The organism is Leptolyngbya sp. BC1307, assembly GCF_002286735.1.
Taxonomy (GTDB): domain Bacteria; phylum Cyanobacteriota; class Cyanobacteriia; order Phormidesmidales; family Phormidesmidaceae; genus Phormidesmis.
Genome location: NZ_NRTA01000004.1, coordinates 115,343 through 173,013 on the forward strand (window position 1 = coordinate 115,343; position 57,671 = coordinate 173,013).

Annotated in this window: 49 protein-coding genes and 2 pseudogenes (2 of these 51 running past the window's edge); 33 read left to right on the forward strand and 18 right to left on the reverse strand. The window is 54.2% G+C overall.

The window, feature by feature from the left end:
- Positions 1–606 carry the 3' end of an NAD(P)/FAD-dependent oxidoreductase gene (locus tag CKL79_RS03950; protein WP_121968289.1) on the forward strand. It extends 927 nt beyond the left edge of the window, so 606 of the gene's 1,533 nt are visible here — the last part of the coding sequence; the start codon falls outside the window, past its left edge; the stop codon is at positions 604–606.
- A gap of 205 nt (positions 607–811) precedes the next feature.
- Here CKL79_RS03950 and CKL79_RS03955 read toward each other — a convergent pair whose 3' ends face one another.
- A complete protein-coding gene (locus CKL79_RS03955) occupies positions 812–1,762 on the reverse strand; it encodes a phosphoribulokinase (protein WP_121968290.1) in 951 nt (316 codons plus the stop codon).
- Positions 1,763–2,028: 266 nt separating this feature from the next.
- On the opposite strand from CKL79_RS03955, the gene CKL79_RS03960 reads away from it, so the two are divergent.
- The 5 genes and pseudogenes from CKL79_RS03960 to CKL79_RS03980 all read left to right on the forward strand — a co-directional run bounded on the left by CKL79_RS03960 (position 2,029) and on the right by CKL79_RS03980 (position 6,297).
- The gene (locus tag CKL79_RS03960; protein ID WP_121968291.1) at positions 2,029–2,823 is read left to right on the forward strand and encodes a hypothetical protein; all 795 of its coding nucleotides are present in this window, start codon (positions 2,029–2,031) and stop codon (positions 2,821–2,823) included.
- Between the two features lie 173 nt (positions 2,824–2,996).
- On the forward strand, positions 2,997–3,476 hold the full coding sequence (locus CKL79_RS03965) for a DUF4383 domain-containing protein (RefSeq protein ID WP_121968292.1): 480 nt from the start codon (positions 2,997–2,999) through the stop codon (positions 3,474–3,476).
- A gap of 233 nt (positions 3,477–3,709) precedes the next feature.
- On the forward strand, positions 3,710–4,840 hold the full coding sequence (locus CKL79_RS03970; RefSeq protein WP_240518647.1) for a LuxR C-terminal-related transcriptional regulator: 1,131 nt from the start codon (positions 3,710–3,712) through the stop codon (positions 4,838–4,840).
- A 76-nt stretch (positions 4,841–4,916) separates the two neighbouring features.
- Positions 4,917–5,021 (forward strand): annotated as a pseudogene (locus CKL79_RS23740) (cysteine hydrolase); the annotation flags it as partial.
- Between the two features lie 550 nt (positions 5,022–5,571).
- Positions 5,572–6,297 (forward strand): Crp/Fnr family transcriptional regulator, encoded by a 726-nt coding sequence (locus CKL79_RS03980; protein WP_121968293.1) that lies wholly within the window; start codon positions 5,572–5,574, stop codon positions 6,295–6,297.
- A 52-nt stretch (positions 6,298–6,349) separates the two neighbouring features.
- Here CKL79_RS03980 and CKL79_RS03985 read toward each other — a convergent pair whose 3' ends face one another.
- Positions 6,350–7,516 (reverse strand): ATP-binding protein, encoded by a 1,167-nt coding sequence (locus CKL79_RS03985; protein ID WP_121968294.1) that lies wholly within the window; start codon positions 7,514–7,516, stop codon positions 6,350–6,352.
- A gap of 392 nt (positions 7,517–7,908) precedes the next feature.
- Between CKL79_RS03985 and CKL79_RS03990 the strand changes: the two genes are divergently transcribed.
- The gene (locus tag CKL79_RS03990; RefSeq protein ID WP_121968295.1) at positions 7,909–11,538 is read left to right on the forward strand and encodes a hydantoinase B/oxoprolinase family protein; all 3,630 of its coding nucleotides are present in this window, start codon (positions 7,909–7,911) and stop codon (positions 11,536–11,538) included.
- Positions 11,539–11,572: 34 nt separating this feature from the next.
- On the opposite strand, the gene CKL79_RS03995 is transcribed toward CKL79_RS03990, so the two are convergent.
- Both CKL79_RS03995 and CKL79_RS04000 read right to left on the reverse strand, forming a co-directional pair.
- Complete coding sequence (locus tag CKL79_RS03995) at positions 11,573–11,956, reverse strand: glutamyl-tRNA amidotransferase (protein WP_121968296.1); 384 nt, start codon at positions 11,954–11,956, stop codon at positions 11,573–11,575.
- A gap of 326 nt (positions 11,957–12,282) precedes the next feature.
- Positions 12,283–13,239, reverse strand: coding sequence for an NAD(P)-dependent alcohol dehydrogenase (locus CKL79_RS04000; RefSeq protein ID WP_121968297.1), 957 nt, complete (start codon positions 13,237–13,239; stop codon positions 12,283–12,285).
- A 142-nt stretch (positions 13,240–13,381) separates the two neighbouring features.
- Here CKL79_RS04000 and CKL79_RS04005 point away from each other — a divergent pair, with 142 nt between their 5' ends.
- From CKL79_RS04005 to ilvN, 10 genes are all read left to right on the forward strand, one after another.
- Entirely contained in the window at positions 13,382–15,940 is a 2,559-nt protein-coding gene (locus tag CKL79_RS04005) for an adenylate/guanylate cyclase domain-containing protein (RefSeq protein WP_121968298.1), read from the forward strand.
- Between the two features lie 41 nt (positions 15,941–15,981).
- Complete coding sequence (gene purC / locus CKL79_RS04010; RefSeq protein WP_121968299.1) at positions 15,982–16,746, forward strand: phosphoribosylaminoimidazolesuccinocarboxamide synthase; 765 nt, start codon at positions 15,982–15,984, stop codon at positions 16,744–16,746.
- Between the two features lie 301 nt (positions 16,747–17,047).
- Positions 17,048–19,321, forward strand: coding sequence for a BamA/TamA family outer membrane protein (locus CKL79_RS04015; RefSeq protein ID WP_121968300.1), 2,274 nt, complete (start codon positions 17,048–17,050; stop codon positions 19,319–19,321).
- Positions 19,322–20,242 carry a UDP-3-O-acyl-N-acetylglucosamine deacetylase gene (gene lpxC, locus CKL79_RS04020; RefSeq protein ID WP_121968301.1) on the forward strand — a complete coding sequence of 307 codons (921 nt, stop codon included), beginning with the start codon at positions 19,322–19,324 and terminating at the stop codon, positions 20,240–20,242. It abuts the gene before it with no gap.
- Positions 20,243–20,517: 275 nt separating this feature from the next.
- Positions 20,518–21,018, forward strand: a complete 501-nt coding sequence (fabZ, locus tag CKL79_RS04025; RefSeq protein ID WP_121968302.1) for a 3-hydroxyacyl-ACP dehydratase FabZ — start codon at positions 20,518–20,520, stop codon at positions 21,016–21,018.
- A 361-nt stretch (positions 21,019–21,379) separates the two neighbouring features.
- Positions 21,380–22,198 carry an acyl-ACP--UDP-N-acetylglucosamine O-acyltransferase gene (lpxA, locus tag CKL79_RS04030; RefSeq protein WP_205878987.1) on the forward strand — a complete coding sequence of 273 codons (819 nt, stop codon included), beginning with the start codon at positions 21,380–21,382 and terminating at the stop codon, positions 22,196–22,198.
- Positions 22,199–22,257: 59 nt separating this feature from the next.
- Positions 22,258–23,436: a lipid-A-disaccharide synthase gene (lpxB, locus tag CKL79_RS04035; RefSeq protein ID WP_121968303.1), complete on the forward strand. Its 1,179-nt coding sequence runs from the start codon at positions 22,258–22,260 to the stop codon at positions 23,434–23,436.
- A gap of 244 nt (positions 23,437–23,680) precedes the next feature.
- Entirely contained in the window at positions 23,681–24,412 is a 732-nt protein-coding gene (locus tag CKL79_RS04040; protein ID WP_121968304.1) for a MotA/TolQ/ExbB proton channel family protein, read from the forward strand.
- Positions 24,413–24,451: 39 nt separating this feature from the next.
- On the forward strand, positions 24,452–25,102 hold the full coding sequence (locus tag CKL79_RS04045; protein WP_121968305.1) for a biopolymer transporter ExbD: 651 nt from the start codon (positions 24,452–24,454) through the stop codon (positions 25,100–25,102).
- Between the two features lie 106 nt (positions 25,103–25,208).
- The gene (gene ilvN / locus CKL79_RS04050; RefSeq protein WP_121968306.1) at positions 25,209–25,727 is read left to right on the forward strand and encodes an acetolactate synthase small subunit; all 519 of its coding nucleotides are present in this window, start codon (positions 25,209–25,211) and stop codon (positions 25,725–25,727) included.
- A gap of 21 nt (positions 25,728–25,748) precedes the next feature.
- On the opposite strand, the gene CKL79_RS04055 is transcribed toward ilvN, so the two are convergent.
- The 3 genes from CKL79_RS04055 to CKL79_RS04065 all read right to left on the reverse strand — a co-directional run bounded on the left by CKL79_RS04055 (position 25,749) and on the right by CKL79_RS04065 (position 27,874).
- Entirely contained in the window at positions 25,749–26,624 is an 876-nt protein-coding gene (locus CKL79_RS04055; protein ID WP_121968307.1) for a glycosyltransferase family 2 protein, read from the reverse strand.
- A 327-nt stretch (positions 26,625–26,951) separates the two neighbouring features.
- Positions 26,952–27,299, reverse strand: a complete 348-nt coding sequence (locus tag CKL79_RS04060) for a hypothetical protein (protein ID WP_205878988.1) — start codon at positions 27,297–27,299, stop codon at positions 26,952–26,954.
- A gap of 140 nt (positions 27,300–27,439) precedes the next feature.
- The gene (locus tag CKL79_RS04065; RefSeq protein ID WP_121968308.1) at positions 27,440–27,874 is read right to left on the reverse strand and encodes a hypothetical protein; all 435 of its coding nucleotides are present in this window, start codon (positions 27,872–27,874) and stop codon (positions 27,440–27,442) included.
- Between the two features lie 114 nt (positions 27,875–27,988).
- Between CKL79_RS04065 and CKL79_RS04070 the strand changes: the two genes are divergently transcribed.
- Both CKL79_RS04070 and CKL79_RS04075 read left to right on the forward strand, forming a co-directional pair.
- Positions 27,989–28,855, forward strand: coding sequence for an alpha/beta fold hydrolase (locus CKL79_RS04070; protein WP_121968309.1), 867 nt, complete (start codon positions 27,989–27,991; stop codon positions 28,853–28,855).
- A gap of 233 nt (positions 28,856–29,088) precedes the next feature.
- Positions 29,089–30,066 (forward strand): hypothetical protein, encoded by a 978-nt coding sequence (locus tag CKL79_RS04075; RefSeq protein WP_121968310.1) that lies wholly within the window; start codon positions 29,089–29,091, stop codon positions 30,064–30,066.
- Positions 30,067–30,090: 24 nt separating this feature from the next.
- On the opposite strand, the gene CKL79_RS04080 is transcribed toward CKL79_RS04075, so the two are convergent.
- A complete protein-coding gene (locus CKL79_RS04080) occupies positions 30,091–31,221 on the reverse strand; it encodes a cob(I)yrinic acid a,c-diamide adenosyltransferase (RefSeq protein WP_121968311.1) in 1,131 nt (376 codons plus the stop codon).
- Positions 31,222–31,714: 493 nt separating this feature from the next.
- On the opposite strand from CKL79_RS04080, the gene CKL79_RS04085 reads away from it, so the two are divergent.
- The 4 genes from CKL79_RS04085 (at position 31,715) to CKL79_RS04100 (ending at position 34,649) form a co-directional block, all read left to right on the forward strand.
- Positions 31,715–31,987, forward strand: a complete 273-nt coding sequence (locus CKL79_RS04085; RefSeq protein WP_121968312.1) for a hypothetical protein — start codon at positions 31,715–31,717, stop codon at positions 31,985–31,987.
- Between the two features lie 204 nt (positions 31,988–32,191).
- Entirely contained in the window at positions 32,192–32,779 is a 588-nt protein-coding gene (gene fraC / locus CKL79_RS04090) for a filament integrity protein FraC (protein WP_141242145.1), read from the forward strand.
- Complete coding sequence (locus CKL79_RS04095; protein ID WP_121968314.1) at positions 32,779–33,780, forward strand: DUF5357 family protein; 1,002 nt, start codon at positions 32,779–32,781, stop codon at positions 33,778–33,780. The genes fraC and CKL79_RS04095 overlap by 1 nt, the downstream gene beginning before the upstream one ends.
- Positions 33,781–33,869: 89 nt before the next feature.
- A complete protein-coding gene (locus CKL79_RS04100; protein WP_121968357.1) occupies positions 33,870–34,649 on the forward strand; it encodes an ABC transporter permease in 780 nt (259 codons plus the stop codon).
- A 15-nt stretch (positions 34,650–34,664) separates the two neighbouring features.
- On the opposite strand, the gene CKL79_RS04105 is transcribed toward CKL79_RS04100, so the two are convergent.
- A complete protein-coding gene (locus CKL79_RS04105; protein ID WP_121968315.1) occupies positions 34,665–36,188 on the reverse strand; it encodes a hypothetical protein in 1,524 nt (507 codons plus the stop codon).
- Positions 36,189–36,267: 79 nt separating this feature from the next.
- Here CKL79_RS04105 and larE point away from each other — a divergent pair, with 79 nt between their 5' ends.
- Together larE and CKL79_RS04115 are read left to right on the forward strand one after the other, a co-directional pair.
- Positions 36,268–37,092, forward strand: coding sequence for an ATP-dependent sacrificial sulfur transferase LarE (gene larE, locus CKL79_RS04110; RefSeq protein ID WP_121968316.1), 825 nt, complete (start codon positions 36,268–36,270; stop codon positions 37,090–37,092).
- Positions 37,092–39,137 (forward strand): amylo-alpha-1,6-glucosidase, encoded by a 2,046-nt coding sequence (locus CKL79_RS04115; RefSeq protein WP_121968317.1) that lies wholly within the window; start codon positions 37,092–37,094, stop codon positions 39,135–39,137. Before larE ends, CKL79_RS04115 begins: the two co-directional genes overlap by 1 nt.
- A 7-nt stretch (positions 39,138–39,144) precedes the next feature.
- On the opposite strand, the gene CKL79_RS04120 is transcribed toward CKL79_RS04115, so the two are convergent.
- The 3 genes from CKL79_RS04120 to CKL79_RS04130 all read right to left on the reverse strand — a co-directional run bounded on the left by CKL79_RS04120 (position 39,145) and on the right by CKL79_RS04130 (position 42,227).
- Positions 39,145–40,251 carry an ABC transporter ATP-binding protein gene (locus tag CKL79_RS04120; RefSeq protein WP_121968318.1) on the reverse strand — a complete coding sequence of 369 codons (1,107 nt, stop codon included), beginning with the start codon at positions 40,249–40,251 and terminating at the stop codon, positions 39,145–39,147.
- Positions 40,252–40,476: 225 nt separating this feature from the next.
- The gene (locus tag CKL79_RS04125; RefSeq protein WP_121968319.1) at positions 40,477–41,136 is read right to left on the reverse strand and encodes a Fe2+-dependent dioxygenase; all 660 of its coding nucleotides are present in this window, start codon (positions 41,134–41,136) and stop codon (positions 40,477–40,479) included.
- 20 nt (positions 41,137–41,156) lie between these two features.
- Positions 41,157–42,227, reverse strand: coding sequence for a Fe(3+) ABC transporter substrate-binding protein (locus tag CKL79_RS04130; protein ID WP_121968320.1), 1,071 nt, complete (start codon positions 42,225–42,227; stop codon positions 41,157–41,159).
- A 196-nt stretch (positions 42,228–42,423) separates the two neighbouring features.
- Between CKL79_RS04130 and carB the strand changes: the two genes are divergently transcribed.
- Entirely contained in the window at positions 42,424–45,681 is a 3,258-nt protein-coding gene (carB, locus tag CKL79_RS04135) for a carbamoyl-phosphate synthase large subunit (RefSeq protein ID WP_121968321.1), read from the forward strand.
- Positions 45,682–45,724: 43 nt separating this feature from the next.
- Here the strand turns inward: carB and CKL79_RS04140 are convergent, their stop codons facing one another.
- The 3 genes from CKL79_RS04140 to CKL79_RS04150 all read right to left on the reverse strand — a co-directional run bounded on the left by CKL79_RS04140 (position 45,725) and on the right by CKL79_RS04150 (position 47,520).
- Positions 45,725–45,976: a hypothetical protein gene (locus tag CKL79_RS04140; RefSeq protein ID WP_121968322.1), complete on the reverse strand. Its 252-nt coding sequence runs from the start codon at positions 45,974–45,976 to the stop codon at positions 45,725–45,727.
- 473 nt (positions 45,977–46,449) lie between these two features.
- Positions 46,450–46,815: a hypothetical protein gene (locus CKL79_RS04145; protein ID WP_121968358.1), complete on the reverse strand. Its 366-nt coding sequence runs from the start codon at positions 46,813–46,815 to the stop codon at positions 46,450–46,452.
- 420 nt (positions 46,816–47,235) lie between these two features.
- Positions 47,236–47,520, reverse strand: a complete 285-nt coding sequence (locus CKL79_RS04150) for a hypothetical protein (RefSeq protein WP_121968323.1) — start codon at positions 47,518–47,520, stop codon at positions 47,236–47,238.
- A 93-nt stretch (positions 47,521–47,613) separates the two neighbouring features.
- Between CKL79_RS04150 and CKL79_RS04155 the strand changes: the two genes are divergently transcribed.
- Both CKL79_RS04155 and CKL79_RS04160 read left to right on the forward strand, forming a co-directional pair.
- Complete coding sequence (locus CKL79_RS04155) at positions 47,614–47,991, forward strand: hypothetical protein (protein WP_121968324.1); 378 nt, start codon at positions 47,614–47,616, stop codon at positions 47,989–47,991.
- A gap of 54 nt (positions 47,992–48,045) precedes the next feature.
- Positions 48,046–49,884: a tetratricopeptide repeat protein gene (locus tag CKL79_RS04160; RefSeq protein WP_141242146.1), complete on the forward strand. Its 1,839-nt coding sequence runs from the start codon at positions 48,046–48,048 to the stop codon at positions 49,882–49,884.
- A 373-nt stretch (positions 49,885–50,257) separates the two neighbouring features.
- Here CKL79_RS04160 and CKL79_RS04165 read toward each other — a convergent pair whose 3' ends face one another.
- Entirely contained in the window at positions 50,258–51,109 is an 852-nt protein-coding gene (locus tag CKL79_RS04165; RefSeq protein ID WP_121968326.1) for a fatty acid desaturase, read from the reverse strand.
- Positions 51,110–51,429: 320 nt separating this feature from the next.
- On the opposite strand from CKL79_RS04165, the gene CKL79_RS04170 reads away from it, so the two are divergent.
- The 4 genes and pseudogenes from CKL79_RS04170 to CKL79_RS04185 all read left to right on the forward strand — a co-directional run.
- Complete coding sequence (locus tag CKL79_RS04170) at positions 51,430–52,587, forward strand: TetR family transcriptional regulator (RefSeq protein ID WP_205878989.1); 1,158 nt, start codon at positions 51,430–51,432, stop codon at positions 52,585–52,587.
- A 43-nt stretch (positions 52,588–52,630) separates the two neighbouring features.
- A complete protein-coding gene (locus CKL79_RS23745; RefSeq protein ID WP_240518648.1) occupies positions 52,631–53,074 on the forward strand; it encodes a nuclear transport factor 2 family protein in 444 nt (147 codons plus the stop codon).
- A gap of 32 nt (positions 53,075–53,106) precedes the next feature.
- On the forward strand, positions 53,107–53,871 hold the full coding sequence (locus tag CKL79_RS23750; RefSeq protein ID WP_240518649.1) for a hypothetical protein: 765 nt from the start codon (positions 53,107–53,109) through the stop codon (positions 53,869–53,871).
- A 195-nt stretch (positions 53,872–54,066) separates the two neighbouring features.
- A pseudogene (locus CKL79_RS04185) lies at positions 54,067–54,351 on the forward strand (transposase family protein); the annotation flags it as partial.
- A 99-nt stretch (positions 54,352–54,450) separates the two neighbouring features.
- On the opposite strand, the gene katG reads toward CKL79_RS04185, so the two are convergent.
- A complete protein-coding gene (katG, locus tag CKL79_RS04190; protein ID WP_121968328.1) occupies positions 54,451–56,754 on the reverse strand; it encodes a catalase/peroxidase HPI in 2,304 nt (767 codons plus the stop codon).
- 587 nt (positions 56,755–57,341) lie between these two features.
- Entirely contained in the window at positions 57,342–57,494 is a 153-nt protein-coding gene (locus tag CKL79_RS23080; RefSeq protein ID WP_170943965.1) for a hypothetical protein, read from the reverse strand.
- Between the two features lie 146 nt (positions 57,495–57,640).
- Here CKL79_RS23080 and codB point away from each other — a divergent pair, with 146 nt between their 5' ends.
- Positions 57,641–57,671, forward strand: the 5' portion of a protein-coding gene (gene codB / locus CKL79_RS04195; protein ID WP_121968329.1) for a cytosine permease. Its footprint extends 1,250 nt past the window's final position; the window shows 31 of its 1,281 coding nt (coding positions 1–31); the start codon lies at positions 57,641–57,643; its stop codon lies off the right edge, out of view.

Here is a 57,671-nt window from a genome sequence, read left to right on the forward strand (position 1 = left end):
TACCGCGCTCAGGCGCTGGAGACACCCGCCATCGACAGCTTTATGCATCTGCACTTAGGCATTCGGGCTGACGGGCTTGAAGATCTGGCGATTCATCATGTGGTCGTTCACGAGAGTGACACCGATATCACCACGCCCGGCAACACCTGCATGGTGTCCATTCCTACGGTGCTAGATCCGCAGCAAGCGCCGCCGAGCCATCACACCATTCATGCCTACACGCTAGAGCCATTTGCAGGCTGGCAAAAAGACGAGCATTACGAAGCTAAGAAAAAAGAGAAGGCAGAAACTCTCTTTAAAGCCGTAGAGAAAATCATTCCAGACGTAAGAGAGCGAATTGTCTTGGAGATGATTGGCACACCGCTGACTCACAGCCGTTTTTTGCGGCGATATCAGGGCACCTATGGGCCAGCCATAGCCGCCGACAAAGGCCGATTTCCTAGCTGCAAAACACCGATTAAAGGACTGTACCGGGTCGGTGATAGCACCCTACCCGGCATTGGCGTACCCGCCGTCGCCGCCTCAGGCATTCTCTGTGCCAACAGTCTGGTCACGCTCAAAGAGTCAGCCGGACTGCTGAACTTGCTGGAGCAAAAGACAAGTTAGGGCCTGAGCGGATTTTAAAGAGTGCTAATAGTCACTGCGTGGCCCCCCGACCCCCCAATGCTGGGGGGTCTGAGTTCGCGGGCTAAATGTCTCAGTTTCAGACAGCTTAGCTGCGCTCTAGCTTCCCCCAGGATTGGGGGACTGAGGGGGCCAATGCAGTAAGTTTGATGCCTCTCATACAGCCTCTGAGGTCAAGCGCTAAGGATTATCGGCGCTGCGATCGCTCCACCGCTTTCAGCATCTGATAGGTAATCAATAGCTGAGTTAGCGCCAGCGGATAGCTTTGCAGCGTTTCACCCGTTGTCCCGACTAGCTTACCCACGTCTTGATTGCCCTCCAAGCTGCAAAACTTACCCAGGTAAGGCACCTCATTGCACAGCACCCGCTCTAGCTGCTGCACTTGCGCTTCATTAGCACGGCCATCTACACAGAGTACGTCAACCGGCTTGCCCATATCGCGGTCTAGCGTCAGGCGAATGGCATTGCCCAGATCGTTGCCCTTGTCGTGCAGAATATGGGTAAAGTCTGGGTGAGGCAGCGTTGGCCGCAGCACCAGCTGCACGTTCAGCAGCAGGTCATTGCCCTGCTCATTTTCGTCGCTAGGGGGAGTGAAGGAAACGACTACATCAGCCCACTGTCGCTGCGGTCGAATAAACGCTTCCGAATCGGGCTCGCGCTTGCGCAGTGCCTCTAGCACCTGCTCATCGGTGTAACCGCGCTTGCGGGTGTCGCGCTTAATTTTCCACTTAGCGCGTAACTCTTCGGGCGGGGCCAGATATACTTTCACATCGTAGGCGTTGCGAGCGAGCTTAGTTGAGTAGCCCAGCAGCCCTTCAACGATGACGAATCGCTTAGGTTCAATGTATTCAGGCGCGTCAAATTTGCCCGTAGTATGGTTGTAAATCGGCTTGAGAATCGCCTTACCGTTTCTCAGCGTTTGCAAATGCTGCTCAATAATATCTAAATAGTTACATTTGGGATCGAGCGCGGAGATGCCCATTTCGGCGCGTTGCTGGCGGTCGTAGCGGTGATAGTCATCGGTACAGATAGAAACCACCTCGTCCTCCCCCAGCACCTGAGCGATTCCACGGGTCAATGTGGTTTTTCCAGCGGCGCTATCGCCTACAATGCCAAGGATAATCGGACGCTCAGCCATAGTGTCTCCTAAGTACTTCTCTCGAAAGCTTTTGCAGCTTTTACACCTTCCAATTCTAGAGATCAACGGTCATTGACTCAAGTTTCTACCCGCTCTATGCAATTTCTCTGCTGGTCAAAGCGGTGTCTGGCAGAAGGTACTCAAGAAAGATGACCGGCGCACAAGCATTCGCGCCTTCAGAAGAGACACCTGTAAAGATACAATGCAGAATGACTGCGGTTTTGGTTACTGGTTTTGGTCGCTAATTTGTTATTAAGATTGCGGTAATGGTAATTCCAAAAGACTGGCAAACCCAAGACTCTCAAGGCAACCCGCTACCTGTTCTATCCGCAGAAGATTTTTCCTTAGACGAAGAAAACAGCACTGCCGTTGTCTCAATCGCCTATAAGTTTGTCATTCCGGTGCCGCCGCTAGGTCAGCAGGCCGATCAGCTCGTCTATCCGAGCGGACATTCGCAGGCAGGCAAGCCCATTGTTGATGACCAGGGTAACCCGGCAGGCCAGCGCGGTCTGATATTTTTTAACGATCAAGATCAAGCGTGGCAGGCCGTTCCCGATGATGGCACCGGGGTAATTATCATTAATGAAGTTACCCCAGCGCAGGCTGCTCAGCTCGATGAAAAGGTGCGATCGCTAGCTGATTCTCTCTCGCAGCTCACACTCAACCAGCTCAAAGAGATTTTGACTTACAGCCGTACGATTCTTAACTTGGGCGACATCTACAACTCTACTCACGACTATGTGACGCATAAATTGGTAATTCCGTCCGACCAGCCAGCCGCCAGCACAGAAACCCGCGACGATCTAAATTACGGCCTTAGACAGCGGATGAGTAGCGATACCTATCAGGCAGCTTACGTGCCAACGGCCTTTGCTTTTGCAGGCGTTACGACCAGCGCCCAAATCTTTGCCCAGGGTGGCGTCATTTTAGAGCAGCAAGGCCAGCGGCGAAGCATTCAGCCAGACGTATTTATGCGCACCTATCGCTTGGCCAGTGGCGCGCCAGTTAGCGATTTGGCGGCAGATATAGCCCATCTAGAGATTGAGACCCGTCTGGGTTGAGACCCGTCTGGGTAATGAAGACGAGTAGAGGAGGCGAGTAGAGGCGATCGCTCCAGTGCCCGACCCCGATACATAACTTTATTTCTTTTGACAGAGAAAACTCCCTCATTTGACCAAGGGCTAAAAGCAACAAAACGACTTAACTAGAAATGTTGCATATTGGAGGTACCCTCATGGCCGTCCGTTATTTTTCACTCATTATTGGCTTTGTCTATACCCTGTTTGGGCTCTTAGGCTTTTTTCCTGGCTTTGTCGAGCCCGCCCCAGCCCCCGACTTCATGACTCAAGTGGGGACCGGTACTGCTGCAGGGTTTGGCTACCTGTTTGGTCTGTTTCCAGTGACTACGGTCAACAATATTTTCCACCTGATCATCGGAACCATTGGATTTGCTGGCTTCTTGAGCACTGAGCCTGCTGCTCGTATCTTCTCAGACTCGTTGGCTGTTTGGTTTGGCCTACTCACTTTTTTAGGCTTGTTTCCCGTCGCCAATACCACCTTTGGGCTGATGCCGATCTTTGGCAACGATGTCTGGCTGCACCTGGTGACAGCTGTTTTGGCTGCATACTTTGGCTTCGCTCGTGATCGGGGTCGTCTGCGCAACAATCCTAGCCAATCAGGGGGTCGTCAGCTCAAGGAGTCGTTCTATCAGTAGAACACCAGCCTTTTTAAAGAGGCCATCATAGGGTAGTGGCATCTCTGCCAAATATTCTCTTTGACGAAAGCTCAGAGTTTCGCCATGCCTGACTTGATCCTTGCTTATCATCAGCTCCGCTCGCAGCCGTCGAAGTCGTAAATCCGCCGCGCTAGCATGGGGTAACTACAGCTACATTCCCAGCAACGGGGCTGAGGTTAAATAGTGACTATCCCCTTAACGCCCCTGCATCAGTGCCCAAACTCACCGCTACTGACTTAGACGTTTCGCGGCTTTTGTTTGACCTGAAGCTGTGCGCTGATCTGGTGCGGCAGTTTACCGGTTGGTTAGAGACCGATGCGATCGCTACCTGCGTTACCGATGGCCTGGTAGATCGCTTTAGCTGTGCCTTTGCGCGTATCTGGCTGGTGAACCGCGATCGCACTGCCCTATGTCTCGTCGCTTCCTCCGGTCTCTATACCCGGCTAGATGGCTCCTTTGCACTCGTGCCGATGGGGGCCTTTAAAGTAGGTAAAATTGCTCAGCACTGCATTCCATTTTTGAGTAATCGCCTGGCAGACGAAGAGTGGGTAAAAGATAGGGAGTGGGCAATTGACAACAAAATTCAGGGATTCGCTGGCCTGCCCCTGATGGTCAAAGATCAGGCTATCGGTGTACTGGCCGTATTTAGCCACGCCCAGATGGCTCCCGAGTTTTTAGAAGTCTTACAGATACTTAGCATGTCAGTGACAGGCGCACTGGCCAGCGCCCTGAACCATCAAGGCTTGATGGACAAATCTTTAGCAGCCGATAGTCTCTCTGAGCAGCTTGCCAACATTCTGGGCAGACAAAAGCTCAGCCTGCTAGGAACAGAGCAAATGCTTTCTGCCAGCGTCACACATCTATTAGTGCAGACCGCTCAGCAGCTGGTAGGGCTATCGTGTCACTACTGCCGCCTAGTCTATGAAGCAGACGCTGTGACGCTAGAAGCCATGCTAGCGTCACCTAATCAGACCCTGGCTGGCGATTCGCAAAACCCGATGCTTCACGGCATCGCCGCGACAGCCGACTGTTTAGGCGGAACCTACAAAGCTCAGCTCGGTTCTAATCAAAAGGTAATCCAGCTCCGTCTACGGCTACCGTATCAAACTGACCTGCTAGCCTCTGCTAATGGACCACCTACTCGTAATTCTCCTCTATCCGAAAGAGAACAAGAGGTGATCAAGTTACTCGCCCAAGGGCAAAGAGACCGAGACATTGCAGAGCGGCTCTACATTAGTGAAAGAACAGTTAAGTTTCACGTTAAAAATATGCTGAAGAAGCTAGGCGTGAGAACCCGTATTCAGGCTGTTTTTGAAGCCACTCAAAAAGGCTGGCTGAGATAGCAGCGACAGCTTTACGGTGCCGTCGGCGCTGCTGCTTGAGAAGCAACTCAAAGCATATCGTGATTTATATGGAGGAAAGCTGTTGGAGGTGATGCGCGAATAGGGCTATCACATCATACATACTCGGGAGGGGCATCGGCGCGATCGCCCTGATCTACCGAAAACTAAGCGATCGCGATCGCCACCGCCACCGACCTGATCGAGGCCCTTCAGTCCTGCCCCTATGAAATGCTACGTCTTCAATCTTTTCTTCGCCCTTGACGCCATTTTTTAGCATCGGGAGGCTTCCATCAGCCTCAGCCCATTCTGGGAAAAGAGATGGGTTTGGAGACTGCTCTAACCCAAACGTCCGCTCAAGGCAGTCAATGTCACTTCAGTTGCCAGAATTACCTCTGCGCCCTTATCTAAGCCTCTCACCACTAGCGCTAAGCATCCTGGCCTAAGTCTTATCTCCTCGGCTTAATAATCATAGCCCCGATGCATTGACTGCTTTTGGCACCTGTCTGCGCTTGTGTGCGTCAGCGTACTGACTAAGGTCACCCCTCTTTATATGATGCTTAACGCCTTATATAATCGAAAAGCACGCTGATCTAGCAACTGATGAACGGTATCCTCAACTGCCAGATCAGCATTGAGAACCATCCATAAAAACGACGACCCTGAGAATTTATAAAATAGTCTCAGTGCCTTTCTCAGGCAGATCGGCTTTAAAGAAGGAAATAACATAACCAATGTCAGAACAGCCTAGTGGACTATTTCAAAACCAGCTTCTAGCAGATCTATCAGAAGAGGCTTATCAGCGCCTCAGGCCTGATCTGAAGTTGCAGCATATGCGGCTAGGCAAGGTGCTCTACGAGCCTCTAGAACCCATTGCCAAAGCCTATTTTCCAGTGACTGCGCTGCTCTCCTGGATTTCTCTATTAGAAGATGGCACCCTGACCGAAATTGCGCTAGTTGGCAATGAAGGCATGACCGGCCTGCCAATTATCTGGGGCGGCAGTTCTACGCCGAATAGTGCCATTGTGCAGTTTCCGGGCGATGTCATGATTCTTGAAGCCGAGCCGCTGCTCGAAGAATTTAACCGGGGCGATGAGCTAAATAAGCTGGTCTTTCGCTACATGCAGGCGATATTTACCCAGGTGGCACAAAACGCCATGTGTAACCGCCAGCATACGACTGAAGAACGCCTCGCCCGCTGGCTGCTTTCAGTGCAAGATAGCGTCCAGCAAGATGAGCTGACGCTAACTCATGAATTTGTGGCAAAGATGCTGGGCATTCGTCGCTCTAGCGTAACGGTCAGCGCTGGCATATTGCAGCAAGCTGGGATGATTCGCTATACCCGAGGGCGATTGTCTATTTTAGATAGACCTCGATTAGAAGACACTGCCTGCGAATGCTATCGGGTGGTGCAAAGTGAGTATCATCGGCTGCTCGGTTCGCGATCGCACCACAGCTAGCCCTCAACGTTTTACCGCCACCTTCAAAGAGTCGAGCTTTTCAAGCGCATAATCACATAACAGCCGGTAAAAACACCAAAAACTGTGTTCCCATCTTCTCTGTGCTGATGACATCAATAAACCCGCCGTGGCTTTTAACAATGTCCATCGCGGTCGGCAACCCTAATCCGGTACCCCGACCGGCAGCTTTAGTCGTAAAAAAGGGCTCAAAGATCCGATCAAGAACTTTAGGCGGGATGCCAGAGCCAGTATCGGACACGCGGATCATGACATAGTCTGTGGGTGAGTCCTCTAGTTCGAGGGATCGATCAATACCGTCAATCTCGACGTTTTCCACCGATAGCTCCAGATTTCCGCCAGTTGGCATCGCGTCGCGAGCATTCAGGCAAAGGTTCATCAATACCTGGTGCAGCTGGTTTTCGTTGCCCACTATCTGCCCAATACCTGCCGGTACATAAGTCTGCACGGACACTGAGGAGGGTAGCGCCAGCTGAACTAGCTGTTTGACTGACAGTAAGAGCGGGTCGATGTCTAAGATATGGTGGTTTTCGGTATCTTCCTTCACGAAGTGGAGTATTTGCTTAACGAGCTTGACGGCACGGTTCGTATTGACGGTGAGAATTTCGAATAGCTGACGCTGCTTGCCGCCAGCCTCTGGAAACTCCCTCTGGAGCAACTGTGACACGCCCGAAACCGGAGTGAGTATGTTGGTCAGGTCGTGGACGATGCCAATAGTGAGTTCGCCCAGACTCTCTAGCCGCTGGTAGCGATGTAGATGGGACTCCAGGCGTTTGCGATCGCTCACATTCACCCCTTCCACCACCAGCATCGGCGGCTGCCTAGCCTGCTCAATCGGTCGCACGGTCAGGTCAAAGATAGCCGCATTCGTCGCCCCCTGAATATCAGCCTCGAAACGAACCGTTTCACCGTCTGCCGCCGATAGGATGGCAGCCCGCAGCCGCCCCTGCTCTTGATCTGGAAATGTCCAACCCATCACAGCCGCTAGCGGACGACCGACTATCTGCCCATAGCTGACATCGCCAAAATCTAGCGCCGTCTGGTTAGCATCCAAAAGCACGCCATCCGGGTTCAGCAGCCACATCATCTGAGCGGAGCGGTCGAGTAGCGCATGAAACGCTCTATTTGTGCCCTGAACATCCCGCTCAAGAGGGTTGTTTTCGAGGGTGCTCGTCGCCTGTAAAAGTTCTCTATCTAGCATGTTTCTATTCCGTTTAGTTTTTCAATATGGTGTTAGTCACTTTGCTGAGGCCCATCACACCGGCTGAAAGCCTCATATTCCAACTGGCAAAGTGACTCGCGGTTACCGAATGCATCCGGAAACCGCTATAGTCCGTAAATTCTCTTCGTGGTCGCTGCCCGTCATCTCTCACTGAGCAACCGTTATGGATATTATGTATAGATAGATAGATTAGATAGATTTGCGCTTGCGTAGCGGCTGCTCTCACCCCCTTACAGTGACGCAATTTCTATAAAACGTCAGTCTGCTGGCGTACATACCGCCCGAAACCTAACTGACTGCTAGCCTCGATCAATGCCAACCGATTGCTTCCAATTACAGCAGCGATGAATAGAACGGCAGGATAAAGCGACATGAGCCAATCTGACGGGCGGTGGCAGTTTTGGATCGACCGGGGAGGCACCTTCACTGACGTAGTAGCCAAGCGCCCCGACGGTGAGATTGTAGTGCATAAGCTGCTGTCAGAAAATCCTGAACAGTACTCAGATGCGCCCGTTCAAGGAATTCGTGACTGCTTAGGGCTTGGCCCGTCTGATCCTATCCCTGCCGAGCAGATTGCTGGGATCAAGATGGGAACAACGGTCGCGACCAATGCGCTGTTAGAACATCAGGGCGATCGTACGCTTCTCATCATCACGCAGGGCTTTGGCGACGCGCTCAAAATTGGCTATCAAAATCGGCCCGATATCTTTGCCCGCCAGATCGTGCTGCCGCAGATGCTTTACGCGTGTGTAGTAGAAATTGAAGAAAGAATCAGTGCCCAGGGTGAGGTATTGACGCCCTTGCAGGCAGAATCGGCTCGGAAACAATTACAAGCTGCTTATGATACGGGTATTCGAAGCTGTGCGATCGCTCTCATGCACGGCTACCGCTACCCTCAGCACGAGCAAGCCCTGGCCAAACTAACCCAGCAAATTGGTTTCACGCAGGTCTCTGTTTCTCACCAGGTAAGTCCGCTGATGAAGCTGGTTAGCCGGGGCGATACGACCGTTGTAGATGCCTATCTTTCGCCAATCCTACGGCGATATGTCGAGCAGGTGACCAGCCAAATTGCAGGAGAGGAAAGAGACCCCACTGATATTCCACCGCTAATGTTCATGCAGTCTAACGGCGGTCTTAGCGACGCCCGTTTTTTTCAGGGCAAAGACAGCATTCTTTCAGGGCCAGCAGGCGGTATTGTCGGCGCGGTTAAGACCAGCCAGCTTGCCGGGTTCGAGAAAATCATCAGCTTCGATATGGGGGGCACTTCTACAGATGTCGCTCACTATGCAGGCGATTACGAGCGTACCTTTGAGGCAGAAGTAGCCGGGGTGCGGCTGCGCACGCCGATGATGGCCATTAACACCGTAGCGGCGGGCGGCGGCTCGATCGTGCAGTATGATGGCAGTCGCTACCGGGTCGGGCCGGCTTCTGCCGGGGCTAATCCTGGCCCAGCTAGCTACGGGCGAGGTGGGCCGCTGACTGTGACCGATTGCAATGTGCAGGTCGGCAAACTTCAGCCCGATTTTTTTCCTCGGGTGTTTGGCCAAAACGCCGATGCCCCCTTAGATCGGCAGATCGTCGCTGAAAAATTTGAGCAGCTCACGGCTGAAATTGACGATGGCCGCAGTAGTGCCGCCGTCGCCTCGGGCTTTCTCAGCATCGCAGTGGAAAAAATGGCCAGTGCGATTAAGCAAATCTCCTTGCAGCGCGGCTATGACGTGTCTCAATACGCCCTCTGCTGCTTTGGAGGCGCGGGCGGCCAGCACGCCTGTCTGATCGCGACGGCGCTGGGCATGAAACAAATTTTGATCCATCCGTACGCCGGGGTGCTCTCTGCTTACGGCATCGGGCTAGCTGAGCTGCGAGTGCTCAAAGAAGGCTCGGTAGAAGCCCCGCTGACCGCTGAACTAGACTTGTCGCCGCGCTTCTCTGAGCTGATTGCCGATGCAGAGGCCGAACTCGCTCAGCAGTCAGTTCAGCCTACCGAGGTCAAAACCCAGCAGCGGGTACATCTCAAGTACGACGGCACCAACTCGGCACTGCTTGTCAACTTTGACACGGCTGATAAGATGCAACAACAGTTTGAAACACTACATCAGCAGCGCTATGGCTTTGTAGCTGCTGGCAAAGGGCTAATCGTAGAAGCCCTCTCAATCGAGGTGGTGGCCCAGACAGAGAAGATAAACGAACTCCGGGTAGAGCGGCAGTCGGCCATGGTCGAACCGATTACTCAAGTAAAAATATATACCGCTGATGACTGGCACACAGCGCCGGTGTATCAACGGGCTGACTTACAGCCGGGAGATGAGATTTCTGGCCCAGCGCTAATTGTCGAAGCGACCGGAACCAACGTGCTTGAACCGGGCTGGCGGGCCAAAGTGAGCGATCGCAACTATCTCATCCTCACTGATCAGGCCCCAGATGGCGCTATAGCCGATACCGACATCAGCGCCGGTCGTGTGATTCCGAGTGCCGACCCGGTCATGCTAGAAATCTTCAACAATCTCTTTCGCTCCATTGCCGAACAGATGGGAACCACGCTACAAAACACCAGTTACTCGGTAAATATCAAAGAGCGGCTCGACTTCTCCTGTGCCATTTTTGACCAGAACGGGCAGCTCGTCGCCAACGCGCCCCATATTCCAGTGCATTTAGGTTCAATGAGCGAGAGTGTGCGATCGCTGATGGACAGCCACGGTAAGTCTCTTCAGCCGGGAGACGTTTATATATTGAACAATCCTTATCACGGCGGCACGCACCTACCCGATATCACAGCCATTACGCCTGTATTTGAAGAGGGGCAAGACAACGTAATCTTCTATCTCGCCTCACGAGGACACCATGCCGATATTGGCGGAATCACACCCGGATCGATGCCGTCTGACAGTACCTCAGTAGAGCAAGAGGGCGTACTGCTAGATAACTTTAAGCTAGTCGAATCGGGACAATTTCGAGAGGCCGCGCTACGCGATGTGCTGACCTCAGGGCAGTATCCGGCGCGCAACCCAACCCAAAATATTGCCGATTTGCAGGCGCAGATCGCCGCCAATGAGAGAGGCATACAGGAGCTGCGGCGGCTGTTAGAACAGTATGGACTCGATACCGTTCAAGCCTATATGGGCTATGTACAAGACAATGCAGAAACGGCTGTGCGGCAGGCGATCAACCGGCTCAGAGACTGTGACTTTACCTATGAGATGGATAGCGGCGATCGCATTCAAGTCGCCATTCGCATTCACGCAGAAGACCGCAGCGCCACCATCGACTTTTCGGGCACTTCACCCCAGCTCAAAAACAACTTCAACGCCCCTGCTGCCATCTGCAAAGCTGCTGTTCTCTACGTATTTAGAACGCTAGTAGAAGACGACATTCCGCTCAATGCAGGCTGTCTCAAACCGCTAGAGATCATCATCCCCGAAGGCTGTCTGCTCAACCCTACATACCCAGCCGCTGTGGTCGCTGGCAACGTAGAAACCTCTCAAACCATTGTCGATACGCTATACGGCGCGCTAGGAGTGCTAGCCGCTTCGCAGGGCACCATGAACAACTTCACCTTTGGCAATCAGCGCTACCAATACTACGAAACCATCTGCGGCGGTTCTGGAGCTGGCCCCACTTTCGACGGCACAGACGCCGTGCAAACGCACATGACCAATTCTCACCTCACCGACCCGGAAGTACTCGAATGGCGGTTTCCCGTTCACTTAGAAAGCTTCTCCATCCGCCCAAACAGCGGCGGGCAGGGGCATCACCGGGGCGGTCACGGCGTCATTCGGCGGCTGCGCTTTGAAGAACCCATGACAGCCGCCATTCTCTCGGGCCATCGGCGCGTCCCGCCTTTTGGTCAGGCCGGTGGCGCAGCCGGAAAGGTAGGCCATAGCTGGATTCAGCGTCGTGACGGCAGCCGCGAAGATCTCGGCAGCACGGCTACCGTCGAAATGGCAGCAGGCGATACTTTCGTCATCGAAACCCCAGGTGGCGGCGGCTTCGGCAATCCATAAAGTCAATTTATCCCTTTTATTCCACCCGGGTCTTTTACAGCTCGGCTTGGTAAGCTCGCCAGCCGCCGAATTGAGTGATCTCTCTTTTCCCCTCTACCGTCAGCGGTTCGCCAATTACACCCAAGACTTCTTCTCCATCTTCTAGCATCACTTTACCAATGGCGAGCCCAGGTGGTTCTTGCGAGAGCACAATGCCCAACCCGGCCAGCGGCACCTGCCACACTTCTAGGGCAACAGCGATGCCGCCTGCTTTCACTTTGATCATGGCTGGATAGCGATCGTCAACAGACCAGATTCGGTAAGCTGCTTCGGTTTTAGCCTCTCGTTCAAATGTGGCACCAACATTCAGCAGATTAGGATTGAGTGCCAAGTCTCTCATCAGGGTGCCGTTCACCGCCAGCTTCAGGGTAGCTATCATGTGTCATTCATCCTTTCTTCTTACCCTTTAGAATTGAGAAAAGCCACACTTCGTTTTGTATTGTAGATATCATTTTTGGTGCAGATCCCCGTTCCGGGCGGAAATCTCTACTGCTTGGCGCTGTCGCAGGACTCTGGCAATGTGCACACACATAAGTATTGAAACCAGTCGCAATTGTTTACGCCATCACACGATCTTCTCCTCCGCTCAGATGCCTCCGCTCGGGTGACTCATGCAACGGAATCTTCCATTTCTGCTCAATATGCTGCCATTCACAGTCCTAATCACGCCCTACGCAGCAAAACGCATAAAGCGGAACGTTCGACCTATTCATGATCAGTGATCGAGATAACATTCTTTCCAATCGTGTGCTCAGTCTCGCCGTGAGTGTGCGCTTTAGCAATCTGCTCTAGTGAGTAGGTTTGATCAATAACAGATTCAATTTTTCCAGATTCAATCTGTTGTGTGAGATAGTCTAGATCTTCGCGCTTAGACTTGAGCAAAATCACTCTATACTTTTGCCCTGGCAACAAAGCACTGAGAAAGCTTTTGAGATAGTTGCCGGGGTAGGGCTGCGTCGTGACGTAGATGCCCTGCGGCTGTAATACCGATTTGCAGTCAGACAGGGAGCGATCGCCCACCACATCAAAAACAATATCGTACCGAGTATCACCCTTCGTAAAGTCCGCTTGCGTATAGTCAATCACCCGGTCCGCGCCCAGTCGCCTGACCAGTTCACTATTTTTACCGCTGCAAACGCCCGTCACCTCAGCCGCTCCCAGCACCTTGGCAATCTGCACCGCGTAGGTACCCACCCCACCCGAGGCCCCATTGATCAGCACCTTCTGCCCGGCTTGGATCTGGCCTTCATCCCGCAGGGCTTGCAGCGCCGTCATGCCTGCTAGTGGCACTGCTGCTGCTTGCTCATGAGTCATGTTCGTCGGCTTTAGCGCTGCTACTTTTTCCGAGACAGCCGCATACTGCGCGTAGGCTCCGCCCGTCAGCTGATCCATCCGGGCATAAACCCGATCACCTGACTTAAACCGAGTTACCTGATTGCCCGTCGCCATGACTTCACCCGACACATCGAATCCCAAAATCATCGGAAAATCGCTGCCTGTCAATAGCTTGAGCATTCCCTTGCGCATTTTCCACTCAATCGGATTGACGCTGCTAGCAAACACTTTGACCAGCAGCTGATCGGGCTTAATCTCAGGCGCTGCTACCTCCGCCACCTGCAAAACATCAGGCGTACCGTAGCTATAGATGACCGCAGCTCTCATATCATGTCCAAAGCTTGTATTGTTTTACAGGCTGCTTGAATTCTGCTGAAAGATCATCAACCTGCAGGGTGAAGCATAGCAGCGTTAGCGAACGGGAAACCTATCGGGTGTAAGGTGCCTACTCTTAAAAAATCTAGCAATCATGACTCAGTCAACTAGCAGTGTTTTTTTGGCGCTCTCCCAGCACAGTCATGGCCGATTATCCGAGCGGGTGCAAGATCTCTCCATTCCTGACTTTATTGCCTTTTTAGATCGCACTACTCGCGACTTCAAGCAGTTTCTCAAGGTAATTGATCTCATTAACAATCAGTCTCTAGAGCCTATGCTCGACGAACTGCTTGAGACCTTCACGCTGAAAATTGGCCAGATTTTACAGGCAGAGCGCACGACCATCTTTATCGTCGATGAAGACCGGCAAGAGCTGTGGTCTAAGATCGCCCAGGGTATGGAACAGGGCAGTAGCTGCCTGGAAATTCGACTGCCTCTAGATCATGGGATCGCTGGCTATGTCGCCACTACCGGGCAAACGCTGAATATTCCAGAGGCATACGCCGATCCCCGATTTAGCGACGCGACCGATCAGCAGACGGGCTATCGCACCCGCAATATCTTATGTATGCCAGTGGTCAGCAGCAGCCATAAAGTGGTGGCGATCGCCCAGCTACTCAACAAAATCGGCACACAGCCCTTTTCCGCAGCAGACGAAGCCCGGTTTGCTCGCTTTGCCCCCTCCATTGGCATCTTGCTAGAGAGCTGTCAGTCGTTCTACCTGGCCGCCCGCAATCAAAAAGGCGTCGCCGCACTGCTCAAAGCAATCTCCTCAATGGAGCAAAGCCTGAACTTAGAAGTGACGCTGCAATCGGTCATGGCCGCCGCCCGTAACCTGATGCAGGCCGACCGCAGTACGCTGTGGCTGCTAGATGAAGCCCACAATGAACTCTGGTCACAAGTGCAAAGTGCCGATGGAGAAACGCTCATTGACCTGCGCTTACCCGCCGATAAAGGTATTGTCGGCCACGTCGCCGCCACGGGTGAAACGCTAAACATCATGGACGCCTACCGCGATGCCCGCTTTGATGTCTCGTCAGATCTCAAAACCGGCTACCGCACCCACAATATTTTGTGCATGCCCGTCTTTAACTCTAGCGGCAAGCTCATTGGCGTCAGCCAGCTGATCAACAAACTCCAGGGGCAGTTCACCCAGCTCGATGAATCTTTCATGCGCGCCTTTAATACCCAAGCAGGCATCGCTCTAGATAATGCGCAGCTATTCCGCCAAATCTCGCTAGAGAAGCAATATCAAAAAGATATTTTAGAGAGCCTGTCAGACGCCGTCATCTCCACCGATATGGCCGGGCGGATTGTCACGATTAACGGGGCAGCGCTGAAGCTGCTCGGCTGCCCGACTGGCGAGCTGAGCGAAGTTTTGCCTGGCGGTCTCAATGCCAATAGTGAAAACCGGGTGAATGCAGCGATCGCCCGGCAGTGGCAACAGTCACTACGCGGCCAGTGCTTGTGGGATGTCGTGCCCATAGAGCGACTCCAGCAGCGGCTAGAAGACAGCTTGCAAACGGGGGCGAGGCACTATGTACCCGAGCAGTCGCTGACGGTATCGGTGGCTTACGATCTTTCTGGCAGCTGCGCGTTGGTTGTGCCCGACGGCGAATCTCATCGCCTGTGGGGATCAGCTGACCGGCTGATGAAATCAGAGCAAATTATGGGTTGGAACCGCAGCATCAACTTGACCGTAAGCCCGCTGAGTGAGCCGAATGGCGGCGTGCGCGGCGGGCTGGTCGTGCTCGAAGATATCAGCCAGGAAAAGCGAATGAAAACAACACTTTACCGCTATATGACCCCGAGTGTGGCAGAGCGAGTGATGGCGCTAGGCGAAGACGTGCTGATGGTCGGAGAGCGCAAAGACGTAACGGTGCTGTTTTCCGATATTCGCGGCTACACCACTCTTACTGAGGCGCTAGAAGCAGCAGCCGTTGTCTCCATGCTCAATGAGTACTTTGAAACCATGGTCGAAGCGGTGTTTCACTGCGAGGGCACGCTCGATAAATTTATTGGCGATGCGCTGATGGCGGTTTTTGGGGCCCCCCTCCCGCTACAAAACCATGCCTGGGCCGCCGTGCAGTCAGCTTTGGATATGCGGCGACGGCTGGTGGTGTTCAACCGCGATCGCCTGGCCCAGGGTCAGCCAGAACTGCGCATTGGCATCGGTCTCAGCTCTGGAGAAGTGGTCTCCGGCAACATCGGCTCACAGCGCAAAATGGAATACACCGTTATCGGCGACGGGGTCAACCTCAGCGCCCGCCTGGAGAGCATTACCAAACAGTACGGCTGCGACATCGTCCTCAGCGAACACACCTACGATCTCTGTAAGGACAAAATTTGGGTGCGAGAGCTCGATCTCATTCGGGTCAAAGGCAAGCTAGAGCCGGTGAAGATCTATGAGCTGATTGGCGATCGCACTCAGCCGCTCCCCCCCGAGACTAAAACTTTTTTAGAACTCTACACCCAAGGGCAAGAAGCCTACAAAGCCATGGCCTTTGAGTCTGCCGTACTGCTATTTACCTCCGCCCAAGCCCTCCGCCCCGACGACCAGGCCGTGACCCTGCACTTAGACCGCGCCCAAAACTACTTGCATACGCCTCCACCCACCGACTGGAATGGGGTCCACGTCATGAAGACAAAATAGCGAGATAATGGGCAGGTTGCTTTCATTCTCTAGCAGATCCCATGGCCAATTCTCCAGCTCCCTCCGCCGACCACCTGGGCCAAAAGCTCTACGAGGGCAAAGCCAAAATCATCTATGCCACCGATAACCCAGAAGTCTTAATCACCTACTTCAAAGACGACGCCACCGCCTTCAACGCCCAAAAGCGAGGGCAAATTCTCAACAAAGGCGTCATCAACTGCAAAATTACCGCCTACCTATACGCCCTATTAGAAAAGCAAGGCATCGCCACTCATCTGTTAGAAACCACCAGCGAGCGTGAGCAACGCATTAAGCGGGTCCAGATCGTGCCGCTAGAAGTCGTCGTCCGCAATTTGGCCGCTGGCAGCCTCTGCAAGCAGACCGGCATCGCTTTAGGCACAAAGCTGGAGCCGTCTTTAGTCGAGTTCTACTACAAAAACGACGATCTCGGTGACCCGCTGCTAACCCGCGATCGCATTTTTGCCATGGGCCTTACCTCCCCCGAAAGGCTCACAGAACTCACTCAAAAAGCCGAAGCTATCAACCACATACTGAGCCAATTTTTTACCCGCTGCGGCATCACCCTCGTAGACTTCAAACTAGAATTTGGCACCGACTCAGCCGGCACCCTCCTGCTCGCCGACGAAATCAGCCCAGACACCTGTCGCCTGTGGGACACTAGCCAACCCGACGAACGCCAGCGCGTGATGGACAAAGACCGCTTCCGGCAAGACCTCGGCAACGTCGCCGCCGGTTACCAGGCAGTCCTCGAACGCATCGCCGCCCAGCTAGAAAACCCTGCCTGAGTCTCATCCCCCTTACCCCTTACCCCCTCAACGTGCAGCCTGCAATTCTGTCACAGTGAATTTTCGTATCCAGCTTGACAGTAGGGTAAGATCTTTCCGAATTGATTTATTCCAGTCAAGTCCCGGTCTGCCGTACATTTGTTCGCAGCCTTACCCCCAGTCTGGATGATTCAAGCCTTACTGACCTGATGTGCCCTTTCAGTCTGAATTTATACCGCAGGCCATGAAAGACTGAGGCAACAGCCGGTAAGCGCGCTGTGAGGAGTGACTCTAATACAAGGAATACAAGGATTAAGTGGTTATGCGTGTTTCCCCGGCTCTTGTGGCCTGCTTCAGTTTGGTTGCGATCGCCGGTTTCCCCAGTCAGGCGTCAGCTGAGACGACTCGTGTCAATGCGATTGAGGAAAACCTTCAGACTGCCCCTTCATTAATCACTGAAGCTGCTGGCCAGCGTTTAGCGCCTGCCGTCGAGCAGCCCCTAGCGCCCAAAATGTCCTTAGCGCAGCTACAGAGCGGCGCAACCAAGCAGATAGAAGACCCAGCGCCCATTCCTGAACCGTCTTTCCCATCGCCCGACGATGACGAAAACGCTCAGCCCCTCTTAGAAATTCCCGTACCCACCGACGATGCTGAGATCGAAGTTCTCCCCGAAGTAGATTCCTCAGCCGAGCCAACGCCTGCAGTTCCTGACCAGGTAATGCCAGAAACACCGGCTGAAGCACCGGCTGATGAGACAGAAACCGACGAAGCCAGCCCTGCTGAGGTCAGCCCAGACCCCGCCGCTGCCGAGCCCGAAGAGACCCGAGTACTGGTTTCAGAAGTAGATGTCGTCTCTACTAACGATCAGCCGCTGCCGCCCGAACTAGTTGACGCCGTTTATCGTGCCATCAGCACAACGCCTGGTCGCACCGCCACCCGCAGCCAGCTACAAGAAGACATCAACCGCGTCTTCAGCACAGGCTTCTTCTCTAACGTGCAGGCTACCCCCGAAGACACCCCGTTAGGAGTGAAAGTCACCTTTTTTGTCGAGCCCAACCCCGTCTTAACCAATGTAGAAATTCGCAACCGTCAGGTACTGCCCGACGAAACAATTGACGAAATCTTCGGCGACCAGTACAGCCAAATCTTAAACTTGCAAAATTTTCAAGAAGCGGTGCTAGATCTCAATGACTGGTATCAGGAAAATGGTTACGTGCTGGCTCAAGTCACCGCCGCGCCCCAAATCTCTGATGACGGCACAGTCACCCTCATCGTAGCCGAGGGCGAAATCGAATCCATCGAGGTACGCTACATCACCGCCGATGGCGAAGCCACCGATGAAAACGGCAACCCCATCGGCGGTAAAACCCGCGACTTCATCGTCACTCGTGAGTTTCAGACTCAGCCAGGCGACGTTTTCCAACAAAACGCTATTCAGCAAGACTTAGGCCGCGCTTTTGGCCTGGGAATTTTTGAAGACATTCGCCTATCGCTCGATCCCGGTGACGAAGATCCGCGCAAAGTAAAGGTGATTGTCAATATTGCCGAGCGTGATACGGGATCTATCGGCGCTTCTCTGGGTTTCAACCTACGCGGCGATCTGTTTGGCCAGCTCAGCTATAACGAAGATAACTTTGGCGGCAACAATCAAAAGCTGAGAACAGAAGGCCGGGTGACCACGCGCGGCGACTTCCTCTTTGACCTCAGCTTTACCGATCCCTGGATTGCCGGTGACCCCTACCGCACCTCCTACACGACCAGCTTGTTCAATCGCCGGGCGACCTCGCTGATCTTTGATAACGGCCCCATTGACGTGAATCTGCCCAATGGCGATACCCCCCGACTGAACCGCCTAGGCACTGGCTTGAGCTTTAGCCGTCCTTTAGACAATGGCCTCTCCCTTTCCCTGGGCGCTCAATACGAGCGGGTAGCGCTGCTAGATGCTGACTCTAGCGTCTCCCCTGTCGATGAGCTTGGCAACCAGCTTACGGCCAGCAGCTCCGGACGCGACGATCGGTTCACTGTGCAGTTTGGTGCAGTGCGAGATCGGCGTAATAGCGCCATCCAGCCTACCAGCGGTAGCCTGCTGCGCTTGGGCACCGAGCAGTCAGTCCCCATCGGCAACGGCAGCATTTTCTCCAATAAGCTCAGAGCTAGCTACAGCCAGTACGTCCCTGTCAACTTCTTTAACTCAGATCGCGGCGGTGAAACCTTTGCTTTCAACTTGCAAGGGGGCACGGTGCTAGGTGATTTGCCGCCTTACGAGGCATTCCCATTGGGCGGCGGTAACTCTGTGCGCGGCTACGAAGAAGGAGCCGTTGGCTCGGGTCGCTCGTTCTTGCTAGGCACAGCAGAGTATCGCTTTCCGCTGTTCAGTGAATTTTTGAGCGGGGCGCTGTTTGCTGACTACGGTACCGATCTCGGATCAGGTGACTCGGTGCCGGGCAATCCGGCTGGCGTCCGGGGTAAGCCCGGCAACGGCTTTGGCTATGGGGCCGGGGTCAGGGTGCAAACACCGTTGGGTGCGCTGCGGCTAGATTACGGCCTGAGCGATGAGGGCAGCCGTTTCCACTTTGGCTTTGGAGAGCGCTTCTAAATGGTAGGTTTATCAGCCGGGGCGCTGACAGCAGACAGTCAGGCAGCGGAGTCTCTACCGGCTCAGCGAACTTTGGCGGCTCCGGCCAGCGCTAGCGGCGTTGGGCTGCATCTCGGGCAGCAAACAACTGTCCGTCTGCTGCCAGCAGAAGCCAATCAGGGCCGCTACTTTGTCCGCACCGACCTGCCGGGAACCCCGCGCATTAAGGCTGAAGTTGCCAATGTGATCCAGACTCAGCTCTCGACTGAGCTAGGGATAGGTGCGCCACCTCAGCAGGCGACTGTCCGCACAGTGGAGCATTTGCTAGCAGCGATCGCTGCCCTAGAAATAGACAATGTCCGGATTGAGATTGACGCCCCTGAGCTGCCGCTACTTGACGGGTCGGCAAAAGCCTGGATAGCAGCGATCGCCTCCGCGGGATCGACCTCTCAATCGGCGGCCAAAAAACATCGCTCAGCGGTCAGTCAGCCCGTCCAGGTTCAGGCTGGCGACGCCTTTGTGACAGCTTTTCCCAGCAGTGAGCTGCGCTTTAGCTATGGCATAGACTTTGACTTAGCAGCGATCGGCAACCAGTGGCACAGCTGGTCGCCGGGGGCCGGTGATTTCGCAGTAGACATTGCCCCAGCTCGCACCTTCGCGCTGGCTCACCAAATTGATTACCTGCGCGGCCAGGGGCTCATCAAAGGCGGCAGCTTAGACAATGCGCTGGTGTGCGGTCAAGACGGCTGGCTCAACCCACCGCTGCGGTTTGATAACGAACCGGCCCGTCATAAGCTGCTCGATCTCATCGGTGACTTGAGTCTGCTCGGCGACATTCCCCAAGCTCACTACGTCGCCTATAAAGCTAGCCACACGCTGCATGTACAGCTCGCCCGACAGCTAGAGGCCGCTCTGCCTCTTTCAGGCGCAGTATCTGCCTAGTCTTTCGAGATCCTAATCTTTCGAGATCCTAATCTTTCAAGATCTGCGCGGTGCCTTTTTTAGCTTCCTCGTAGCGTCAGGCACCGTCTAATGGCAGAATCGTGAGGAGCTTTATGCAAGCTCTGCTGAGTTTTGACCTCAGACCTATTGCCTACCGTCTGAGCGCCGTCTGAGTGTAGATCCGCGCTCAAGCGATCGCAAAGGTGCCAGGAAGTGTCAGCGCCTATGCCGATAGGCCGCTGGCTCGATTGCCGTTTCAACTAATTTTCATGTCTATGTCAACGAGTGTTCCCGCCTCCGCTGAGGCCACCGCTGCTCACAACGGCTCAACTGATGAAGCAGCACCTAGTAGCTATACGCTCGAAGAGCTGCAGCAGCTATTACCCCACCGCTACCCCTTTGCCCTGATCGACCGGATTACTGAGTATGTGCCCGGAGAGCGCGCCGTCGGGCTCAAAAATGTCACTTTTAATGAGCCTCACTTCCAGGGGCACTTTCCGGGGCGACCGATTATGCCAGGGGTGCTCATTGTCGAGGCGATGGCTCAAGTCGGCGGCGTTGTCCTTAGCCAGGTGCCGGGAGTAAACGGACTCTGCGTATTTGCTGGCATCGATAAAGTCAAGTTTCGGCGACCTGTCATTCCGGGCGATCAGCTCATTATCACCACAGAACTGATAACCATCAAACGGCTGCGATTTGGCAAGATGAAATCGCGGGCCGAAGTGGATGGCCAGGTAGCTTGCGAAGGGGTTTTGATGTTTTCAATTGTCGATTAGTTAGCTGGGGTTAAATTAGACAAAAAGAGCCGGGGAGACAGATTTGGCCGGTTTGCCAAGGCCCATATCGGCCTGTATCTCACTGGCAGTAGTCGCCGTGTCGCCAGTAAGCAACTAGTGAGCGGCCAATGGACCGACCGACAAATTGGCCAACCGATCAGACTAGCGAACACACCTGAGTCATTACACTGTTGAGAAAGCCACCTTTTGGACAGTTGCTTGGCAAAATTGATAGCAGGATTGACGCAGGTTTGACCTGAGGGGTGGATTAACCTCTATAGTCATCTCGAACCTACAGTCATTTCCAACCGTTCACGGATTTTTTTATGTGCCCTACTCATTCGGCGGCTTTGCTGGAGGCATGGCTTTGACTACTCTGATTCACCCCACTGCTGTTCTCCATCCTGGTGCCCAAATCCATCCGAGCGCTAGCATTGGCCCCTATGCTGTCATTGGCGAAAAAGTCACGATTGGTGCAGATACCACTATTGGGGCGCATGCAGTTATTGATGGCTACACCAAAATTGGCGATCGCAATCGCATCTTTCCGCACACGGCCATTGGCCTGGAGCCCCAAGATCTAAAATATGACGGCTCTATGAGCCTAGTTGAGATTGGCAATGACAACGCTATCCGCGAGTGCGTCACCATCAATCGCCCCACCCGACTCGGCGAAGTTACCCGGCTCGGCAATCACAACTTGATCATGGCCTATGCCCACGTTGCCCATAACTGCGACATTGCCGACCGGGTGATTATTGCCAACTCAGTTGCCCTTGCCGGCCACGTACAGATTGAAGCGTACGCCCGGCTGAGTGGTCTAGTCGGCGTCCATCAGTTTGTGCATATTGGCCGCTACGCCATGGTCGGTGGCATGAGCCGGATTGAACGAGATGTGCCGCCCTACACCATGGTAGAAGGCAACCCATCGCGCGTCCGAGGGCTTAATCAAGTGTTACTGAGCCGGTCGGGTATCGCCAAAGAAGCCGATGGCCAGGTATACAAAGGCCTTAAAGAAGCGTTTCGCATTCTCTATCGCTCGGGGCTGACGCTAGAAGAAGCCATTGCCAAACTGGAGGCCATGTCCGACAATCACCACGTCCGACACCTCTACGAATTTTTGCGCGCTTCTGCCGACGAAAAAGGTCGCAGGGGCCCGATTCCTGGACGCAAAAAATAGCTGATTGCCGCATTTATAAGACATTTCTAAAACCTTCTCTCCAGCAGCGAAAACCAGTTGTGAAAAGCGCTCAAATATTTATTCATACCGGTGAAGTATCCGGCGACCTACAGGGCGGGTTGCTGGTCAGTGCGCTGCATCGGCAGGCGGCTAAACGCAACATAGATCTGACGGTCGTTGGCATCGGTGGCCAGCAGATGGAAGCTGCCGGCACTAAAGTCTTAGTCAATACTGTTCGGCTAAGCTCCATCGGCCTGATTGAGGCAATTCCTTACTTACTAGAGGGCCGACAGGCACAGCAGCAGATCAACCAATATCTGCTCGATTACCCGCCCGACTTGATGGTGCTGCTGGACTACATTACGCCCAACGTTGCTGTAGGTAAGTTTATTCGCAAACACCTGCCTCAGGTACCGCTGGTGTACTACATCGCGCCGCAGCAGTGGGTGTTTTCGACTAAAAGAGATACGCAAAACGTGCTGGATGTCAGCGATAAGCTGCTGGCGATTTTTCCGGAGGAGGCCACCTACTACCAGCAGGCCGGGGCGAATGTGCGCTGGGTGGGTCATCCGCTGGTCGATATTTTGGCAGAGCCGATGCCAAAGCATGAGGCACGAGCCGCCTTAAACATTGCGCCAGAAGCTCAGATTGTCACACTTCTACCAGCTTCGCGCAAGCAAGAGCTGAAATACATCATGCCGAGAATGTTTGCCGCCGCGCAGCAGATACAGGCGCAGCAGCCTGGCGTGAAGTTTTTGGTGCCTGCCTCGCTGCCCGATTTTGAAGCGGTAATCGCCCAGGCCGTCCGTGACTATGGCTTAAACGCGCAGCTCGTCAGTAAAGCAGACGGTCAGCGGGCGATCGCCGCCGCCGATCTGGTCATCAACAAGTCAGGCACCGCCAATTTAGAAGTCGCCCTGCTGAACGTGCCCCAGGTCGTCACCTACCGGCTCAGTCATCTGACCGGCTTCATCGCCAAATACATCGTGCGGTTTACCGGCAAGTATGTTTCGCCCGTTAACCTGATGGAAAATCAGCCGATTGTCCCCGAACTGCTCCAGTGGGACGCTACCCCCGAAAAAATTAGCCGCGCCGCCTTAGAGCTGCTGACTGACGAGGGCAAGCGACAGCAGATGCTAGCGGGTTACCGGCAAATGCGAAAGGCGATGGGAGAACCCGGCGTGTGCGATCGCGCGGCTAATGAAATCTTAGACATGCTGCCGGTTACCCGGATTTAAGACATCCTAGACACCTGCCAAACGCCTCCTAAACACCTAAAATAGTGGCGCTCAATCCGCTGCCTGCACCCAAATCAAAAAGTGTACATAAAATGGGTGAGGGCTAGCCGCTATGCACTACACTAGGTCAGAAAATAGCAGTGCTCTGTATGCATAAGGCCCAACTGACAGGCGGGCAACGAAGCGCAAATACCCCAAGCGTATCAGCAGTCATCAGAGCGCTTCGCTGGTTAGGAGGCGAGGAGTGAATATCTCAGAACTGTTCAGACAGGGCGGCATCGCGATGTGGCCGCTGCTCTTTTTATCGATTTTGGCGCTGAGCACCATCATCGAGCGGATCTGGTTTTGGTCCAAGATTTTGACCCGTGAGCGCGAGGTCTCAGGGCGAGTGCTAGAAGCGGCCCGGCGCGAATGGTCAGCCGCCACCAGCCTTTCCCAGCGGGCCAACCAGCTACCGATGGGCCGATTCCTGTTCTCAGCGCTCAAGCTCAAAGATCCAGCTCCCGAAGTCTTCCGCCTAGCCCTAGAAACCTCTGCCAGTGAAGAACTCGCCACCATGCGCCGGGGCGAAAAAGTCTTAGAGGCCGTGATTGCCCTATCGCCGCTGCTGGGCCTGCTCGGTACCGTCGTCGGCCTGATCAACTCTCTCGGCTCCATCGACCTCAACGACTTGGGCGTTGGCGATGCGACAGCAGGCACCGCCTTAGGCATCGGCGAAGCGCTCATTAGTACAGCGACCGGATTGGTGATTGCTATCATCAGCCTGGCCTTTTACCGGCTGTTTCAGGGATTTGTCTTTGGGCAAGCGAAGGTATTTCAGCTGTCGGGCAATGAGCTAGAGCTGCTGTATCGCCAGGCTTGGGCCTATACAGACGGCAAGCCCAGCTTGCTGAGCGAAAACTTGGCTAATTCACCGCCTTCGCCGCTAGTTGATGTGCCCCCACCCTCCCCAGATAAGCCACCCGCAGCTTTTTAAAGCAGCCTCTATTCGCCGAACCCCCTTGCCTAAAGCCCTATGAAAGTTGACCTAGACAGTCGCCCGTCAGATGTGCAGATTGAGATTCTGCCGATGATCGATGTGATTTTTTGCATTTTGACGTTCTTTATCTTAGCGGCGGTCGGGTTGACCCGGCAGCAGGCCATCGAGCTAGATCTGCCAGCGGTAAACAGCAGCTCACCGATAGAGGGCAACAGCAGCGATCGCCTTTACGTCAGCGTCGATAGTTCCGGTCAGGTCTATGTCGATAAAAGTGCCGTGCCGCTCGGTCTGCTGTACGACGTGCTGGTTCAGCATCAGCAGATTGCCCCCAATGGGACGATAGTGCTATACGCTTCCCGCAGCGCCCGCTATGAAGACGTGATTCAGGTGTTGGACCTGCTGCGCTCGGTTGGGGGCAATCGCGTTGCGTTAGCCACCCTGCCCAGCGATACCTCTTTAGACCCCACCCAGGGAAGCACCTCCACCCTAGAAGATGTGCTGCGTGACCAGGGAACCCTCTCGCCGCAGGACATTCCCCCCGGCAGCAACGGGTTAGATCCCACCCTCCCCACCGACGGTCAGCCCGCCTTTCCTAATGGCTTACCCCCGATTTCTCCCTCTGCCCCTACCGATCCTTTCGCACCGCCAGCGCCAGATCCTAACTCGCCTCAGCCGGTTGTGCCCTAGCCGGCTGTCTCTGTCCGATTCTTAGTAGCACAGGTCACTAATCGGGCTAAGATAGCGAAGTTAAAGTAACAGGCTGTGGTAGCGGGCGATCGCCCGCTTGATTGTCATGAAGCATACGCTCTCTGTATTGGTTGAAGACGAAGCGGGCGTTTTGACCCGAATTGCGGGCCTGTTTGCCCGTCGGGGCTTCAATATTGAAAGCCTAGCCGTCGGCCCCGCTGAGCAGGCTGGCATCTCTCGCATCACAATGGTCGTACCGGGCGATGATCAGGTGATTGAGCAGCTCGCCAAGCAGCTATATAAGCTGATCAACGTGCTAAAAGTGCAAGATATCACCGAAACCCCCAGCGTTGAACGCGAGCTGATGCTGCTAAAAGTCAACGCGGATGGGGCTAACCGCTCTGAGGTTGTCGGCCTCGCCCAAATCTTTAGAGCCCGCGTTGTCGATGTCTCTGAAGAGTCACTCACCTTAGAAGTCGTCGGTGACCCCGGCAAAATGGTCGCCATCGAGCAGGTGCTCAACCGCTTTGGCATTACAGAAATCGCTCGCACCGGCAAGATTGCCCTCACCCGCGAGTCTGGCGTCAATACAGAATATCTCAAGTCTTTAGAGAGCAGAGTCTAGCAGGCCAGGGCTGATAGAGCCCTAAGCCGTTTTTGAATGAGTCGTGCTAGCTGTGGGCGCTTCAGCCAACTGACTCGGCGGCTCAGCATGGCGCATCTCCCATACCTTCAGCAGAATGAGATATTCATAAAAAGCCTGAAGAACGCACCAGGTAAATCCAGCGCGGCCATCGAGAACGCCGCCTAGAAAAAAGTACATATAAAAAAAGCGCACCAGCGGCCGACCGGGAATGCGCAAAGATAGATCCTTTAGCGCCCGGCGGCGTTCTACCTCAGATTTGCCGACAAAGATTGATTTCCAGCGGACTTTACCTTCAGAAAGCTGCCTGACCGTCTCGCGAGCCTCGTCGGTAGAGTAGCGGTTGTGCTTTTCTATCCAGCGGCTAAAGCCTTTGCCACAGGTGTAGTGTGGATAGGTTTCTTGGAGAAAGCCAGACGATCCAGCCAATACTTCGCGCTCGGTGTGACCATAGTCATCAAACCAAACCTGCTGTTTGTCGAGCAGTCTGAGTTGGTAGCGAGGGTATTGGGTGCTGCGCTTAATCCACTTATCCATAAACATGACGCGCTCGGCCACGTAGTAACCTACATGCTCACCTGAAGTCGCCGCCGCCTCGCATTCGGCAAACAGCGCTGGCGTCATCCGCTCATCGGCCTCTAAGATATATGCCCAGTTGTGCTTAGTCGGCATCTGGCGCAGCATCCAGGTGCGCTGCTTGCCGTGGCTTTCAAAGGCGTGCTGTACGGTGCGTACGTGAGCGTAGCTCTGAGCGATTTCAAGCGTGCGATCGCTGCTAAAAGAATCCACTACAATCACATCGTCTGACAGGGAAGCTGACTCGATACAGGCGGAAATGTCCAACTCTTCGTTGTGAGTCAGGATAAAGATTGAGAACATGTAAGATTATTTTTGACCCTAAAGGGAGGGAATAGATAGCCGTATCCGTACTTACTAGCAGCTCCCTCAACATCCCGACAGTATCAGATGCTAGCCTCAGGCATCAGTACGTAGCTCAGTCATCGTCAAAACTACATATGTAAAAACTACAGATAAAATCTAGCGGTAAAGCAGTATTCCTAATCGCAGACACTAACCCGCTGCCCCATTCTTAATTTTAGATAAACTTTCACCTCAGATTATGAAAGCACCATCAGGCTGCTAGCCAGGTCAGCCCTACAGAAGGGACAGAGAGCAACCACTTCGCCCAACCGACTCGAACCCCACCTACCGATAAGAGACAGGCTCCGAGGACGGTAGAGAAGCCGGGTAAGGATAGCTACCGTCCGGTTCAAAATCTTGACAGCCAATCGCTTGCTCCGAAAATGCCTCAACTGGCCGCACTGAGCATTTTAGGCGGTAGTCACGAGTCGCATAGCAACAGCGGGCGCAGGGAATTTGATGCATTTGGCGAACATTGTCTAGGGCACTGCGAACAGCGGCAACTAAAGTCCAAGCCGCTAATGCCAGCGTTCCCCAAGCCAGCACCATGCACACAGCAGGCACCAGCGGGCGAATTAAAACAACCAGCCTGGCGAGCAGCACAAATATAAGTTGAAGAGCGTAATCTATCAAAGGCCAAATCTCCTGAGGCAGTCACCAGTTCCTCATCGATCCTAAGGTTCTTATCTCAGGGAGGGAACGGGTCTTCGCAGAAATTCAATGAATTTCATGAATACTATAGATTTGTTCAAGAAAGTGAACGGCGCTGCCTTTTATCTGCCCGCTGGGGGAGACTGACTTCTCAGTTTTTGAGCGATATCGGCGTGCATCAGCGCGATGTTAGGATCCCGCTGAATGGCCTGAAAGTAATGCTCACCGAGCGGGGTAGAAGAATGCTCGTTGGGTTTGAGCATGAGGCGAGCTTTTTCTAGCAAGATAGCAGCGCTCTCAGGCTCAACAGCGTCTTTTTTACGCAAGTCAAGCAGCTCGTCTATCTGAACGATGAATTTAGAAATCGGGCGCAGCCAGTCAAAAGCTGGGTCTTCGATCACCAAGCGAAAAAACTCGCCGCTATTGGCAATGGGGCCGTGGCTTTGCTCGTAGACAATGCGCTCCGAATCTAGCAGAGCTTTGTGCAGCCGCAGTAACTCGGGGCGAATCTCTTGCAGGCGAGTGATGGCCGGGTCGGTAGAGGGGTTGACACTCATGGGATACGGAGAAGTCGGCTTATCTACCCTAGCATTTTCACAGCATCCTAATGATTTGCTCTAGGGATTGACAGAGCGGTAAGCTCATACGACAGCAGCAGGGTGGGTAAAACGATGAAAGTTGGCGCGGTAGAAATTATGGACCGGGCCTGCGAGGCGGGCGGATTGCGGTGGGCCTACCGGGAAGCCGTGCCAATGAATAAAACTGACAGGCCGCCGGTTGTCCTGCTGCACGGCCTGGTTTCTCAGAGCTATAGCTGGCGCGGGGTGATGGCGCAGCTAGCGGCGGCTGGGATGAGATCTGTCGCCCCCGACTGGATTGGTCACGGCGCTTCAGCCAAACCAGAGAAGAGCGAGTTTGCCTATACCCCGGCGGCATTTGTCTCAGCCTTAGAAAGCTGGCTGCAGGCACTAGAGATTGAGCACTTTTATTTGGTTGTGCAGGGCTTCTTAGGCTCAGCCGGTCTGCTCTATGCAGCGCAGCATCCTGAGCAAATTGAGCGACTGGTGATTTTAAACACGCCCCTGACAGCAGCGGCTAAGCTACCTTTTAAGCTAGCTCAAATGGGCATACCCCTGGTGGGCGACATGCTCACGCAAGATCCGTTGCTGGTAGACCGCACCCTGGAGGGCGCTGGCCCTTACGAAATTGCTGATCTGGACCTCGACATCTACCGGCGACCGTTTTTAAAGAGTTCAGAGGCGGGGCGATCGCTACTGGCCACCATCAAGCAACTGCAGCTCAAACAGACCCTGGCTGATATTGATCAGGGCTTTGAAAATTGGCCGGTGCCCACCCTGATTGCCTGGGGCATGGCCGATAAGTGGCTACCCGTGACCCTGGCTGAAACCTTTGCCCAAAACTCAGGCAGCAACGTAGAAATCGCCAGACTTGAAGAGACTGGTCACTATGCTCAAGAAGACTGGGCCGAAAAAGTCAGCGAAACAATGGTGCCTTTTTTGCGTCGGATACAGCTATAGCAATTGTCAGCTATAGCGAGTGCCATCTCTACCCACCGTCTCTACCCATAGAAAGTAGTCGCAGACTCAAAATGCTCATACGCTGGTCGCAGCCTAGTGTGATGCTGAATACTCGCTAGCCAGTATAGGTACGCTATCTTAAGCTACTTAAAATAGTCTGCTCAAGCCATTTGCCCGTGGGCACTATGGCTCTATGGGTTTTGCAAGCTGTACGCCCCTACGCTTCAACAACAATGCTGCTTTCTTCCAACCGTGTTTCTACCAGCTCCGCTTCTACTAACTCTGCTCACACCCATCAAGGTTCTGCGCAGGTTCCCAGTCGGCTAAATCAGCTCAGCTATAGAGCAACTCAATCGCTGGTGTATCCACTGGCTGACTGGCGACGGCAGTTGGCTCAGCGATCGCAACCCCAAGAGATTATCAATCAAAAAGAGCTGCGCGTCGTGGGGATGCGCCGCACGGGCAACCACGCCATCATCACCTGGATAGAGCGACAGCAGCCAGGCACCACCTACCATCTCAATAATGTCGCGGCGGGTACTAACCCGTATCGCTATAAATCTAACAACCTGCGCCGGTACCATCCTCAGCATGGCAAGATGGCCGCCGTCTATCAGCGACAGGCCGCAGGAGAATTGATCAAGCGTGACTGCTTGATTCTCAGCTACGAAGACTGGGGCCTAGAGCAGGTAACTCAGCCTCGCTTTGAGCGCAACCGCACGCTTTACTTGGGTAAAAGTGCCCAGCAGCTAGACGTTTTGATTCTGCGTGACCCGTTCAATCTCTTCGCTAGCCGCCTGAAGCAAAACTTTATAGAGACTAAGTCTAAAACGGCCTCTATGGTAGATATGTGGCTAGCGTACGCCAGAGAATTTGCGGGCGAGAGCGGCTACCTGCAGCCAGACCGGGTCTGCATTAACTACAACCGGTGGTTTGCTGATGTCAACTACCGGCGCGAGCTAGCAGACCAGCTAGGGTTAGTATTTTCCGATGCTGGGCTGAGGCATGTCCCGTCTTTAGGCGGCGGCAGCTCTTTTAGCGGCACTCGTCACAGCGGTCAGGCCGGGTGCTTAGATGTGACCAATCGCTGGCGACACTTTGCCGATAACCCAGCCTTTCGTCAGCTCTTTCAAAACGAGGAGATCTGGCACTATTCGACGCAGATCTTTGGCGACCTTCCCGACACCGAAACTCTGCGGTCAGCTAGCTAACCGGGATCACATAACTCACCATCACTAGAAATCAACGCCGCGCTTGAGTTCGATGCCTCGCTCAGCATAGTGCTTATGGCAAAACACCTCTGAGTGGGCGCTCGCTAGCTGGAAGTAAGCCGGCTGATTTTTGCAGCGCCCCGTGATAATGACCTCGGTGTCTTTGGGCTTACGCAGCAGCGTCTGAATGATCGGCTCTTCCGGGATTAGCTCTAAGTCTACGGTGGGGTTAAGTTCGTCTAGAATGATCGTCTTGTAGAGACCTGAGGCGATCGCCGTCCCCGCGAGTTCCCACCCCCGCTCGGCTTCAATATAGTCAATCGGCTGCTGCTGACCGCGCCAGACAATCGCATCGCGACCGCAGCGCTGGTGGTCTACCAGGTGCGGATAGCTTTTGCGCAGGGCAGCGATCGCTGCGTCTTCGGTATAGCCCTGACCGCCTTTTAGCCACTGAATAATCATCACCCGGTGAGACTTGTCTTGACCGATGCCTCGCCCGATTGCCTGCAAAGCTTTGCCCAGCGCACTCGTAGACTTGCCCTTACCGTCACCGGTATAGATTTCAATCCCTTCGATGCCCATATCAGCGGCGCTCTGATGGATTTGCGGCTTCATCTCTGAGTGCAAATCAGCAATCTCTATGAGCTGTGGGGGTGCGCCGCGACCAGTGGCAATAATCTCTAGATGCTCAGGCTTATTTTTCAGCGACTTGACCACATCGCTAATCGAGAGCAGGTCAAGGTCTAGCACCGGGTTAATCTCATCAAGGACGACCACCGAGTAAAGGCCAGAGGCGATCGCCCCTTTAGCTACATCCCAACCCCGCTGTGCCTCCTGCTTGTCAAAGGTCGTAATCGCCTCCGGCCCAAAAAACTCAGCCCGCCCGGTACGCACCTGGTCGATTAAATGCGGAAAGCCTCGCTGCAGCGCTTCAATCGCGGCATCTTCGTCATAGGTACGCCCTGGCCCTTTGAGAAAACGCAGCAGCAGCACCCGGCTCTGCATAAAGTGATGGATGCCCAGGCCAATAGAGCGCAGCACCACGCCCAGCGCTACCTGCGATTTGCCTTTCCCTTCACCGTCGTAAAGATGAATCTGACCGGTGAGGCGTTCGGAAGTCGTTTGGGCAGTGCGGATGCCAATAGCTTTAGGCATAGTAATGCTCTGAGAAAGGCCGGAGCGGGCTGTATATAGAAATAGAACTGCGAAATAGAACTGCACGGGTTCTTAGTTTAACAGCGCAGACTTCGCTGTTATTTCAACGGCCAGATAGTTTTTGTTGTCAAAAGCGGTTTGGGCCGCCGTTGTGAGCGCTGTCGATAGAAAGTCCTATGAAAAAAATCAGGTTCGGAGGATAATCCCTGAAATACGGTATATTTTCCTGCTGTTTTCTCTACCAGGCTTGCTTCAACTCTGATCGGGGTGACTTCGCGCCGAGTGCTAGATACCGGGTATGGCAAGCAACTTAGCTGGTCAAAGTATTCATGGCTAGATATCTGGAGCGTATGGGACTCGTACTGGTATCTAGACATTGCTCAAAACGGCTACTCCACAGTCAGCAGCATTCCTGGCAATCCAGGTCAGACCAATTTCCCCTTTTTTCCGCTCTACCTTTTGCTGATGAAGCTCTTGGGCCAGCTGACCGGAGGTGAATACTTCTTCGCTGGAATCTCTATCTCTAATTGTTTGTCTGCTGGTCTCTGGCTATCTGCTGTACCAGCTGATCGAGCCAGACACTGACTGCAAAACGGCCCGGCTAGCGGTTAAATATCTTCTGCTATATCCAGTTTCCTTCATCCTCTCGGGCGTGTTTACCGAATCACTTTACCTCTGTCTGATGCTGCTTTGCTTTTACCTGGCAAAACGCCGCCGCCGGGTGCTCGCAGGGGCCGCCAGCATCCGGCCTGGGATGACGCGCTGACGCTTTTTCTGGGCTGTTTGCAGGGCGGGCTCATGGTGTACTGGTGTATGGGCCGATCACTGGTAGTTTAATGGTTGACCAGTTTGATTGACCCGCTTTGATTGGCCTGGGCATAGGTACGCTAACACCCAGGCGTTTCCGCGCATCTACCTAGCCCAAACGACCCGCCAGGCTATACCCTATGGCAAGTATGTAAAAAAGTTGATGCGCGTCTCTGTCATGGAATACGAACCGATATTGCCACTGAGAGCGATCGCCTTTCAAATCTTATTTTTGATGGTGGCGATCGCCATAGAGGCGGGTATCTTTCGGCAGCGGCTGCGACTGGGCTTTCAGACCAGTGTGCAATACACCCTCTTAATCAACCTGGCAGCGGTTGTCGTTGGCTGGGCCGCCTTTTTGATCATCGAGCCGCTGTCGCCGCCGCCCCTCAAGGCTCAGATTATCAGCTATGTACTCTTCGACCGACTGCTACTCAACGGCTGGACAGCCCAAGCAGGCGGGACGATTTTTGCAGTGGGGCTGGTGGCTTTTTTTGTCACATTTTTTATCAAGGCCAAAGGACTGGAGCTGATCATGCGCTCAGACAGCACCTGGGGAGTGCCTAAAACGACTAAGCCCTTTTCTCAGCTGCCGCGAGACCAGCGCTACGCCCGCGCTCGCGAAGGTCGCAACGAAGCGCAACAGGCGGTTTCTGACTTTACCGATACGGTGATTTTGGCCAATGCCGCCAGCTTTAGTGCCATTTTGCTACTGCTGTTGCTACGAGCCTTTGCGGAGGACTGGGTCTAATGCAAGATATGCTGCGAGACATCGGCGAACAGATGAGAACGCTGTTCTGGCCAGATCGCTACTTCGCCTGGCAAACCCTGCTGCTGCTCAGCCTTTTCTCACTCCTGACAGCGACTGCGCTCGAAACCCTCAGCGCTGAGGAAGAGCCCTTTCAGGTTGAGTTGCTCAGCACATTGAGCTGGATCTTTCTAGTCTCAGCCATCTGGTGGGCCTTATCCGAAAATCCCGTCCGAGTCGGTGGCTTCTCGATCAGTCCCTGGATTACCGGCGCGGTGCTGTGTCTGTTTTTATTTGAGCCCTGGTCAACGGCTGATCGGCTGCGCTGGTCGATTTCTAGTTGGCCGCTGATTTCTACAACGATTAAGGCACTGCCCTATTTCGTTAATTGGGAGCTAGAGGCCAAGCTGCCCAAAAGCCATGACCGCTCAGCGCTGCTCATGACGCTGCTGATCAATCTCCTGCTGACCAGCTGGATTTTGTTTTGCTTCCGGGTGCAAGATTGGGTGTCTAATTACCCCAGTTTGTTGGTTAGTGACTTAGATAGAAGCGCTTTTGTCACTGACTTTAACGCTGATCGCAACCAGCAGCCTCAGGGTGTCCCACTATTAGAGAGCACTGCCGATGCCATTGCCGAAGAGCTGAATGGCCAGCCCTGGTATCAGACTGAGCGCTGGCTCTACACTCGCCAAGAGCGCCTCGAAGCCATCTCCCAGCGGACGGTCAACTCATTTTCTGCCCCCGCTGAAAAGTCGTTTTGGCGAATTGAAGTCCCCCCGATTAAGCGATCAGGCGACGGCTACCTGCTGAAATTACAGGCTCAATGGCTGGGGCCAGTTTCCCGCGACCGGCGTTTCTTTTTAGAAAAAGACTGCAAAATTGTGCCGCAAGATCGGCTTCGGCCAGTCCCCACAGAAGCCGACCAGCCGCCGCCAACTTCTCAAATTACCGCTGTAGACTGTGGCGAAGAGCCGCCCGTAGTGCAGTGGACGGGTGATCCTTAGCCCGTTAATCGAGAACACTGCTTTGGGCACTGTTAGCAAAAGAAATACTCAAAAGGTGAGTGATGGAGTCTACTTTGACATCGTTTTCTATGGTCTGGGCCAGAATTTGGACGGTTGCTCGCAACGTATTTTTAGAAGTGTTGCGCGATCGCATTCTCTATGTCGTTGGCGTATTTGGGCTGGTAATGGTGATGGCGATCGCCCTACTGCCCGAAGTTGCCGCTGGCACTGAAAACAAACTCATCCTCGATACCGGCCTAGCTGCCATCAATCTGCTGTCTCTCTTTGTCGTGGTCTTTATCGGCACCGGCCTGATCAACAAAGAGATTGAGAAAAAAACGGTGCTGGTACTAATTGCCAAGCCCGTCAGCCGCCTGGAATTTATCTTAGGTAAACATCTGGGCCTGAGTCTGGTAATGGCAGTGCTGATCGCCTCGCTCACAGCCGTCATGCTTGGCTTACTGACTTTTAGCGGCGTCCCCTTTCAGCTCGATCTGATGCTGCTGGCCGTCCTGTTCATGTTTTTAGAAATGGTGCTGCTGATTGCGGCGGCGATGATGTTTGGCGTCGTCACCAGCAACGTCCTCGCGACCCTGATGACGCTAGCTATTTTTGCCGTCGGCCACGAAACGCGCAACATTCTAGAGCTAGACAAAATCGCAGAAAGCGAGAACTTTCGCCGCATCGCCGAAGGACTATTCCTCATCCTGCCTGACTTAGAGCGGCTAAACCTCAAAAATGAAATCGCCAATGGCTTTGTCGCTCCCCCGAGCGGCAGCGGTCTGCTCGAAAATGCGGCCTACGGTCTCATTTACACGGCGCTGCTGCTGACCGTGACGGTAGCCGTGTTTGAACGACGGCAGTTCTAGCGCTTCGTCATCAGCTCAAAATCTCGATGTCACTCTCGGCGTATACACACCATCTACGCCACCCTGAGGCGGATAGCGGGTTTCGACATCCAGCCTTGCAGTCGGGGGCCGATCAGCCGCGCGGATCTCCAGTTTGCCGAACTGGGCTACAGGAGTAAATTCAGGAATGGGGGCTTGATCGCGATCGCATACCACATGGCTCACATACCGCGCCCATTCATCTGCCTGAAGGCTGTCTATGTGGGTGGGCAGATAGATCGGCACGTCTCGGTGCAGATAGTAGTATCCTCCCGTGTGATACCAATCGCTGCTCAGATTGAGCACTGACACCAGCTCAGGCTGATCATTGAGATAGAGATAGGCCTGTAGCTGGTCTGCCTGAGGATCTAAAAAGAAAGAAGTGACGAGCAGCACGCCGCTGGTATAAAAAGCCATCAGACCTAGAATAAACCTGCCCCAGTTGCGTCTGCCCTGAGACCGCTTTCGAGCCGCTGAGGTGGCAGGCTCCTTTGAGGTAGTCCATAGTGCATCAATCGCAAAGGCGCTCAGCAGCAGGCAAATAGGCACCGCTGCAAAAATAAACCGATACTCTTTGTGGGCGATCGCCGAGTGAGGCACCACAACGCTAGCTAGCAAGGCCAAAATCAGCCAGGGCCTCGGCTTGCGGCTAAACAAGCTAGTGGCGATCGCCACCCAAAACACCCCGCCCGAATACATCGCCAAATCAGCCAGGTAGCCCCAGGCCGGGCCTTCCCCCCACAGACTGCTGACCTTATACACCCTGTTGTACAGGTAATTGTTGCGGTAAGACACAAAGTAGCTGCCCCAGGTGTAATCATCTAGCCAGCCAACCAACCCGATGACCGCCAAAAACCCGACTGCCGCAACCAGACACTGCCCGCGCGACCATCGCCCCTGCCACGTATAGACCAGCGCCATCACAATCACGACCGCCACCGCCGGTGCATACTGCAAGCGCAGCGCGATCGCCCCGGCCCCACATAGCCCCAACAGCAGCGCCGACCGGTAGCCAGGCTTGATTACCAGGCAGGCGATCGCTCCTATCAGCAGATAAGCGCCGAAAATTTCGGGTGTAATGGCGTTAGCCCGGATCACCATCTCATACCAGCCTGCCGTCAGCACACTGGCCAGCCGACCCACCGATTCAGAGCAAACGGTGCGTCCAATCAGATAGGCGCAGTAAATAGCCGAGAGAGAAATCAGACAGGCTAAAGTCTGTACCACTGGAATATATAGCGCCGGGTCAGTTAGCCCCAGCAGCCGACAGCCTGAGAGCACGAGCGAAATTGCGCCAGGCAGCAGCCAGTTACGCAGGCCGTGTACATACTCCCAGGGAACATAGCCATAGCCGTAGGTGAGCCGGTGAGCCTGCTCTACATATTGAAAAATTTCGTCGGAATGCAGCGATCGCTCTGTCAGCATGACCACCAGTAGCCGCAGCACCAGTCCACCGGCAATCACCCAGGGCAAGCCCCGCCAGATGCCGCGACGAGCCAGGGAATTTGGGTTGATCATCATTCCACCCACAGGCGTTTAGAAGCGCTAGAGTTAAGCTTGAAGTACTGTACCGCTTTTCTGCTTTTTCCTCTTGTTTCCTATGACTAGCAACGCATCGCACAAACTGGCTCAGCTCCAAGCTATCTTTCGTGAAATGGATCAGGCCCTGGTCGCGTATTCTGGGGGCATTGACAGTACGCTGGTCGCCAAGGTCGCTCACGATGTGCTGGGCGCTAGCGCTTTAGCGGTCACTGCCAATTCTCCTTCGCTGATGCCGGAAGATTTTATCGATGCGAAGTCTCAGGCGGCAGCAATGGGGATCGCTCACCAGGTGGTAGAAACCCACGAAATGGAAAACGAGCAGTACACCGCTAACCCGGTCAACCGCTGCTACTTTTGCAAGAGCGAGCTGCACGACACGCTCAGGCCGCTAGCCGATCAGTTGGGCTATCCCTATGTGGTAGATGGGCTCAACGCCGATGATTTGCAAGACTACCGACCGGGCATTGCGGCGGCTAAGGAAAGAGGTGTGCGATCGCCCCTCGCCGAAGTCGGCATCACCAAGCTAGAAGTACGAGAACTCTCCAAGCAGCTCGGCCTGCCCTGGTGGGATAAGCCTTCTCAACCCTGTCTGAGTTCGCGCTTTCCTTATGGCGAACTGATCACGACCGCAAAGCTACACCGCGTGGGCCGAGCCGAGCGCTACCTGCGAGATTTGGGCTATCGCAACCTGCGGGTGCGCTCAGATGGAGAGACAGCGCGAATCGAGCTGATGCCCGAAGAGATTCAAGAGTTTGTCACCAAGATAAATCTGCCCGCCTTAGTAGAGGCGTTTCAGGACTTGGGGTTTACCTATGTGACGCTAGATCTAGAAGGCTACCGCAGCGGTAAGCTGAACCGGGTGTTGAGCGCAGTAGGTTCATAATGGCTAGCCGCGATCAGCTCAATGTCGTTGACTTTGGCCGTGCTATTTGCAGCAGTTTGCCCCAGGCCGAGCAGCGCGAATGGCTGATTGCCAATGGCATTGGCGGCTATGGCTGTGGCACCCTCGCGGGCACGCTCACCCGCTGCTATCATGGCCTGCTGGTGGCCGCGCTCAAGCCACCTTTGGGCCGTACGCTGTTGCTCACTAAGCTAGACGAAACCGTTAGCTATCAGCGTATGTCTTATCCGCTGAGCTGCGATCGCTGGGCAGGCGGCACCCTCACGGGTCACGGCTACTTGCAGCTAGAGCGCTTTCATCTAGAGGGCACCATCCCGGTTTGGCACTATGCGATCGCCGACGCCCTTCTAGAAAAAAGAATCTGGATGCAGCCCGGCGAAAACACCACCTACATTCAGTACCAGCTTTGCCGTGCTACTGGCCCGCTCACCCTCTCTATCAAAGCGCTGATCAACTACCGCGATCACCACAGCGTCACTCAGAGCAAAGATTGGGACGAGCAGCCCGTCCAAACCAAACCCCACCCTAAAGGTCTGCAAATCCAAGCCTTTGAGGAGGCCACTCCTTTCTACCTGCTTAGCGACAAAGGCCAGCTCCTACCCGCCAGCAAGTGGTATCAGCACTATCTGCTCACCGTAGACCACTATCGCGGCCTCGTCCATCTAGACGACAACCTTCACGCCGCCACCCTTCGCACCACCCTCCGCCCCGGCGAAACCCTCACCATAGTCGCCAGCACCCATCCCCAACCCTCATTAGACGGCCAAACCGCTCTCTCCACCCGACAACAATACGAACAAAACCTTCTCACCCAAGCCCTTCCCGCCCCCTCTCTCCCACACTCCCCCGCGCCCCCGCCCTGGATTCAACAACTCACTCTCGCCGCCGACCAGTTCATTGTTGACCGCACCATCCCCGGTAATGACACCCCCGGCAATGACACCCCCGGTAAAACCATCATCGCGGGCTACCCCTGGTTTGGCGACTGGGGCCGAGATACGATGATTGCGCTACCGGGCCTTACCCTCGCGACCCAACGCCCCGAAATCGCCCGGCCCATTCTGCGCACTTTCGCTCGCTATCTCAGCCAGGGAATGTTGCCTAACGCCTTTCCCGAAGCCAACGATACGCCGGGCTACAACACTGTCGATGCCATTCTCTGGTACTTTGAAGCGATCCGCGCTTACATTGCGGCAACTCAAGATGACGATCTCTTACAAGAACTCTTTCCGGCGCTAGCTGAAGTGATTGACTGGCACGTTCGCGGCACGCGCTATCAGATTCATTTAGACAGTGACGGCTTAATCTACGCGGGTCAACCCGGCGAGCAGCTCACCTGGATGGACGCCAAGGTAGACGACTGGGTAGTTACCCCGCGCATCGGTAAGCCTGTAGAGATCAATGCCCTCTGGCACAATGCGCTGATGGCGATGGCCCAGTTCTGTCGGCGATTGAACAAGCCCGATAGCGAATATATGGCCCTGGCTCAGCGAGCCGCCACCAGCTTTGAGAAGTTTTGGCAGACCGACGCTGGCTACTGTTATGACGTGATTGATGGCCCTGAGGGAAATGACGCCGCGCTCAGACCCAATCAAGTGTTTGCCGTTTCACTGGCACTGGCCCCGCCTTTAACCGCTCAGCAGCAAAAGGCCATTGTTGACACTTCTGCTCAGCAATTGCTCACTTCTCATGGGATGCGATCGCTCAACCCCACTCATCCTGACTATATTGGTCGCTATGGGGGCGATCGCTACAAACGCGACGGTGCCTATCACCAGGGTACAGTCTGGAGCTGGCTGATCGGCCCCTTTGTACAGGCCCACCTCAAGGTCTACCAAGACCCGGCTGCGGCCCGTTCTCTGCTGATGCCGCTAGCTCACCATCTGCGCACTGGCTGCGTCGGCACCCTCAGCGAAATCTTTGACGGCGACCCGCCTTATCTGCCCCGAGGAGCCTATGCCCAAGCCTGGTCGGTGGCCGAAGTTCTCCGACTGTGGCAGCTCATTGACCAGTGGCCCCCAACGTAGTTCTTTGTTATCTGACCCTGGCCTCTAACCGCGCTGCGGGCGTGCCTGTCTGCGGAAATAGCCGCACCCGATCACAGTTGATTTTTACCCTGACGCGATCGCCTATTGCCAATCGCTGACTGGCGGGCGATCGCACTTGCAAAACTTGCGTAGAGGGCAGCAGCAGCTTGTACTGATACTCCCGGCCTAAAAACTGACGGCCCTGTACCTCCAAAGCTCCGGTCGGATCAGCGACGATCTGCAAATCTTCCTGAGCAATCATCAGCTCGCCCCGGTCAACGCCAGCCGCACCCGGTACCGGGCCTACTGGGCCTAGCTCTGTCTCCCATCCATCGGCTCGCCGCGCGGCGGGCACAAAATTTGCCTGCGTCACAAATTCAGCAATAAACCGCGACGCCGGATTTTGGTAGATGCCCTCAGGGGTATCTAGCTGCACCAGCTGCCCGGCGTGCATGACAGCGACTTGATCGGCGATCGCCAGCGCCTCCTCTTGGTCGTGCGTGACAAAAATCCCTGAGGCCCCAATGCTCTTAAGAATATCGCGGACTTCCTGACGCAAATACAGCCGCACCTGCACATCCAAATTGCTAAACGGCTCATCTAGCAAAATCAGCGGTGGGCGAGGAGCCATGGCTCGGGCTAGGGCCACCCGCTGCTGCTGACCGCCTGATAGCTCATGCGGATAGCGCTGCGCCATCTCTGCTAGCCCCACCAGGCTAATCGCCTCATGCGCCAGCGTCTGAATCTGCTTCTTGGGCAGATGCCCCCGCCGGCAGAGCTGCTTCAGACCAAAAGCAACATTCTCAATCACCCGCAGATGGGGAAACAGCGCGTAGTCCTGAAAAACAACGCCGACCTGCCGGTACTCTGGTGGCACCCAGCGCCCCGGGCTACACACCCGCTGCCCAGCCAGATCGATTTCGCCCGCTTCGGGCGTTTCAAAGCCAGCAACCAGACGAAGCAACGTCGTTTTGCCGCAGCCCGACGGCCCTAAAAGCCCTAGCAAATCGCCCCTATGCAGCGCAAAGCTGACCGCATCTACAGCCGGAGCAGCCGTCTTACCGTAGCGCTTAGTGATATTCCGGCAAGCCAGGACAGGAGAGAATGAGGACATAGAAGATGACGAGCAGATAAGCCTAAAAAAACAGAGAACACGCTGCCGTTCCCCTCAACTAGCAGGAAGCTCAACCAGCGGGAAGCTCAACTAGCAGGAAGACAAAAGTGCTCAGCCACTATTGCATACTAATTTCAATAGTGAGCTCTTTTACTATACGCCATTGCATATCAGATCTATTCTCATTAGGCTATCTGCCACACTCCCGCATCAGCAAAGAGCAGCTTACTCTACCCACTGCCTGACCAAGTTGTTCAAGCTTTTGGTAATCAGGTCAAACTCATTGGTCTTACCGTATTGGCTAAAGAGCGATCGCCGAGCCGTATCCAGCTCAAACAAAATCTCTCGCCGACCGGGATCGCGAATCTGACTTTGCACCCAGCCCACCGCCGCCCAGCGCACGCCGCTGACCACCGCATCTACCCGATGCAAACTCGCAGACGGATACACCAGCATAGATCCTGCTGGCAGCTTATAAGACTGTTCGCTATCCAACCCTTCAACGACCAGCGCGCCCCCCTCATAGCGCTCGGGATCAGATAAAAACAGCGTAAAAGAGAGATCCGAGCGAAATCCATTCATCAGCGCATTGTCCGTATGGCGACCGTAAGCCATACCGTCGCTATAGCGGTTAAAGCGCACGGTATGAATGCGGTGAGGCCGCGCCGCCGCCTGAAAGAGCGGGTGCCTAAAAGTAGTCTGTCGGACCTGCTCAACCAAAGTCTGAGCAGCTGGATGTTTAGCATCGAGCTGCTGGTTAGCCTTAACGGCCTTGGCGTGCCAGCCAGCCGTCGTTTTGCCATCTACCCAATCAGCGGCTGCGAGTTGCTCGCGCATAGCCGCCACTGCCTGCGGAGAAAGCAGCTCAGGAATTGTAAAAATCATCAGAAAACAGCCGCCTCAACTTACTGCCAACCGGCACGATCTATAATTTCATTCACCTTAGAATTATTACGACCATAAGAAGCCACATTCACTTCATCCACCTTAAATTCACCCAGCTCAGCCACCACCGGGTCTACATCTATACCTGTCACGACCGGATACTCATTATTGCCGTCTGCAAAGACCTTTTGCGCCTCGGGGCTCACCAAAAATTCCATAAAAGCAATGCCATTTTCAGGGTTAGGTGCAGTCTTTACTAGCCCCATTCCGCTGATATTGATATGAGTCCCCCGTCCCTCCTGGTTTGGGAAGAATAGCGCTGTTTTCGAGACTGCATCTTGATCGCCGGGATCATCAGACTTGGCTAGTCGCGCCCAGTAATAGTGGTTGACAATCGCCACATCGCACTGGCCTGCTGCGACCGCTTTAATCTGATCTGTATCGCCCCCTTCTGGCTGCCGAGCAAAGTTCGCCACTAAGCCCCTAGCCCAATTTTCAGTCGCCTCAACGCCGTCCGATTCAACCATCGAACCGACTAAAGACTGGTTGTACTCATTGCTAGAGCTGCGTACGCAGACCCGCCCTTCCCACTTAGGATCAGCGAGATCTTCGTAAGTAGAGAGTTCGCTTGGCTGCACATTTTCTGGGTTGTAGACCAGCAGCCGGGCTCGCGTCGTCAGCCCAAACCAGAGCCCGCTGGGCTCTCGCAGGTTCTCAGGCACTTTACTATTCAAAACTTCCGAATCTACTGGCTGCAAGATATCTGCTTCCTGAGCGCGCCATAGGCGACCCGCATCTACCGCCACAAATACATCTGCTGGGCTCTGCGCCCCTTCGCTGTTAATCCGCTCAATCAGTTCATCTGGATTACCTTCCAGGATATTGACCTGAATGCCAGTTTCGGCCGTAAATTCTTCGTAGAGCTGCTCATCGATGTCGTAGTGACGAGCGGAGTACAGGTTTATCACCTGCTCAGAGGAGTCTGAACTTTGGTCTGCACCAGACTGAGATCCGGGCTGGCTTTGGCAAGCGGTGATTCCGACCGATAGAGAAAGGGCGATGCCCCACAGCTGCCGTCTGGTGATTTTCATGGTTGTTAATTGCGTTGTTGACAATGATTACTAGAAAATATTTCTTTAGTTTAGTACGCAAGCTCCCGTTAATCCTCATTTGAATCCTCATTTGCCTATCAGGAATTTCTATCATCTCTGTCAAACGGCAATCTCTGAGCCAAAAAAAATCCCAAAACCCTCTAGAATAGGTTGGATTTATTGCCCCTGGTGTCTTATGCCTCGCCGAAATGACCTTAAAAAAATAATGCTCATCGGCTCTGGCCCAATTGTGATTGGCCAAGCCTGCGAGTTTGACTATTCTGGCACCCAGGCATGTAAGGCGCTGAGAGAAGAAGGATACGAAGTCGTACTGGTGAACTCTAACCCGGCGACTATCATGACTGACCCGGAGATTGCCGATCGCACTTATATTGAGCCCCTCACGGTTGAACTGCTAGAGCAGGTGATTGCCAAGGAGCGGCCCGATGCGTTGCTGCCGACGATGGGCGGACAGACAGCACTCAATCTGGCGGTGGATCTGGCAAAAGGCGGTGTCTTAGAGAAGTACGGCGTAGACCTGATTGGGGCCAATCTGGAAGCGATTGAAAAGGCGGAAGACCGGAAGCTGTTTAAAGAGGCAATGATCAAGATCGGCGTGGGGGTGTGTCCCTCTGGTCTGGCACAAACGATGGAAGAATCCTGGAAAATTGGCGCAGAGATTGGCAGCTACCCGCTGATTATTCGCCCGGCTTTTACGATGGGCGGCAGCGGCGGTGGGATTGCCTACAACCAGGAAGAATTTGAAACGATCTGCCGCTCTGGGCTCGATGCTAGTCCGGTTTCGCAGATTTTGATTGAGCAGTCGCTGCTAGGCTGGAAAGAGTATGAGCTGGAGGTGATGCGCGACCTGGCTGATAACGTGGTGATCATCTGCTCGATTGAAAATATCGACCCGATGGGCGTGCATACAGGCGATTCGATCACGGTCGCCCCCGCCCAAACCTTGACTGATAAGGAGTATCAGCGGCTGCGAGATGCCTCAATTAAGATCATTCGTGAAATTGGCGTAGAAACGGGGGGATCAAACATTCAGTTTTCGGTGAATCCGGATACGGGCGAAGTTGTAGTGATTGAGATGAACCCGCGCGTTTCTCGCAGTTCGGCGCTGGCTTCTAAAGCGACCGGTTTTCCCATTGCAAAATTTGCCGCCAAGCTCGCTGTGGGCTACCGGCTTAACGAAATCTCTAACGACATTACTCAAAAAACCCCGGCCAGCTTTGAACCGACGATTGACTACGTGGTGACTAAAATTCCGCGCTTTGCCTTTGAGAAGTTTCCGGGGGCTTCTTCGACGCTGACGACGCAAATGAAGTCAGTGGGCGAAGCGATGGCGATTGGCCGCACGTTTAATGAGTCTTTTCAAAAGGCATTGCGATCGCTCGAAATCGGTAGAGCTGGCTGGGGTTGCGATGGCCCCGAAAAGCTGCCCACCCTCTCTCAGGTGCGCTCCAATCTGCGCAGACCCCACCCGGAGCGCATTTTTGCGATTCGTCATGCCATGCAGCTCGGTCTTACCGTCGAAGAGATCTACGAGCTGACGGCCATTGACATCTGGTTTCTCGACAAGCTGAAGACCCTTCTCACCGTCGAAAAATTCATCAAGCGTACGCCGCTGGCCGATTTGACCGAGGTGCAGATGCTGGCGATTAAGCAGGAGGGCTTTAGCGACAAGCAGATTGCCTACGCTACCAAAACCAGCGAAGACGAGGTGCGTGCGTATCGCAAGTCGCTCGGTGTGATACCGGTATACAAAATGGTAGACACCTGCGCCGCCGAGTTTGAATCGTTTACGCCTTACTATTACTCAGCCTACGAAACAGAGAGCGAAGTGCTCCCGTCTGACCGGCGCAAAGTGATGATTTTGGGCGGTGGGCCTAACCGAATTGGTCAGGGAATTGAGTTTGACTATTGCTGTTGTCACGCTTCTTTTGCGCTGCAAGACGATGGCTATGAAACGATCATGGTCAACTCTAATCCTGAGACGGTTTCGACTGATTACGATACGAGCGATCGCCTCTATTTTGAGCCGCTCACCAAAGAAGACGTACTCAACATTATTGAAGCCGAAAATCCTGATGGCGTCATCATCCAGTTTGGCGGACAAACCCCGCTAAAGCTAGCCGTGCCGCTGCAAGCCTATCTAGAGTCAGCAGCCACTGATAACGCTGGGAATCCGATTAAAACCAAGATTTGGGGCACCTCTCCCGACGCGATTGACGCCGCCGAAGACAGAGAGCGCTTTGAGCAGATTTTGCGAGAGCTAGACATTCGTCAGCCGCCGAACGGCTTGGCCCGCAGCTATGACGAGTCGCTGGCGATCGCGCGTAAGATTAGCTATCCGGTTGTGGTGCGGCCTAGCTATGTGCTGGGTGGTCGGGCGATGGAGATTGTTTATTCGGATAAAGATTTGGAGCGCTACATGACGACTGCTGTGCAGGTAGAGCCGGATCACCCGATCTTGATCGACAAGTTTTTGGAGAATGCCATTGAAGTGGATGTCGATGCCATTTGTGACCATACCGGCCAAACTGTGATCGGCGGCATTATGGAACATATTGAGCAGGCGGGCATTCACTCGGGTGATTCGGCCTGTTCTTTGCCAACGGTCAACCTGTCAGAAGGGGCGCTCGCCACCATTCGCGATTGGACCTTTAAGCTCGCCAAACGCCTCAAAGTCATCGGCCTGATGAACATTCAGTACGCCATTCAAGGCGAACAAGTCTTTATTATTGAAGCGAATCCTCGGGCGTCGCGTACGGTGCCCTTTGTTTCTAAAACAACCGGCGCTCGTTTAGCGCAAATTGCTGTGCGGGTGATGTCGGGTAAAACGCTCGAAGAACTTGGGTTTACCGAAGAGATTATCCCCAATCACGTCGCCGTTAAAGAAGCCGTTCTCCCCTTTAATAAATTTCCGGGGACAGACACGCTGCTTGGCCCCGAGATGCGCTCTACGGGCGAAGTAATGGGCATTGACACCAGTTTTGGGCTGGCTTATGCCAAGGCCGAACTCGCCGCCTCCCAAATTCTCCCAACCAAAGGGACGGTGTTTGTCTCCGTCAACGACCGCGATAAGGCTGCTGTCATCCCGATCGCTCAGGGCTTCACCGATTTGGGGTTTGACATTGTTGCGACCAGCGGTACTTACAAAACGCTGGTTGATAAGGGCATTCCAGTCACGCTCGTGCTCAAGATTCACGAAGGTCGTCCGCATATTGGCGATGCCCTTAAAAATAAAGACGTGCAGCTAGTTGTGAATTCTCCAGTGGGGGAGACCGCTAAAGAAGATGACCGCATCCTCCGCCGCACTGCTCTGGAATACAAAATCCCGACGGTCACGACCATTGCTGGGGCTGACGCAACGCTGGCGGCGATTCGTGCCCTTAGAGACAGTAAGCTCACTGTCAAGGCGATTCAAGACTATCTCGCTGTTTAATTCTCGCTGTCTAGTACGGCGGGCACATTAAGAGCTACAAGGGCTAAGCGAGCGGGCCACTACACCCCACTACTCGCTTGGTCAAGATGGCCATCACCTCATTGGGGCGACCGGTAGACATCGGTTGGCTCCAGTCGTTGGGCTCGGCGTAGTGGCGTTTGTGCAGATCTTTGATGGTGGCTTGCACGGCGCTAAGGCTACCAAACAACATGTGGCGCACGGGTTCGGCCTGGCCAGACGGCTTGGCAGTGGGCACTGTGGACGCTGAAGCGCCCTGAGAGGAAGGAATAAACATAGGGGTTCTGGGTTCCGTCAGTGTGGGTTAAGGAAACCCAGAACTCGCGAATCCTCAGCCGCCCGCAGAGATGACGTGCAAATCGGGGTGGCTAAAGAGTACATTTACTCTTAGCGTCCGAGATTGACTGGTAATCTTGGGGGTTAGCCGTCGGTTAGGTGCTGGTTACACCTGCCGATGGCGCTAAGTCATGTTGAGTTCTGAGTAAGGCGGCGATGTGGCATCACAACCTTAGAACTGATAATAAGCGCATTTTCCTGTGGAGGCAAGCGGTAAATTTTGCCGGGGCGTTAGGACTGGTTCCCCTTGCCAAGGGGAACCGCAAGGGAGGGGTTCTCGATAATCCGTTACACACCGAGACCCCTCCGTTGGTTCCCCTTGGTAAGGGGGACCAGGATGCAAGACTGCTTGAATATGTCTGGGAATGTCTCGGATGGATAGGTCTGCTAGAGGGCTGTGTCTACTGGGCTTGCCTATGGGCTAGTGGTCACAGACGCAACTCGACGAGTGGGGCGCTTACGATCGCTCTTTTTTACGCCGCCTGCCATCTCATATTCGTTGCTGTCTTTGCCATAGCGGGCGGCGACGCCCAGCAGCATTTGCTCGGAGTGAATTGCCAGTAGCCGCTCGGCCTTATCGACTTCGTTTTGCAGCTCATCGACGTAAGAAAGCGTCTTGTTGTAAGCGTTGATCCGGTTGCGCAGATTGTCTATGCTTTGGCTGTAAAGCTCCATTGTCATGCCTGGCCCCAGGTCTAGCTTGTCATCAATTGACTGCATACCGGCTGAGCGCCGCTGTGCTTTGTCGAGAATGCGTGAGCTTCGTTTTGATCTGGCCATGATAGATCTCGCTTGTGAAAGATAAATAGCTGAAAGATAAACAACTTTTGGCGTTGCTGCTTTGGCGTTATTGCCGGAGCTGAAAGATTGTATGAGAAGTGTCGGGCTTACTGCATTGGCCCCCTTTTGAAAGACCAAGATGCTACCCATCGGTATCAAAGTGGGTTCCCCAATGCTGGGGGCTCTGAGTTTGCGGGCTGTCTTAGTTTCAGACAGTTTAGCTGCGCTCTGGCTTCCCCCAGAATTGGGGGACTGAGGGGGCCATGCAGTGCCTATTGGCGCTTTTCATACAGCTTCGTTCCTAAGCAGCGATCGCCTTTTCACGGACTGGAACATCTTTAGAATGGCCGTTTTGAGATGTAACTTTCTACGTGGGGTTAATGATTTTTAGCGGATATTGATCGAGCCGCTTCCGTACTCTTACTGGCTCAGCCCGCCGTTATCAACGAACGCCGCGCCCAAACCCTCGACAAGCCCGCCGTTACTAACAAACGCCGCGCCCAAACCCTCGACAAGCCCGCCGTTACTAACAAACGCCGCGCCCGAACCCTCGACAAGCCTGCCATTACAAACGAACGTCGCGTCCAAACCCTCGACGAGCCCGCCGTTATCAACGAACGTCGCGCCCGAACTCTCGACAAGCCCGCCGTTATCAACGAACGTCGCGCCCGAACCCTTGACAGGCTCCTTTTTTGCTGAGTACAACCAAGGGAGGGTTGCTCTGATAGGCCGGAATCAGGGCGAAGAAAGTTGGTGTAGAGTAAAAGCACATTATTCAAAATTTTATAGGCTGGTTTTATGGAACCGATTACGTTGGCCGCAGCATTTGCCGCCCTCACCGCAGTGGCAAGCGGCATTACCGCCGGGGCAACTGGCAAACTTGGCGAGGGGTTGGTTACTGCCGCGTTGCAATGGCTGGCACAATTGCAGCAGCATGTGCCTGAGACGGTGAAGCGCTTAGCAGCAGTGAGCGATCCTAATATGATAGATGTTGAAATTCTTGAAGAAGTGAAGCAGGTGGCCGCAGCCCAGCCGGACGTGCGGGCGGCGATGAATAAAACGGTGGCGGCAGTTGCCGATAGCGATAAGTTCCCAAATTTGACGAAGCTGGCTGACAAAATTGCAAACGTTAATTTTGGAACGATTACGACTCAGAACAATACTTTTAACTTTTGACTACAGTCGTCGGAAGGGATTCCGCCAAAGTTAAGCACCCCTAACAATTTGCCAGTGAGTAACGTTAGCCTCTTTGTCGGTCGGGCTGATGACTTGCAGGCGGTGGAAGATTTGCTGACGCAAAACAGCCGTGTGAATATTGCGGCGGCGGTGGGCATGGGCGGCGTGGGCAAAACAGAGCTGGCATGGCAGTATGCGCGGCGGCGGGGCGATGCTTTTGCGGGTGGGGTGTGCTGGCTGCGAGGAGTAGAGCCGATTGCGCCGCAGATTGTCAGCTTTGCACGAGATTATTTGAACTTAGAGGTGCCGGAGCAATCAGAAGATCCGGTGGCCTGGTGCGTTCAGCGGTGGCCGAAGGAAGGGGAGAGGAACGGGCCGGTGCTGATGGTAGTAGATGACGTGCAGGACTATGGCGCGTTGAAGCCTTTGCTGCCGAATGACGGGCGGTTTCGGGTGCTGCTGACGACGCGGCAGGCAATTTTGACTGAGGGTCAGCGGCTGGCGCTGGCGGTGCTGGTGCCGGAGGCGGCGCTGGAACTGTTGACAGGTTTGGTAGGTACAGCGCGGATTGAGGCGGCGCTGGCGGATGCGAAGGCGCTGTGTGAGTGGGTGGGGCGGTTGCCTTTGGGCGTTGAGCTGGTGGGCTGGTATTTGGCGCAGCGGCCTGATCTGACGATTGCGACGTTGCTAGAGCGATTAGAAGGCAAGCGGCTGGACGCGAAGGCATTGGTGGATACGCATCCGGAGATGACGGCGACGCTGGGGGTGGCGGCGGCGTTTGAGGTGAGCTGGGAGCCGCTGACGGCAGAGGCGAAGATGCTGGCGGGGCTGTTGGGGCTGTTTGTGGCTGCGCCGGTAGATTGGGATTGGGTGCGGCAGGCTTGCGGGCAGGATGTGTTAGATGAAGAAGCGCTAGAAGACGCGCAGGCGGAGCTATTACGAGTGAATTTGTTGCAGCGGCAGGCGGCGAAAAATGGGCCGCGCTATCAGGTGCATCCGCTGGTGCGAGAGTTCTTTGCGGTGAAGCTAGCGGAGTTGAGCAATGCTGAAGCTTTGCAGCGAGGCTTTGCGCAGGCGATGACGGAGATTGCTAAAGAAATACCGCAGCCAGCGACGCTAGCTGTGCAGAAGCGGGTGGGGGAAGCGGTGCCACATATGGAAGAGGTGACGCTGCGGTGGGCAGAGCGTTTAGAAGGGATTGATAAGCTTTGGTGCAGTGGGGGCTTAGCGCGATTTTACGAAAGCTTGAACCAGTGGGGAGAGGCGGAGCGGTGCTGGAAGCGATCGCTCACCATCAGCAGAGAACAGTTAGGCGATCGCCATCCCCACACCGCCAGCAGTCTGAATAACTTGGCGGGGCTGTATCGTTCGCAGGGGCGCTATAGCGAAGCGGAACCGCTGTATGTCCAAGCGCTCGAAATTTGGCAAACGGAGCTGGGCGATCGCCATCCCGACACCGCCACCAGTCTGAATAACTTGGCGGGGCTGTATCGTTTGCAGGGGCGCTATAGCGAAGCGGAACCGCTGTATGTCCAAGCGCTCGAAATTTGGCAAACGGAGCTGGGCGATCGCCATCCCGACACCGCCAGCAGTCTGAATAACTTGGCGGCGCTGTACAAGTCGCAGGGGCGCTATGGCGAGGCCGAACCGCTGTATGTGCAAGCGCTCGAAATTCGGCAAACGGAGCTGGGCGATCGCCATCCCGACACCGCCAGCAGTTTATTCAATCTTGCAGCGCTTTACTACCAAACCCAACGCCATCAGCAAGCTCTAGCCTATATTCAACAAGCCCTAGACATCTATGTTCCCGTGCTAGGCTCCGAGAACCCCACCACTCAAAACGCTCAAAGCTGGCTTGTAGGCATCCAGCAAGCAATCGATCAGTCCACTTAGCCCAAGTTCAGGATAAGCTGTCTCACGGCCAACCGCTCATACCAAAGCCAATCCGGGTTCCCCTTGCCAAGAGGAACCGTAAAGGAGGGGTTCTGACGACATACTCTATGCCCAGCCGAAACCCCTCTGCCTACGGCATCTCCCCTTGCCAAAGGGAGAAAAAATCCCCAACAGCAAACTCTAGTTATTCTTATCCCGAACTGACGTTACATAGCCAACAGGCAAACAGGTCGGACACTGGTCAAAGCGATTCCAGACCATCTCACCGGCTAACGCCCTTCCTCCAAAATCCGCCCACTCAAAAACCGACCTCCCAACCCCCATTATCAGGAGTCAAGAGATCGGCCAGTATCTACCGATTAACTTGATGCGGCTATTGCAGCCTGGCCTTAGTCGGCGGCATCACCACCTTAGTCGCCAAGCCCACCTGCTTCAGCCCTTTAATCAGCCACCAGGTCATATCAATCTCTCCAGGAGCCAGGCCCGCTTGCGCCATCTTAGGAAAAGCGTGGTGATTGTTGTGCCAGCCTTCGCCATAGGTCAAGATCGCAACCCACCAGAGATTGCGGGAGTTGTCATCAGTGTCGAAATGGCGACTTCCCCAGATATGATTAGCCGAATTGATCAACCAGGTACAGTGCCACAGCAGCACCGCCCGCACAAAGATACCGTAGATTACAAACGACCAGCCGCCAGCCGCATAGAGCAACAATGCCAACGGAACTTGCAAAAACAAAAAGTAACGGTCTAAAAAGGTGTAGTAAGGGTCATTCACCAGGTCAGGTGCGTATTTGGCGTATATCTTCCGGTCAAACACCTCAGGCTTTAGGTGAAACAACCATTCCATATGGCTCCACCAGAACCCTTTATCAGCAGAATAGGGATCTTTCTCAGTGTGCTCGGTAAAAGCATGGTGCTGCCGGTGCCCAGCCACCCAGAAAGTTGGCCCGCCCTGCAAAGCCAATGCGCCCATCGTAGCGATCGTATACTCTAGCCACTTCGGAACGCGAAAGCTGCGGTGCGTTAGCATCCGGTGATAGCCCATACAAATGCCGACGCTGCCAGATAGCCAGTGTAAAAAGATGGCTACACCCAAAGCCGACCAAGAGAAAAACCAGGGCGCAAGCAGAGCCAGACCGTGAATTACCGTAAAGAAACCGATAGAGACCCAGCTGATCTTATAAGGAGTCTGCGAATTGTCATCTGAGGAGCTTTCTACAGGCATTACTGCGGGGAGAGCTGCCGGAGAAACCGGTTCACCCAAGGGGCGAGAGGTCGTGTAGGGCATGGAACGTAAAAACCTTTTGCTAGATAGAGGAGTATTCGTCGGTGCTTGAATACGTTAGGGTATTGCAAGTATCGCTTACATTTTAAAGCTTAACCTGAGCTACCGTAAAAATGCAAGTAGTGCTTGCAAATTTATGCCCAATGATTGCTTGCCGCCAAAGCAAATCGTTTTCGTTTGACTTTTGCAGGTGAATTTGTTTCCTAAGAGAGATGGCCCCGGAGATGGCTGAGAGAAAACTATCAAGTCGAAAAAGGATTGTGCGCGCTGCCCTGACGTTGTTTTCACTGCAAGGCATTACCGCGACCACAACCAAGCAAATTGCTGAGCGAGCCAGAGTAAATGAGGTGACGCTATTTCGGCAGTTTGGCAGCAAACAAGGCTTGCTTTTGGCCGTGCTACAAGAAGCGCCCTTTCTAGAGGAAATGCGAGCAGCACTGACTGAAATTGCTGGCGCTAATCAGCCGCTATTAGCCTATGGGGCTTCGGGGCTAGAGCTGCTAGGCAATGTGCCAGAGCTAGTGCGATCGCTCATTGGTGAAGCCGGTCAGCTGCCGACCGAAACCCGGCAAGCCTTAGGGCAAGCTCTCTATCAGGCCAATCAGCAAACCGTGGGCTACCTGCGCGGGGCAAAAATGAGCTGGCCCGGTTTGTCAGTAGAGGCAGCAGCCAGCCTGTTGAACACGCTGATTGTAGGCCATGCCGTGATGACGTTTAGCAGCGACCAGCAGGGATTGTGGCAAAGTCAGGCAGATTTTTTGGCGGCAGTTGATATATTGCTTGCGACTGGTCGGACCGCAGTAGACAGTAGGGCCGTAGACAGTAGTTCGGAGGTAGCGCCCGTGGCAGACCTGCCTGCGGAAACGGTGCGATCGCTTTTTCAAAAGGCTAAAAAACAGGACGCTCAGACCTATGCACTGGTATACGTCCTATTTGGCGCAGGGCTGCGGGTAGAAGAAGTGGCGGGTTTATGGCGATCGCATTCCCTCAGCGGCAAAACCCAGCATCTGCTCACCCTGGTTGGCGACAAGCCGCGACAGGTTCCCCTCAACCGCTGGATTATGGGCCAACGCTATGGCACCTACCTGCGCAACCCGCTCACCCAATGGCTCAAAACCCGCCAAGATGACCAGCCCGAAGTTTTCATCGGCAAAGACGGTCAGCCTCTGAGCGCCGCCGAAATCACTGCGCTATGGGCAGAAATCGCCGTAGACAGTACTATCCTCACCGGCGCACCCGTTGATCCCTTTCAGGCGCGACAAACCTGGTGCATAGAGCTACTGATGAAAGGCATCAGCCTAGAGAGCCTGAGCCTATTGGCGGGCTCAAGTCTGGAGGCGCTAGCGGTCTATGACCATCGGGCTAAAGAGAAAGCTGCGCTAGAGCAGGCGCTAGCCATCGATCAAAAAAACAATTAACCTAAAAATCTATGACTCCTTTGGGTAGCAGGGTGGCAAATCTGTGACAGCAGCAAGTGAGACAGTGCGGGCCATGTACGCCGCCATCAATCAGCGCGATCTAGACCAGGCCATGACCTATGTAGACGAAGACTGCGTCTACCAAGATCTCAACTTTCCTCGGGCGTTTGAGGGAAAGCAAGGGGTGCGATCGCTCTTTGAAGACTCGATCAACAACGTGCCAGACGACTTCAAATTTGTAATTGACGACATCACAACCGGCGATGACCATGCCGTCGGCATTACCTGGCACGTTGAGCTAGACGGTGTGCCGTTCCCTAACACGCGGGGGGCCAGCTTTTATCGGGTATCTCCTAGCTCTGGCCTGCTGATATTTGGGCGAGATGTGGTTGAGTCGCCCGTAAAGCTCGGCAAGGTAGCCTTCACCATCATTCGAGCAGTCACCCCCCTGGCCCGGCGATTTCTTAAAGTCAGCGCAGACTCTTAAGTAAAGCCACAAGTAAAGCCACCATCAGCAACATGTCTGAGATTATTCAAGAGATAGAAAAAACAGCCCAGCAACAGGACTCTGCCACAGCCAAACGCAATCGGCGGCTCTCCCAGCTTTTGTGGGGTCTGGTGGTGCTGTATGTAGCGGTGCTTCTACTGTCGCCACCCGATCAGCTACTGCCAGGAGAACCGATTTGGGCAATCAAACCAGACACCCTGACAGAAGTGCTGTCGGAGTCTCTCAATTTTTTCTTTGTACTGCCTATCTTAGGCAAGCTATTAAACACCTCCGCGCCTGTTGTTCATCCAGCCGCCGAAGCCTTTTTTAACTTTTCAGAAGCGTGGATCTTTATGTTTTTACCGCTAATGTTGTTAGATCGGCGCGGACAAAACCTGCCTCGGGGGGCGCTTTGGGGTGCAGCCATGTTTCTCACCAATGTGTTTTTAATGCCGTACATGGCGCAGCGGTTGAGGCAGCCTGCGGTAACTGATCAACCAATGCCTGAGAAGGGCTGGTTAGCTCGCAGTTTTGGGCTGGTTGGAGGGATAGTTGGGCTAGGGGCGATCGCCTGGCTGTGCCTGGCTCGTCCCGAATTTGGCTCATTAGCCGACCGAGGGCTCTATTTTTGGCAAAAGCTGGCGACCGACCGGGTGACGATTGCCTTCTGCGTAGACCTGCTGCTGTTTTGGATATTTCAGATCTGGCTGATGGGAGAAATAATCCCTAAAGACAGCAAAGAACACTCTCTTCGATGGGTTCCTTTTTGGGGTCTGGCAGTCTGGCTGCTAATTTGAGCTTCTGGCAATTTTGAGACAGCTGTCACCTGAGACCATCGCTATTTTGGCTGCAATAGGCACTCAAGCTGGGCGAGCTGCTGCTGTAATAAATATGGCTCTTCAGGAGTTGCCGTGAAGCGCCACTAAATTTAGTGTCGAGTTGAGTTGAAGGATTATGGGAGAATTAGAGGCGACGTATTGCGGCAGAGTTCAATGAAAAACTCAATAGAGATCCCGCTAGATTTACCAGATGTGCGAGTATTAGCGGTCGATAAAATGGATCAAGGTGATTAGCTGATCCGCTTAGAGAGCACTTTAGAAGGGACGGCCTGTCGTCAATGTGGCCGTCAGATCACTCAATTTCATGGATTTGACAGTGCGCTCCGTCTGCGGCACTTGCCGCTGTTTGAAGTGCCCGTGTTCGTTGAATTTCGACCTAAGCGCTACCGCTGTGGAGACTGTGAGGGTCATCCTATGACGACTCAGCAACTCAGCTGGGCGGGGTTCAAATGGGTTAAAAACGGGGTAACACTTTAGGCTTTAAGAATCGGCCTAAAGTGTTACCCGCTTTTGAACTATCTCTCTTTAACTGGTCCGTTAAGCGCGAACGTCGAAGCGATCCAGCATCATCACCTTGTTCCAGGCCGCGACGAAGTCTTTGACCATCCGCTCGTGACCGTCATCAGCGCCGTAGACTTCAGCCACCTGACGAAGCTCCGCGTTCGAACCGAAGATGAGATCGCATCGGGTCGCGGTGAACTTTGTTTCGCCCGTTTGGCGATCGCAGATGTTAAAGAGCATCTCGCGATTGTCAACCGGCTTCCACTCGTAGTCCATACTGGTCAGAACACGGAAAAAGTCGTTGGTCAAAACGCCGGGCCGATCAGTGAAGATACCGTGCTTTGAATGGTCATAGTTCTGGTCGAGGGCGCGAAGTCCGCCGACAAGAACCGTCCATTCGGGCGCGGTTAGCGTGAGGAGTTGCGCCCGATCAAGGAAGATGCGCTCCGCCTTCACCTTGTAGCCAACCGCCTCGTTGTGATAATTGCGGAAACCGTCCGAGACCGGCTTTAGCCATTCAAAGCTTTCAACATCTGTCAACTCCTGAGTCGTATCCATCCGTCCCGGCGTGAAGGGGACGGCAACGGAAAGCCCAGCATCTTGCGCAGCCTTCTCGACCGCAGCGCAGCCGCCGAGGACGATGAGATCCGCCATCGAGATTTTTTTGCCCGACTGAGCGCCGTTAAAGTCCGCTTGAATTCGCTCCAGAATCGATAGAACCTCACCCAGTTCCTGCGGGCGGTTCATCTCCCAGTCTTTCTGGGGATCCAGGCGAACCCGCGCCCCATTTGCGCCGCCGCGCTTGTCGGAATTGCGGTAGTTCGACGCCGATGCCCAAGCGGCTGATACCAGCGCCGAAACAGAAAGCCCACCGGCCAAAATATTGGCCAAAATATTGGCCTTCAGAGACTTGATATCGGCGTCGTCAACAACGTCATGGTCAAGCGCCGGAATCGGATCTTGCCAGGGCAGATCTTCCTCTGCAACCTCCGGGCCAAGATAGCGCGTTTTCGGACCCATATCCCGATGGGTCAGCTTATACCAGGCACGCGCGAACGCATCGCCGAAGTAATCGAAGTCATTTAGAAAGCGCTGACAGACCTCGTGATAGGCCGGATCGACCTTCAATGCAATATCCGAAGTCATCATCATTAGCGCTTGCTCAACGCCAGGCTGGTGAGCGTCTGGCGTCTTCGGCGCGTCAGGATTGCTCGGCGTCCACTGAATGGCACCGGCTGGGCTCTTGGTCTGCTCCCAGTCGTACTTAAAAAGATTTATCAGGTAGCTGTTGTCCCACTGGGTCGGGTTTGGCGTCCAGGACCCTTCAATTCCGTTCGTCATCGTATATTCGGCAAACCCGGTGCCTTCAGGGTTTTGCCACCCCATGCCCATAGCCTGAATCGGTGCACCCTCTGGCGCTGGACCGATCTGATCTGGCGCGACCATGCCGTGACTTTTACCAAAGGCATGACCGCCTGCGATCAGCGCAACAGTTTCCTCATCATTCATAGCCATCCGCGCAAAAGTCTCGCGAATGTCTCGCGCCGAGCCATGGGGGTCGCCTTCTCCGTTTGGCCCCTCCGGGTTAACGTAAATCAGCGCTTGGTGCGAAGCCGCTAGCGGATTTTCGAGGTCGTAATAGTCCTCGTCCGGCTTCCCGACCCAGCGAATATCGCGAGTGACCATCTCATCAGGATGACCGGACAGTTCCTTGTGGTGTTCCTTAACATCGTCAGCCGGATCGCCGTTCCAGAACTCGGATCCCCAATAGGTAGCGCGATCCGCCTCCCAAGCATCAATGCGACCGCCGCCAAAGCCGAAGGTCTTGAAGCCCATGATCTCAAGCGCGCAGTTGCCAGTGAGTACCATCAGGTCGGCCCAGCTCAGTGCCGCGCCGTATTTCTGCTTGATTGGCCAGAGTAGCCGGCGTGATTTATCGGTATTCCCGTTATCCCACCACGAATTGATTGGGGCGAAACGTTGCATGCCCTGACCTGCTCCGCCACGACCGTCCGCAATCCGGTAGGTGCCGGCGGCGTGCCACGCCATGCGAACCATCTGAGGCCCATAGTTGCCATAGTCGGCTGGCCACCAGTCCTTTGAATCCGTCAGCAGCGCTTTGATGTCGCGCTTCAACTGCTCGAAGTCAATCTTCCCGAAGGCTTCCTGGCTATCGAAATCTCGCAGCGGGTTGGCCTGGGGCGAATTTTGGTGAAGCAGCTCGACCTGAAGCCGGTTCGGCCACCAATCATCAGTTTGCGGCTTGGAGCCGAGCGCGCCGCCAACGCGGGTTCCCCGAAAGGGACATTGCGCAGAAGAGGTGGAAGGGGTGTTATTCATTCAGTCCAATCTTTTTTGATAGTTTTTGTTCGTCAAGCTGTTTGCCGAGCTGTAGCTGTTTGCCGAGCTGTAGCTGTTTGCCGAGCTGTATGGAGCGTCGCCATTCGCAGCGGTCTGAACGGCGAGTGCCTTTATAGCTAGAGTCTCTAGCAAGCGCTAAATGAGCTGCCGTTTGCTGAGGGCATTCTTTAAGGCATGTCTATCGTTTGCGGTTCGTCATGAGAATGTCTTCTGGGAGTGATTCAAACTGGAAGCGACTTATATCTCCACAGCGCATTATAGGGCGTGGCTCAGGTGAGGGTGTATACTTTCGGTTCAATAAAGTCGTCTACCAGCAGGGCGATAAGTTGAGCGTTTCCCAGTTCGTCAAAGTGTTCAGTTGAGCGTTTCCCAGTTCGTCAAAGTGTTCAATCGTCTTGTCCAGGTAATGCTTCAATCATGATCAGGACTCCTCTATCTTGTTCAAGTTAGGCTTGTTCAAGTTAGGAAAGTAAGGGCGCAGGAATAGGAGTTCGCACTCTGCTTGCTCAATTCAGTTCTCAAATCCGAGCAGACTTGTGAAAGCTAGCGTTGTCCATCACAACTATTTATTCTGGCTTCAGAGCAGAGACGAGTATCTGTTTTACCCGAGCTTCGGTGAGCAGCGTGTTGCCATCGCCCTTGAACGTCATCAGTGCGACAATCTCTTCGGCCCAATTTGGCTGCCCAGAGCTGACAAATTCACCTAGACAGCGCCGCAAGTCTCCTACAAGCGGTCTAAGTGCTCACCCATGGATTTTCGCGACTGTGATAACGAACGTAGCCAAAGATACCACCTCTTCCCGTAAAAAGCATTACAAAATTACGATGAGCAAAGCAAAATCTGCGTGTAGAGACCGATAAAGTCATGACACTATTTAGCAAGCCGCCCGCCATCG

Bases quoted from the DNA above. Each gene is read 5' to 3' on its own strand.
- CKL79_RS04015 (WP_121968300.1), top strand. From the start codon at position 17,048: ATGCGTGTTTCCCCGGCTCTTGTGGCCTGCTTCAGTTTGGTTGCGATC.
- larE (WP_121968316.1), top strand. From the start codon at position 36,268: ATGACTAGCAACGCATCGCACAAACTGGCTCAGCTCCAAGCTATCTTT.
- CKL79_RS04165 (WP_121968326.1), bottom strand. From the start codon at position 51,109: ATGCCTGTAGAAAGCTCCTCAGATGACAATTCGCAGACTCCTTATAAG.
- CKL79_RS04045 (WP_121968305.1), top strand. From the start codon at position 24,452: ATGAAAGTTGACCTAGACAGTCGCCCGTCAGATGTGCAGATTGAGATT.
- katG (WP_121968328.1), bottom strand. From the start codon at position 56,754: ATGAATAACACCCCTTCCACCTCTTCTGCGCAATGTCCCTTTCGGGGA.
- CKL79_RS04125 (WP_121968319.1), bottom strand. From the start codon at position 41,136: ATGATTTTTACAATTCCTGAGCTGCTTTCTCCGCAGGCAGTGGCGGCT.
- CKL79_RS04005 (WP_121968298.1), top strand. From the start codon at position 13,382: ATGACTCAGTCAACTAGCAGTGTTTTTTTGGCGCTCTCCCAGCACAGT.
- CKL79_RS03990 (WP_121968295.1), top strand. From the start codon at position 7,909: ATGAGCCAATCTGACGGGCGGTGGCAGTTTTGGATCGACCGGGGAGGC.
- CKL79_RS03960 (WP_121968291.1), top strand. From the start codon at position 2,029: ATGGTAATTCCAAAAGACTGGCAAACCCAAGACTCTCAAGGCAACCCG.
- CKL79_RS04140 (WP_121968322.1), bottom strand. From the start codon at position 45,976: ATGTTTATTCCTTCCTCTCAGGGCGCTTCAGCGTCCACAGTGCCCACT.
- CKL79_RS04145 (WP_121968358.1), bottom strand. From the start codon at position 46,815: ATGGCCAGATCAAAACGAAGCTCACGCATTCTCGACAAAGCACAGCGG.
- fraC (WP_141242145.1), top strand. From the start codon at position 32,192: ATGCGCGTCTCTGTCATGGAATACGAACCGATATTGCCACTGAGAGCG.
- CKL79_RS03995 (WP_121968296.1), bottom strand. From the start codon at position 11,956: ATGATAGCTACCCTGAAGCTGGCGGTGAACGGCACCCTGATGAGAGAC.
- ilvN (WP_121968306.1), top strand. From the start codon at position 25,209: ATGAAGCATACGCTCTCTGTATTGGTTGAAGACGAAGCGGGCGTTTTG.
- CKL79_RS04055 (WP_121968307.1), bottom strand. From the start codon at position 26,624: ATGTTCTCAATCTTTATCCTGACTCACAACGAAGAGTTGGACATTTCC.
- fabZ (WP_121968302.1), top strand. From the start codon at position 20,518: ATGTCAACGAGTGTTCCCGCCTCCGCTGAGGCCACCGCTGCTCACAAC.
- CKL79_RS03980 (WP_121968293.1), top strand. From the start codon at position 5,572: ATGTCAGAACAGCCTAGTGGACTATTTCAAAACCAGCTTCTAGCAGAT.
- CKL79_RS04095 (WP_121968314.1), top strand. From the start codon at position 32,779: ATGCAAGATATGCTGCGAGACATCGGCGAACAGATGAGAACGCTGTTC.
- CKL79_RS04000 (WP_121968297.1), bottom strand. From the start codon at position 13,239: ATGAGAGCTGCGGTCATCTATAGCTACGGTACGCCTGATGTTTTGCAG.
- CKL79_RS04115 (WP_121968317.1), top strand. From the start codon at position 37,092: ATGGCTAGCCGCGATCAGCTCAATGTCGTTGACTTTGGCCGTGCTATT.
- purC (WP_121968299.1), top strand. From the start codon at position 15,982: ATGGCCAATTCTCCAGCTCCCTCCGCCGACCACCTGGGCCAAAAGCTC.
- CKL79_RS04105 (WP_121968315.1), bottom strand. From the start codon at position 36,188: ATGATGATCAACCCAAATTCCCTGGCTCGTCGCGGCATCTGGCGGGGC.
- CKL79_RS04155 (WP_121968324.1), top strand. From the start codon at position 47,614: ATGGAACCGATTACGTTGGCCGCAGCATTTGCCGCCCTCACCGCAGTG.
- CKL79_RS03955 (WP_121968290.1), bottom strand. From the start codon at position 1,762: ATGGCTGAGCGTCCGATTATCCTTGGCATTGTAGGCGATAGCGCCGCT.
- CKL79_RS04130 (WP_121968320.1), bottom strand. From the start codon at position 42,227: ATGAAAATCACCAGACGGCAGCTGTGGGGCATCGCCCTTTCTCTATCG.
- CKL79_RS04080 (WP_121968311.1), bottom strand. From the start codon at position 31,221: ATGCCTAAAGCTATTGGCATCCGCACTGCCCAAACGACTTCCGAACGC.
- lpxC (WP_121968301.1), top strand. From the start codon at position 19,322: ATGGTAGGTTTATCAGCCGGGGCGCTGACAGCAGACAGTCAGGCAGCG.
- CKL79_RS23750 (WP_240518649.1), top strand. From the start codon at position 53,107: ATGTCTGAGATTATTCAAGAGATAGAAAAAACAGCCCAGCAACAGGAC.
- lpxA (WP_205878987.1), top strand. From the start codon at position 21,380: ATGGCTTTGACTACTCTGATTCACCCCACTGCTGTTCTCCATCCTGGT.
- carB (WP_121968321.1), top strand. From the start codon at position 42,424: ATGCCTCGCCGAAATGACCTTAAAAAAATAATGCTCATCGGCTCTGGC.
- CKL79_RS04100 (WP_121968357.1), top strand. From the start codon at position 33,870: ATGGTCTGGGCCAGAATTTGGACGGTTGCTCGCAACGTATTTTTAGAA.
- CKL79_RS04065 (WP_121968308.1), bottom strand. From the start codon at position 27,874: ATGAGTGTCAACCCCTCTACCGACCCGGCCATCACTCGCCTGCAAGAG.
- CKL79_RS03985 (WP_121968294.1), bottom strand. From the start codon at position 7,516: ATGCTAGATAGAGAACTTTTACAGGCGACGAGCACCCTCGAAAACAAC.
- CKL79_RS03965 (WP_121968292.1), top strand. From the start codon at position 2,997: ATGGCCGTCCGTTATTTTTCACTCATTATTGGCTTTGTCTATACCCTG.
- CKL79_RS04070 (WP_121968309.1), top strand. From the start codon at position 27,989: ATGAAAGTTGGCGCGGTAGAAATTATGGACCGGGCCTGCGAGGCGGGC.
- CKL79_RS04120 (WP_121968318.1), bottom strand. From the start codon at position 40,251: ATGTCCTCATTCTCTCCTGTCCTGGCTTGCCGGAATATCACTAAGCGC.
- CKL79_RS04075 (WP_121968310.1), top strand. From the start codon at position 29,089: ATGCTGCTTTCTTCCAACCGTGTTTCTACCAGCTCCGCTTCTACTAAC.